55 protein-coding genes (1 of these 55 cut by a window edge) are annotated in these 57,438 nt (G+C 59.3%); 42 read left to right on the plus strand and 13 right to left on the minus strand.

What is annotated here, in order from left to right:
- Window positions 1–83: 83 nt before the first annotated feature.
- Entirely contained in the window at window positions 84–1,919 is a 1,836-nt protein-coding gene (locus tag HMPREF2562_RS06525) for a long-chain-fatty-acid--CoA ligase (protein ID WP_083295712.1), read from the minus strand.
- A gap of 259 nt (window positions 1,920–2,178) precedes the next feature.
- Here HMPREF2562_RS06525 and mshA point away from each other — a divergent pair, with 259 nt between their 5' ends.
- From mshA to HMPREF2562_RS06550, 5 genes are all read left to right on the plus strand, one after another.
- Complete coding sequence (gene mshA, locus HMPREF2562_RS06530; RefSeq protein WP_172620248.1) at window positions 2,179–3,441, plus strand: D-inositol-3-phosphate glycosyltransferase; 1,263 nt, start codon at window positions 2,179–2,181, stop codon at window positions 3,439–3,441.
- A gap of 59 nt (window positions 3,442–3,500) precedes the next feature.
- Entirely contained in the window at window positions 3,501–3,986 is a 486-nt protein-coding gene (locus HMPREF2562_RS06535; protein WP_048732346.1) for a type III secretion system chaperone family protein, read from the plus strand.
- 71 nt (window positions 3,987–4,057) lie between these two features.
- On the plus strand, window positions 4,058–4,804 hold the full coding sequence (locus HMPREF2562_RS06540; RefSeq protein WP_016421977.1) for a phosphoglyceromutase: 747 nt from the start codon (window positions 4,058–4,060) through the stop codon (window positions 4,802–4,804).
- Between the two features lie 130 nt (window positions 4,805–4,934).
- Entirely contained in the window at window positions 4,935–6,242 is a 1,308-nt protein-coding gene (locus HMPREF2562_RS06545; RefSeq protein WP_016421978.1) for a sensor histidine kinase, read from the plus strand.
- A 3-nt stretch (window positions 6,243–6,245) separates the two neighbouring features.
- On the plus strand, window positions 6,246–6,941 hold the full coding sequence (locus HMPREF2562_RS06550; RefSeq protein ID WP_016421979.1) for a response regulator transcription factor: 696 nt from the start codon (window positions 6,246–6,248) through the stop codon (window positions 6,939–6,941).
- A gap of 51 nt (window positions 6,942–6,992) precedes the next feature.
- Here HMPREF2562_RS06550 and HMPREF2562_RS06555 read toward each other — a convergent pair whose 3' ends face one another.
- Window positions 6,993–7,925 (minus strand): DUF3109 family protein, encoded by a 933-nt coding sequence (locus HMPREF2562_RS06555; RefSeq protein WP_070549782.1) that lies wholly within the window; start codon window positions 7,923–7,925, stop codon window positions 6,993–6,995.
- 34 nt (window positions 7,926–7,959) lie between these two features.
- On the opposite strand from HMPREF2562_RS06555, the gene HMPREF2562_RS06560 reads away from it, so the two are divergent.
- The 5 genes from HMPREF2562_RS06560 (at window position 7,960) to HMPREF2562_RS10760 (ending at window position 12,014) form a co-directional block, all read left to right on the plus strand.
- Window positions 7,960–8,898, plus strand: a complete 939-nt coding sequence (locus HMPREF2562_RS06560; protein WP_161798518.1) for a Ppx/GppA family phosphatase — start codon at window positions 7,960–7,962, stop codon at window positions 8,896–8,898.
- Between the two features lies 1 nt (window position 8,899).
- The gene (locus tag HMPREF2562_RS06565) at window positions 8,900–10,303 is read left to right on the plus strand and encodes a hypothetical protein (RefSeq protein ID WP_016421982.1); all 1,404 of its coding nucleotides are present in this window, start codon (window positions 8,900–8,902) and stop codon (window positions 10,301–10,303) included.
- Window positions 10,304–10,405: 102 nt separating this feature from the next.
- Window positions 10,406–11,215: a pyrroline-5-carboxylate reductase gene (gene proC, locus HMPREF2562_RS06570; protein ID WP_016421983.1), complete on the plus strand. Its 810-nt coding sequence runs from the start codon at window positions 10,406–10,408 to the stop codon at window positions 11,213–11,215.
- Window positions 11,216–11,478: 263 nt separating this feature from the next.
- The gene (locus HMPREF2562_RS06575; protein ID WP_005509751.1) at window positions 11,479–11,670 is read left to right on the plus strand and encodes a helix-turn-helix domain-containing protein; all 192 of its coding nucleotides are present in this window, start codon (window positions 11,479–11,481) and stop codon (window positions 11,668–11,670) included.
- A 242-nt stretch (window positions 11,671–11,912) separates the two neighbouring features.
- Window positions 11,913–12,014: a 30S ribosomal protein bS22 gene (locus tag HMPREF2562_RS10760; RefSeq protein ID WP_003855542.1), complete on the plus strand. Its 102-nt coding sequence runs from the start codon at window positions 11,913–11,915 to the stop codon at window positions 12,012–12,014.
- 238 nt (window positions 12,015–12,252) lie between these two features.
- On the opposite strand, the gene HMPREF2562_RS06580 is transcribed toward HMPREF2562_RS10760, so the two are convergent.
- Window positions 12,253–13,377 carry an HAD family hydrolase gene (locus tag HMPREF2562_RS06580; RefSeq protein WP_016421984.1) on the minus strand — a complete coding sequence of 375 codons (1,125 nt, stop codon included), beginning with the start codon at window positions 13,375–13,377 and terminating at the stop codon, window positions 12,253–12,255.
- Between the two features lie 164 nt (window positions 13,378–13,541).
- On the opposite strand from HMPREF2562_RS06580, the gene HMPREF2562_RS06585 reads away from it, so the two are divergent.
- From HMPREF2562_RS06585 to rfbA, 17 genes are all read left to right on the plus strand, one after another.
- The gene (locus HMPREF2562_RS06585; RefSeq protein ID WP_016421985.1) at window positions 13,542–13,784 is read left to right on the plus strand and encodes a glutaredoxin family protein; all 243 of its coding nucleotides are present in this window, start codon (window positions 13,542–13,544) and stop codon (window positions 13,782–13,784) included.
- Window positions 13,785–14,008: 224 nt separating this feature from the next.
- Entirely contained in the window at window positions 14,009–15,451 is a 1,443-nt protein-coding gene (locus tag HMPREF2562_RS06590; RefSeq protein WP_042388369.1) for a glutamyl-tRNA reductase, read from the plus strand.
- A 15-nt stretch (window positions 15,452–15,466) separates the two neighbouring features.
- Entirely contained in the window at window positions 15,467–16,399 is a 933-nt protein-coding gene (gene hemC / locus HMPREF2562_RS06595; RefSeq protein ID WP_049190547.1) for a hydroxymethylbilane synthase, read from the plus strand.
- Window positions 16,400–16,603: 204 nt separating this feature from the next.
- Window positions 16,604–18,271, plus strand: coding sequence for a bifunctional uroporphyrinogen-III C-methyltransferase/uroporphyrinogen-III synthase (locus HMPREF2562_RS06600; protein ID WP_070549783.1), 1,668 nt, complete (start codon window positions 16,604–16,606; stop codon window positions 18,269–18,271).
- A gap of 47 nt (window positions 18,272–18,318) precedes the next feature.
- Window positions 18,319–19,377: a porphobilinogen synthase gene (gene hemB, locus HMPREF2562_RS06605; RefSeq protein ID WP_049172406.1), complete on the plus strand. Its 1,059-nt coding sequence runs from the start codon at window positions 18,319–18,321 to the stop codon at window positions 19,375–19,377.
- A gap of 45 nt (window positions 19,378–19,422) precedes the next feature.
- A complete protein-coding gene (locus HMPREF2562_RS06610) occupies window positions 19,423–20,067 on the plus strand; it encodes a hypothetical protein (protein WP_016421990.1) in 645 nt (214 codons plus the stop codon).
- On the plus strand, window positions 20,064–20,444 hold the full coding sequence (locus HMPREF2562_RS06615; protein ID WP_016421991.1) for a hypothetical protein: 381 nt from the start codon (window positions 20,064–20,066) through the stop codon (window positions 20,442–20,444). Before HMPREF2562_RS06610 ends, HMPREF2562_RS06615 begins: the two co-directional genes overlap by 4 nt.
- Before the next feature lie 19 nt (window positions 20,445–20,463).
- The gene (locus tag HMPREF2562_RS06620) at window positions 20,464–23,055 is read left to right on the plus strand and encodes a heavy metal translocating P-type ATPase (protein WP_016421992.1); all 2,592 of its coding nucleotides are present in this window, start codon (window positions 20,464–20,466) and stop codon (window positions 23,053–23,055) included.
- A 35-nt stretch (window positions 23,056–23,090) separates the two neighbouring features.
- A complete protein-coding gene (hemL, locus tag HMPREF2562_RS06625; RefSeq protein WP_049190552.1) occupies window positions 23,091–24,437 on the plus strand; it encodes a glutamate-1-semialdehyde 2,1-aminomutase in 1,347 nt (448 codons plus the stop codon).
- Window positions 24,438–24,444: 7 nt separating this feature from the next.
- Entirely contained in the window at window positions 24,445–25,143 is a 699-nt protein-coding gene (locus HMPREF2562_RS06630; protein ID WP_076772585.1) for a histidine phosphatase family protein, read from the plus strand.
- 55 nt (window positions 25,144–25,198) lie between these two features.
- A complete protein-coding gene (locus HMPREF2562_RS06635) occupies window positions 25,199–25,813 on the plus strand; it encodes a TlpA disulfide reductase family protein (RefSeq protein ID WP_016421995.1) in 615 nt (204 codons plus the stop codon).
- A gap of 23 nt (window positions 25,814–25,836) precedes the next feature.
- On the plus strand, window positions 25,837–26,697 hold the full coding sequence (locus HMPREF2562_RS06640; RefSeq protein WP_070546392.1) for a cytochrome c biogenesis CcdA family protein: 861 nt from the start codon (window positions 25,837–25,839) through the stop codon (window positions 26,695–26,697).
- Between the two features lie 14 nt (window positions 26,698–26,711).
- Window positions 26,712–28,400, plus strand: coding sequence for a cytochrome c biogenesis protein ResB (locus HMPREF2562_RS06645; RefSeq protein ID WP_070546362.1), 1,689 nt, complete (start codon window positions 26,712–26,714; stop codon window positions 28,398–28,400).
- 172 nt (window positions 28,401–28,572) lie between these two features.
- On the plus strand, window positions 28,573–29,583 hold the full coding sequence (gene ccsB / locus HMPREF2562_RS06650) for a c-type cytochrome biogenesis protein CcsB (protein WP_016421998.1): 1,011 nt from the start codon (window positions 28,573–28,575) through the stop codon (window positions 29,581–29,583).
- Between the two features lie 52 nt (window positions 29,584–29,635).
- A complete protein-coding gene (gene rfbB / locus HMPREF2562_RS06655) occupies window positions 29,636–30,628 on the plus strand; it encodes a dTDP-glucose 4,6-dehydratase (protein WP_016421999.1) in 993 nt (330 codons plus the stop codon).
- A 102-nt stretch (window positions 30,629–30,730) separates the two neighbouring features.
- Entirely contained in the window at window positions 30,731–31,420 is a 690-nt protein-coding gene (locus HMPREF2562_RS06660) for a dTDP-4-dehydrorhamnose 3,5-epimerase family protein (protein WP_016422000.1), read from the plus strand.
- A 20-nt stretch (window positions 31,421–31,440) separates the two neighbouring features.
- Window positions 31,441–32,316: a glucose-1-phosphate thymidylyltransferase RfbA gene (rfbA, locus tag HMPREF2562_RS06665; RefSeq protein ID WP_016422001.1), complete on the plus strand. Its 876-nt coding sequence runs from the start codon at window positions 31,441–31,443 to the stop codon at window positions 32,314–32,316.
- Here the strand turns inward: rfbA and HMPREF2562_RS06670 are convergent.
- A complete protein-coding gene (locus HMPREF2562_RS06670) occupies window positions 32,313–32,579 on the minus strand; it encodes a hypothetical protein (protein WP_016422002.1) in 267 nt (88 codons plus the stop codon). The two genes, rfbA and HMPREF2562_RS06670, sit on opposite strands and share 4 nt — an antisense overlap.
- A 193-nt stretch (window positions 32,580–32,772) precedes the next feature.
- Between HMPREF2562_RS06670 and HMPREF2562_RS06675 the strand changes: the two genes are divergently transcribed.
- Window positions 32,773–33,132 (plus strand): DUF4229 domain-containing protein, encoded by a 360-nt coding sequence (locus HMPREF2562_RS06675; protein WP_016422003.1) that lies wholly within the window; start codon window positions 32,773–32,775, stop codon window positions 33,130–33,132.
- Here HMPREF2562_RS06675 and HMPREF2562_RS06680 read toward each other — a convergent pair.
- The 3 genes from HMPREF2562_RS06680 to menE are packed head-to-tail and all read right to left on the minus strand — an operon-like array spanning window position 33,129 to window position 36,400.
- A complete protein-coding gene (locus HMPREF2562_RS06680) occupies window positions 33,129–34,289 on the minus strand; it encodes an alpha/beta fold hydrolase (protein WP_049192983.1) in 1,161 nt (386 codons plus the stop codon). The two genes, HMPREF2562_RS06675 and HMPREF2562_RS06680, sit on opposite strands and share 4 nt — an antisense overlap.
- Before the next feature lie 9 nt (window positions 34,290–34,298).
- Window positions 34,299–35,195, minus strand: a complete 897-nt coding sequence (locus tag HMPREF2562_RS06685) for a 1,4-dihydroxy-2-naphthoate polyprenyltransferase (RefSeq protein WP_016422005.1) — start codon at window positions 35,193–35,195, stop codon at window positions 34,299–34,301.
- A gap of 56 nt (window positions 35,196–35,251) precedes the next feature.
- A complete protein-coding gene (gene menE, locus HMPREF2562_RS06690; protein WP_048732378.1) occupies window positions 35,252–36,400 on the minus strand; it encodes an o-succinylbenzoate--CoA ligase in 1,149 nt (382 codons plus the stop codon).
- Between the two features lie 102 nt (window positions 36,401–36,502).
- Here menE and msrA point away from each other — a divergent pair, with 102 nt between their 5' ends.
- Entirely contained in the window at window positions 36,503–37,159 is a 657-nt protein-coding gene (gene msrA / locus HMPREF2562_RS06695) for a peptide-methionine (S)-S-oxide reductase MsrA (RefSeq protein WP_048732380.1), read from the plus strand.
- Window positions 37,160–37,258: 99 nt separating this feature from the next.
- Complete coding sequence (locus HMPREF2562_RS06700) at window positions 37,259–38,440, plus strand: YkvI family membrane protein (protein ID WP_016422008.1); 1,182 nt, start codon at window positions 37,259–37,261, stop codon at window positions 38,438–38,440.
- Window positions 38,441–38,463: 23 nt separating this feature from the next.
- On the opposite strand, the gene HMPREF2562_RS06705 is transcribed toward HMPREF2562_RS06700, so the two are convergent.
- From HMPREF2562_RS06705 to HMPREF2562_RS06730, 6 genes are all read right to left on the minus strand, one after another.
- Window positions 38,464–39,897: an ABC-2 family transporter permease gene (locus HMPREF2562_RS06705; protein ID WP_070549784.1), complete on the minus strand. Its 1,434-nt coding sequence runs from the start codon at window positions 39,895–39,897 to the stop codon at window positions 38,464–38,466.
- Entirely contained in the window at window positions 39,894–40,637 is a 744-nt protein-coding gene (locus HMPREF2562_RS06710) for an ABC transporter ATP-binding protein (protein WP_049172353.1), read from the minus strand. The genes HMPREF2562_RS06705 and HMPREF2562_RS06710 overlap by 4 nt, the downstream gene beginning before the upstream one ends.
- Before the next feature lie 116 nt (window positions 40,638–40,753).
- Window positions 40,754–41,440, minus strand: a complete 687-nt coding sequence (locus tag HMPREF2562_RS06715; protein ID WP_246815967.1) for a response regulator — start codon at window positions 41,438–41,440, stop codon at window positions 40,754–40,756.
- Between the two features lie 73 nt (window positions 41,441–41,513).
- Complete coding sequence (locus HMPREF2562_RS06720; protein ID WP_049192988.1) at window positions 41,514–42,743, minus strand: sensor histidine kinase; 1,230 nt, start codon at window positions 42,741–42,743, stop codon at window positions 41,514–41,516.
- 33 nt (window positions 42,744–42,776) lie between these two features.
- Entirely contained in the window at window positions 42,777–43,457 is a 681-nt protein-coding gene (locus HMPREF2562_RS06725; RefSeq protein ID WP_070546371.1) for an alpha-ketoglutarate-dependent dioxygenase AlkB family protein, read from the minus strand.
- Between the two features lie 16 nt (window positions 43,458–43,473).
- A complete protein-coding gene (locus HMPREF2562_RS06730) occupies window positions 43,474–44,256 on the minus strand; it encodes an SDR family oxidoreductase (RefSeq protein WP_070546372.1) in 783 nt (260 codons plus the stop codon).
- Window positions 44,257–44,397: 141 nt separating this feature from the next.
- On the opposite strand from HMPREF2562_RS06730, the gene arfB reads away from it, so the two are divergent.
- The 12 genes from arfB to HMPREF2562_RS06790 form a co-directional block, all read left to right on the plus strand.
- Window positions 44,398–44,841, plus strand: a complete 444-nt coding sequence (gene arfB, locus HMPREF2562_RS06735; RefSeq protein ID WP_070546394.1) for an alternative ribosome rescue aminoacyl-tRNA hydrolase ArfB — start codon at window positions 44,398–44,400, stop codon at window positions 44,839–44,841.
- 41 nt (window positions 44,842–44,882) lie between these two features.
- On the plus strand, window positions 44,883–45,809 hold the full coding sequence (gene pdxY, locus HMPREF2562_RS06740) for a pyridoxal kinase PdxY (RefSeq protein WP_222865278.1): 927 nt from the start codon (window positions 44,883–44,885) through the stop codon (window positions 45,807–45,809).
- Window positions 45,810–46,032: 223 nt separating this feature from the next.
- Entirely contained in the window at window positions 46,033–47,703 is a 1,671-nt protein-coding gene (locus HMPREF2562_RS06745) for an ABC transporter substrate-binding protein (protein ID WP_016422017.1), read from the plus strand.
- A 135-nt stretch (window positions 47,704–47,838) separates the two neighbouring features.
- Window positions 47,839–48,777: an ABC transporter permease gene (locus tag HMPREF2562_RS06750; RefSeq protein ID WP_224783768.1), complete on the plus strand. Its 939-nt coding sequence runs from the start codon at window positions 47,839–47,841 to the stop codon at window positions 48,775–48,777.
- Window positions 48,770–49,597: an ABC transporter permease gene (locus HMPREF2562_RS06755; RefSeq protein ID WP_016422019.1), complete on the plus strand. Its 828-nt coding sequence runs from the start codon at window positions 48,770–48,772 to the stop codon at window positions 49,595–49,597. Before HMPREF2562_RS06750 ends, HMPREF2562_RS06755 begins: the two co-directional genes overlap by 8 nt.
- Window positions 49,594–50,544 (plus strand): ATP-binding cassette domain-containing protein, encoded by a 951-nt coding sequence (locus tag HMPREF2562_RS06760; protein WP_016422020.1) that lies wholly within the window; start codon window positions 49,594–49,596, stop codon window positions 50,542–50,544. The genes HMPREF2562_RS06755 and HMPREF2562_RS06760 overlap by 4 nt, the downstream gene beginning before the upstream one ends.
- Window positions 50,541–51,293 (plus strand): ABC transporter ATP-binding protein, encoded by a 753-nt coding sequence (locus tag HMPREF2562_RS06765; RefSeq protein WP_016422021.1) that lies wholly within the window; start codon window positions 50,541–50,543, stop codon window positions 51,291–51,293. Before HMPREF2562_RS06760 ends, HMPREF2562_RS06765 begins: the two co-directional genes overlap by 4 nt.
- Before the next feature lie 164 nt (window positions 51,294–51,457).
- Entirely contained in the window at window positions 51,458–52,456 is a 999-nt protein-coding gene (locus tag HMPREF2562_RS06770; protein WP_070653449.1) for an ornithine cyclodeaminase, read from the plus strand.
- Window positions 52,457–52,487: 31 nt separating this feature from the next.
- Complete coding sequence (locus HMPREF2562_RS06775; RefSeq protein WP_016422023.1) at window positions 52,488–53,981, plus strand: type III PLP-dependent enzyme domain-containing protein; 1,494 nt, start codon at window positions 52,488–52,490, stop codon at window positions 53,979–53,981.
- 20 nt (window positions 53,982–54,001) lie between these two features.
- Window positions 54,002–55,087 carry a PLP-dependent cysteine synthase family protein gene (locus HMPREF2562_RS06780; protein WP_080985592.1) on the plus strand — a complete coding sequence of 362 codons (1,086 nt, stop codon included), beginning with the start codon at window positions 54,002–54,004 and terminating at the stop codon, window positions 55,085–55,087.
- Entirely contained in the window at window positions 55,084–56,484 is a 1,401-nt protein-coding gene (locus tag HMPREF2562_RS06785) for an MATE family efflux transporter (RefSeq protein ID WP_016422025.1), read from the plus strand. The genes HMPREF2562_RS06780 and HMPREF2562_RS06785 overlap by 4 nt, the downstream gene beginning before the upstream one ends.
- 214 nt (window positions 56,485–56,698) lie before the next feature.
- On the plus strand, window positions 56,699–57,438 hold the 5' portion of the coding sequence (locus tag HMPREF2562_RS06790) for an ABC transporter substrate-binding protein (RefSeq protein WP_224783767.1). Its footprint extends 382 nt past the window's final position; the window shows 740 of its 1,122 coding nt (coding positions 1–740); it begins with the start codon at window positions 56,699–56,701; its stop codon lies beyond the right edge, outside the window.

The raw sequence follows: 57,438 nt of genomic DNA on the forward strand, positions 1-57,438 counted from the left end.
GGGGGGGGGAGCCGGGGTCCGCCTTAAAGGGATAGGAGCCCGCTCTACTCAGGCCCCTATCCCAACTACAAAACCACCGTGAACTAATGGTGCTTGCGGTGGGAAAGCGAATCGACGCTCTGGCCCTTCTGCTCCAGCTGCGTGAGCAGCACGTCGCGGACATCGCGGCGGCGGACCTTGCCCATCTGGTCGCGAGGTAGTTCCTCCAGGTGGAAGAATGCGCGCGGCACCTTGTACCGGGTCAGGTTGTCGTAGCAGTGGTCGCGGTAGGCGTCGGAATCCAGTCGGGCGTAGTCAGCAAGGGTGATGGCGGCCACGACCATCTCGGAGCCGTCACTCTTCGGCAGGCCGACGACCGTGGCATCGGTGATGTCCGGGTGGGAGAGCAGTACTTCCTCGACCTCGGCCGGGTAGACATTGAAGCCACCGGTGATGATGACCTCCTTGATGCGGGCAACCAGCTTGATGAAGCCGTCCGACTCCATGACTCCGACATCGCCGGTGCGGTACCAACGGTCGCCAGCGGGAAGCTCAGCAGGCCCATCGGTGAAGGACTTCTCCGTTGCCTCCGGGAGGTTGAGATAACCGGCGAAAACCTGTGGGCCTCGGACGATGACCTCGCCCTCCTCGCCGTCAGCGCGGAGCTTGGTGGGATCTTCGGGGTCAACGATGGCGACCTCGGTGTCAGGGAATGGCAGGCCAACGTAGCCCGGGCGGCGGTTGCCGTCCATCGGGTTGCCGACGATAATCGGTGACGTTTCGGTGAGGCCGTAGCCTTCGACAAGACGCCCGCCAGTGAGTTTCTCCCACTTCTGCACAAGGGAAACCGGCAGGGTAGCAGCACCGCAGAAGGCGAACTTCACGCCGGAGAGGTCGACATTATCGCGCTCGGCGGCTTCGACAATCTTCTCGTAGAGAGTCGGCACACCAGGCACCCATGTCGGGCGATTGTTCTTCATCACCTTCATAATCAGCGGAATCTCCGGTGCCGGCACCAGCACCAGTTCAGCGCCAATCAGCATGGACAAGTTGGTGACAATGGTCAGGCCGTAGGCATGGAACATCGGCAGAACGCCGAGGGAGATTTCCCGCTCCTTGCCAAGGCCCGGCACCCAGGCCTTGCCCTGCAGAATGTTCGCTACCAACCCCTGGTGACTCAACTGTGCGCCCTTTGGCGAGCCCGTGGTGCCAGAGGTGTACATCATCACTGCAGTGTCATCGGCAGTGATGGATTCATCGGCCTGGAGGTCGTGGCCGTCTCCGCCGACGGCGTCGTGAAGCAAAGCGTCAAAACCCATGACCTGCGGTGCGGAGGAGTGCAGCTTAGCGCGGGCGGCGCGGAGTTTCGGCAGCGGGATCGACAGGGCGGTGCGCATGACAAACGGCAGGTCCTGCAGCATATTGACCGCGATGATGGTCTCGAGCGGGGTGTTGTTGCGGAGGTCTTCAAGTACGGGGACGATCTTGTCCCAGCAGATGGCAAAGCGGGCGCCGTGGTCGTTGAATGGGTGGCGCAGTTCGTGGGCGGTGTAGAGGGGGTTGTGCTCTACGGCAACAGCGCCGAGGTGCAGAACTGCCCAGTAGGCGATGACGTGCTGCGGGCAGTTCGGCATGAGCAGTGCCACGCGATCGCCTTTGCGTACGCCAAGTGCGCGCAGGCCGGCGGCAACGCTGCGAACCTTGGCATCTAGCTCGGCGTAGGAGGTGGAGCGACCGAAGAAGGTCAATGCCTTGCGGCGCGGGTGGTTGCTCAGAGTGTGGCGGTAGACGTCTAGGAGGGTGTCGAAGTTGTAGTCGATGTGGGGTGGGGTCCACTCCGGATACAGGTTCAGCCAGGCCTTGGAGGCCGCAGCGTTGGGTGTGGAACCGTGAGCTGGGGCGGAGTCATTTGCAGCGTGTGAGCTGGATGTATCGGCCATGGGGTCCTCCTAGGTTTTTGTTTAGCACCTGACTATGTCGTGAGGTGATAATAACCTACGACGTAGTAGGTATCGACCTCTATTGTGCCGTACGTCGCACTGCGATGCCGGAATTCCAATACACGTATTTGAGGTACTCATTTGCGGGGTTGCCCCTGGCATAGGCACTCTGGGCAGTATGAGCGAAACATTTCCGGCGGCAACGGCGGGCGCAGACGCGGCCACCTCTAACACCCCGGCGTGGCCGAACCGCATCGCGATGATCTCCATGCATACCTCTCCGCTGGAGCAACCGGGCATCGGTGACGCTGGTGGCATGAATGTCTACGTGCTGCGCACCTGCGAGGAGCTGGCGCGACGCGGTGTGAAGGTGGATGTTTTCACCCGCGCCACGCGTTCCAGCGATGGGCCGGTGATTCAGGTCAGTGAGAACTTCCGCGTCATCAACATTGTGGCTGGTCCCTATGAGGGGTTAGAGAAGTCAGACCTGGCTACGCAGATGCCGGCCTTTGCCGGTGGGGTCATTGAATTCGCCCGCAAACAGGGGATTGAATACGACCTGATCCATTCGCACTACTGGCTCTCTGGCCAGGTGGGGTGGCTGCTGTCGGATTTGCTTGACATTCCGTTTGTGCACACGGCGCACACGCTGGCGGCAGTGAAGAATCTCCATCTGGCGGAGGGAGATACGCCGGAGCCGGAGTCTCGGCGTATCTGTGAGCAGCAGATTGTGGACAATGCGTGCCGGCTCATCGTCAACACAGATGCCGAGGCTAAGCAGCTCGCGGATCTCCACGATGCCGACCCGTGGCGCATCAATGTCGTGCCGCCCGGGGTGGACGTGGAGCTCTTTTCGCCGGGCAGTGATCGTGCCACCGAGCGGTCCCGTCGTGAGCTGGGCATCCCGTTGCACACTAAGGTCATTTTGTTCGTCGGTAGGCTGCAGCGGCTGAAAGGCCCGCAGGTATTGCTGCGGGGTGTCGGTGAGCTCATGCGTCGCCATCCCGCCACTAATGTCCGAGTGATTATCTGCGGTGGACTTTCCGGTTCTGGGCTGCATGCGCCCGACGAATTCACCAATCTCGCCGCGGAAGAGGGGATCGACCACCTGGTCCGTTTCATGCCCCCGCGCCCGCCGCAGGACCTGGCGAAGCTCTACCAGGCCGCAGATATTGTCGCCGTGCCCAGTTACAACGAAACTTTCGGGTTGGTGGCGATGGAGGCTCAGGCCACTGGCACTCCCGTTGTCGCGGCGAATGTCGGCGGGCTCTCCATCGCTGTCGACGATGGGGTCAGCGGTTTGCTTGTCGACGGTCACGAGCCCGCAGCCTGGGCCGATGCCCTCGGTCGCCTGGTGGAGGACGACGAGCTGCGCATTAAGTTGGCCACCCAGGCGCGTGAGCACTCCTTGGAGTTTTCCTGGCAAAAGACCGTGGATCGGTTGGCCGATGTCTATCATCGAACCGAACTCCAAAAGGAAAATTGTCCCGGCTCTATCCGGGATGCGGGCGGCTCCCGGTAAGTTTCGTTAGCTTCAGTATCGCCAGGGCCGTAACCACAAAAACAGGGAGATGATTCACGATGAGCACGGACATCCAAGTACAGCTGAAATCCCTCGGTGAGCAGCTGGAACGCCTCGGTGTCGAGCATGGTATTGCAGACAATGCCGCCGTGGTGGTCCTGCCTGGTAAGAAGAAGCTCAAGACTATCGTCGGCCTCATCCCGGCGCCGGACTCCCTGCGTGTTGAAGCCTTCGTCTGTCGCGCGGTCGAAGAAAACCACGAGGCCGTTTACAAGTGGTTGCTACAGCGCAACCGTCGTCTGTTCGGCATCGGTTACACCATCGATGCCGCCGGCGACATCTACCTGGTCGGTCAACTGCCCGCTGAGCTTTCCGACGATGACCTCGACCGTCTCCTCGGTCAGCTGCTGGAGACGGCCGATGGGGACTTCAACCAGATCCTCGAACGCGGCTTTGCATCGGCAATTAAGCGTGAGTGGGAGTGGCGGGTTGACCGTGGGGAAAACCTGGCCAATCTGGAGCAGTTCCGCCACATGGTTGAGTAGCCGGGGGGTAGCAACCCACATAGCGGGGCAACGAACGGCGGGCTTTCCCGTTTTGGGGCACAATTAGGGGTATGAGCAATGGAAAACTGATTCTTGTCCGTCATGGCCAGAGTGAGTGGAACGCATCCAACCAGTTCACGGGCTGGGTCGACGTTGCACTGACCGACAAGGGCCGCGCTGAGGCAGTACGTGCCGGTGAGATGCTCGTAGAGGCAGGCCTGAAGCCGCAGGTTCTCTACACGTCGCTGCTGCGTCGCGCAATTAACACCGCACACATTGCCCTGGATACCGCTGACCTGTTGTGGATTCCGGTTATCCGTGACTGGCGTCTGAACGAGCGCCACTATGGTGCTCTGCAGGGTCTGAACAAGGCAGAGACCAAGGAGAAGTACGGCGAGGACCAGTTCATGTCCTGGCGTCGCTCCTACGACACTCCGCCGCCGGAGCTGTCGGATGACAGCGAGTTCTCGCAGGCTAATGACCCGCGTTACGCCAACCTGGATGAGGTTCCGCGCACGGAGTGCCTCCTGGACGTCGTGAAGCGTTTCATTCCTTACTTTGAAGAGGAAATCCTGCCGCGTCTGAAGGCCGGTGAGACTGTCATGGTGGCAGCTCACGGTAACTCCCTGCGTGCACTGGTCAAGCACCTGGACAACATCTCGGACGAGGACATTGCCGCTCTGAACATCCCGACCGGTATCCCGCTGGTTTACGACTTTGATGCTGAGGGCAAGGTTTTGAACCCGGGTGGCACCTACCTGGATCCGGAAGCTGCAGCTGCAGGTGCTGCTGCTGTTGCTGCTCAGGGCAACAAGTAAAAATGTAGGTGTTTGATAGGCCGATAAGGGGCGCAGCCAAGTGGGGCTGTGCTCCTTGGTCTATTTAGAGCTAGCTAGCGCACTGATTTTCAGCGCGCGCGGATTGTGAAAAGAGCTTAGGGTAAGACCCGTGTCAAAAATCATTATCGCCGCTCTATTAGGTGCTGCGGTTATGGCAGCTGTGCTGATTCTTGGTGGAGTTGTCTCGGGTGCCTATAACGCCGCTCGGCGTCAGAAGAGCGACGAGGAAAGTTCAATAACCACCATGGCGCAGGTCATGCACCTGGCCATTCAGAAGTCTCCGACGGGTGTGGTGGTCGTTGACATCTCACGTGATTTGATTTTGTCGAACTCCATGGCGCACAAGTTAGGGCTGGTCTATGAGCGCCGCCTCAATGACGTGGGCTGGGAAGCTGCGCTCAAGGTCTTTGACTCGCAGGAGGACCAGGAGCTAACGCTGGTGCTGCCGTCGCGCCGGGCGGGGGCGCCGGACACAATTGTCCGCTGTCAGCTAACTCCGTTGTCACTGGTGGACGACCGTTTTGTGGTGATTTATGCGGCGGATGTCTCCGAACAGGCCCGTATGGAGGCCGCGCGACGTGACTTTGTGGCTAACGTTTCCCACGAGCTCAAGACTCCGGTGGGGGCCATCAGCCTCTTGGTCGAGGCGCTGAATGAAGCTACCGACGACCCGGTTGCCGTGCGTCACTTTAGTGAGAGCCTGACGCAGGAGTCCAAGCGGATGTCGACCATGATTACGGAACTCATCTCGCTGTCGAAGCTGCAGGGGGCAGAGCCGCTGCCGGACATGTCTCCCGTGAAGGTTGAAGAGATTGTCCAAGGAGCTGTGCGTCGTAACCAGATGCTCTCGGAGCAGGCGGGTATTGAAATCACCGTTGACTGTGAGCCGGATTTGGTGGTTGAAGGTGAACGCAGCCTGCTGATCACCGCGGTGTCCAACCTGATTTCAAATGCGATCAACTACTCGCCAGAGGCCACGCCTGTATCTGTGACTGCGGTCAAGGAGGATAACGACACCGTCGCTATCCGCGTCACTGACCGCGGTATCGGCATTTCCCAGGCGAATCAGAAGCGTATCTTCGAGCGCTTCTTCCGTGCGGATAAGGCACGCTCGCGGGCGACAGGCGGTACCGGTCTGGGCTTGGCAATTGTTAAGCACGTCGCAGCGAATCACAAGGGAACCGTGAAGCTGTGGAGTCGGCTGGGCACAGGATCGACCTTCACCATTGAGCTCCCGCTGATGGAAAAGAACGGTTCCGCGTCGAATGATGGCGATGTATCTGCACGTTTGCCAATCGGCCACACCCAGCCTGCGGGTAAAATTGCGGCTAAGAAAAACGCGCAGCGCGGTACGGGCAAAACCCGTGGCAAGGATAAGGATTCCCAGAACAAGGATTCCAAGGAAGGAATGAAGTAATCCGTGACTGAGGTACTTATTGTCGAAGACGAGACGGCTTTGGCAGAGCCGCTTGCGTTTCTGCTGCAGCGCGAAGGATTCGAGGTGCGGATGGCCGCTGACGGCCAGGAAGCACTTGCAGAATTCTCCAAGGCAGAACCGGACATTGTGCTGCTGGACCTCATGCTGCCAGGTATGAGTGGCACCGAGGTCTGCAAAAACATCCGCTTAAAGTCCTCTGTCCCAGTGATTATGGTGACCGCCCGTGACACTGAGATTGACAAGGTCGTCGGCCTCGAAATTGGTGCGGATGACTATGTGACCAAGCCGTATTCCTCTCGGGAACTTATTGCCCGTATCCGGGCTGTGCTGCGCCGCGGTCGCCACGACGACTCCGACGATGTCGAGGATATCTACGAGGAGGTCTTGCGCGGCGGCCCGGTCGTGCTGGACGTCGAGCGCCATGTAGTCACCGTTGACGGCGATGATGTCGCAATGCCGCTCAAGGAATTCGACCTGCTGGAGTACTTGCTGCGCAACCGTGGTCGTGTGCTAACCCGTGGCCAGCTCATCGACCGCGTCTGGGGCTCCGACTACGTCGGCGACACCAAGACGCTGGACGTACACATCAAGCGCCTGCGCTCCAAGATCGAGCGCAATCCTTCCTCGCCGGAGTTCCTGGTCACCGTTCGCGGCTTGGGTTACAAGTTCGAGGACTAGCTCAGCAGACTGCTGCCGACAATCTCCGCCGTCGGTCTGAGAAACCCCGACTTAAACCTCGTCCGGCGCCAGCCCCTCGGCCGCTGCGCGTGTGGCCGGGTGAATCGCCAGCAGTGGGTAGCCACTCGGCCCGAAAGCCTTGGCCGCGCCCGCTATTTCTCGGGCACGGCAGTGCTCCGCCAGAATTTCGTAGCACTCTTCGCCGATGAGCTCTATTAGCTCGGACTTGTGCGTGCGCCACACCGGCTCGCCACCGGTATGTGTGGCCGGCGCGCCCGTGCAGAACCATTCAAAGTCCTCGCCGCCATCGCCCCAGGCACGACGATCGTATTCGGTAATGGTCGTGCGCAGAATCTCCTGGCCGTCCGGGCGTTCCTCCCAGTCCTCCAGTCGGCGCAGCGGCACCTGCCAACACACATCCGGCTTGACCTTTACGGGGTCAATGTCGTTGGCCATCGCCCATTGGTGGATGGCACAGCCCGCACCATTGCGCCATCCGTCACGGTTGGCAAAAATGCAGGCATTCTTCACGACCTTCGTTTTCAGAGCAGGCTCAGGCTCTCCGTTTTCGTCGTCAAGCTCGTCCCACACTAACCACGGTTCCAACGGTTCGGAGGGGTCGGTTTCGTAGGTTTCAAGCCACTTCAGAGTTTGTTCGGGGCGGTTCTGCCACCACTGGGGCTCTGCGGAGTCGCCTTCCATTCGCTTTACGACGTCAATAACCCTCTCGCGGTCTTCTTCGTCGGTGATAAAGGCGCCATGGCCACAGCATCCGACATCCGCGTTCGCGGAGTCGATGCCCTGGCAAGCGGAGGTGCCGAAAGCGCATTGATAGGAGCTCATCAACCAGGTTAGGTCGCAGGTGATGATATGTTCTGGGTCCTCCGGGTGGGCGAACTCGAACCACTCGCGGGGAAAGTCATAGGCGACTTCAGCGGGAGACGGTTGCGGTCCACGACCGGGGCGGGGGTGGGGGTGATTCACACCAATACACCGTAGACCGTCTAACCTACTAAGAGTGAGATTAGGTGTATTAGATGTAGGTAGTAATACCGTCCACTTGGTGATGGTGGACGCCCGCCGGGGCGGACATCCGACTCCGATGAGCGATTCCAAGTCGACGATGAAGCTGGTCGAGTACCTGGATAAGGACAACAACCTGTCCAAGAAGGGCATTGACAAGCTGACGGGCTACGTCGCTGAATCCAAGGAATTGGTTGAGCAGATGAAGTGCGAAGAGATGATTAGCTTCGCCACTTCAGCTGTTCGCGATGCCACGAATGCGGACGAGGTTCTCGCCCACGTTGAGAAAGAAACTGGCATTAAGCTGCAGATTCTCTCCGGTGAGGATGAGGCTCGTCTGACCTTTTTGGCAGTACGGCGCTGGTACGGCTGGTCTGCTGGTCGTCTAATCAACCTGGATATCGGTGGCGGTTCTCTTGAGCTGACGTCGGGTACTGATGAAGATCCGGAGGCCGCGTACTCGCTGCTGCTCGGTGCGGGACGGTTGACCCACGAGTGGTTCGAGACCGATCCGCCGGAGCGCAAGAAGATTGACCTGCTGCGCGATTACATTGATGCTGAGCTCGCTGAGCCAGCTCGTCATCTGCGTACGCTTGGTGAGCCGGACTTGGCTGTCGCCACCTCGAAGACTTTCCGCACTCTCGCTCGCCTGACCGGTGCGGCGCCTTCCGCTGCTGGTCCCCGGGTTAAGCGCACTCTGACTGCCGCTGGTTTGCGCCAGTTGATTGCGTTTATTTCCCGCATGACGGCGGCTGACCGTGCTGAACTTGAGGGTGTTAGTGCGAATCGTTCTCACCAAATTGTCGCAGGTGCTCTCGTTGCAGAGGCTAGTATGCGAGCATTGGGATTAGAGAAGGTCGAGATTTGTCCTTGGGCGCTGCGTGAGGGCATTATCTTCCGACGACTGGACAGTGACCTATACGGAAAGGGTTGAGATGAGCGAGGAAAAGCTCACCGTTGCCGAACTGCTGGCGCGGCGGCAGAAGGAGGGAGCCCCCTCTGAACCACCGCGGCGCCGCCGTCGACGCAGCCTTGAAGAAGGCGGTGTGTCTGTTCAGGAGCTCACCGGCTCAATCCCTCGTGTAAAGGCCGACGAACCGCGACGTGGTGCTCACGCTCTTTCCAACGCAGACGACGATCAGACGACTACGAGTGATTTGCTTGCCGACGAAGCTGCGGCCAACGCCGCCGAAGAAGCGCAGGCAACCGAACCGGAGGTAGAAGCTCCGGAGCACTCGGAGGCTGTCGCTGAGCCAGTGGTAGTTGCTGAAGGGGCGGATTCGTCGGAGCATGAGGTTCAAGCTGAGGCCGAGGCTGAAGCTGCTGATCAGGAAGAAGAGGAGTCGGAATTAGCTGAGGCTGACGCCGAAGTAGCTGACGCCGAGGTCGCTGAGGCCGAAGCTGACGAGGTTGCCGAAGTTGCTGAAGAACCGGTTGCACCGGTTGCACCGGCAGCTCCGCAGCAGGAGCAAGCCGCGCAGAGCACACCAACTGCGCAGCCAGCAGCCCCTGCGGTGCCATTGGCAATTCCGATGGAACCCCGTCCGGTCATGGTCAACTCCGAGCGTTCGGAGATTACCTACACCTTCACCGAACTGCGTGACATGGCAGACGAGTCGCAGCAGCTTGGGGAGCCGGGGCCAGTCGCTCGTGCGGTACTCACCGGTTCCAACGCTTACGACGACCGTCCGACTGCCTCCATTCCGGTTGTCCAGGACAATGTCGACGAAGAGTCCGAGGCATCCGCTGAATCGGATGACGTCGACGGTGAACAATTTGCTGAGGCTGAAGCTGCTCAGGAAACCGCTACCTTCGAGGCTGCCGACGCTGACGCCGATACCGGTGCCGCTTCCAAGGCGGCAGTGGCAGCCGCTGTCGCTCCTGAAGTTGCACAGGCAGAAGACGCACAGGCCGATATCGAGCAGGCCGAGGACGCCCCCACTGAGGCTGCACAGGTCGAGACCACACCGACCCAGGCCGCAGCTGACGAGAAGCAGGCGGAGCCCCGGGACGTCGTTAAGCGTGAAGAATCCAAGAGCTCCAAGGGCAAGGCCGTCGCGCGCGATGGCTACGCCGAGGACAATTCCCTCTCGGTGCCGTTGCTGCTAATCCAGGTCTTCGTGGGTCTGATTGCTGGTGCATTGGTGTTCCTGGGCTTCACCATGGCCTGGTCGTCGCTGCCAAAGATTGTGGTTGTCATCATGGCTCTCGTGGTCGCTGGTGGCTTCGCGGGAATGGCGAACTACCTGCGCCGTGAGAAGGACAAACTGACACCGATTCTCGCAGGACTTGTCGGTTTGGCGCTGACATTTGGCCCCTGGATTCTCTTCCAGTTGTAGTGGGGTCAACAGAATAATCATCACCTGATGCAGGGGTCGGAAGCGTAGTTTTCCGGTCCCTGCATTCGCATGTGTGGGCCAGTTTTGGCACACTTAGCGTCCATGACAAGAATTGCTGTAATTGGTGGCGGAAAGATTGGTAGCGCACTCGTCGGTGGTCTCATCGACGGTGGTGTCTCGCCCTCCTCGATTTATGTGGTGGGGCGCACCAAGGAGAGCCTGGCCGGTCTGAAGGAGACCTACGGCATTGTCGATGCCGACGACCCAGTAGGGGCCGTCGACGGTGCCGACGTGGTGTTCTTGTGCGTAAAACCGTACTTGATTATCGACATGCTCGAGCAGATTGCCGACGTGCTCGATGACTCTGAGGTCGACACCATTGTGGTGTCGATGGCGGCTGGCATCACGCTGGACAAGATGGAAAGCGTCTGTGCTGTCGGTACTCCGGTGATCCGCGTCATGCCGAATACCCCGATGCTGGTGGGCAAGGGGGTCTGTGCAGTCGCGCCGGGCCGCTTTGTCACGGAGAGCCAGACCGACGAGGTTGTCGAACTGTTGAAGAAGGTCGGCAGCGTTGAGGTTGTCGATGAGTCGCTGATGTCTGCAGTCACTGCAGTCTCGGGCTCCGGTCCGGCTTACTTCTTCCAGTTCGTCGAGGCGATGACCGACGCGGGTGTGAATCTGGGCCTCAAGCGTGATCAGGCTAAGCGTCTGGCGTCGGCTACGGCTGCTGGTGCAGCCGAGATGATGATGCAGGAAGGCGCGGACCCGACTGCGTTGCGTGCCGATGTCACCTCTCCGGGCGGTACAACCGCTGCGGCCACCCGAGTTTTCGAGGAAGAAGGCATTCGTCGCGCGGTGCATCGTGCGCTGCAGGCTTGCTATGACAAGGCCAACGAGATGGGTAAATAAGCATTTCGCCGAGTAGAGGCGGGTGTACAAGTAACCCCAATATTTGGGGCATTGGAAATGGTCAGCGGCAGTAGCTAATCCGATACGCAGGGACGATGGGTTAGTCACAACTGTCACACCATTCGCCAATGCCCCTATTTTTTATCAAAAATCGCACCGGCACCTTGCCTACCGGTAGGATATGAAAAGCACGTGCGTGTCACGATTTTCTGCAGGAGGGGAAGCCTGCAGCGCGTCGCGTGCGCTGAAGGGAATATTTACTAATGCAGAATGCAGATAAAGGCACCTTTCTGACCGTTGCAGAAGTTGCTGACATCATGCGCGTATCCAAGATGACCGTCTACCGCCTGGTTCACGCTGGCGAGCTGCCGGCAGTGCGCGTTGGCCGTTCTTTCCGCGTCCATGAGTCCGCAGTCAAGGAATACCTGGACTCCTCCTTCTACAACGCGGGTTAATTTTTTCTGCCTTTAAGCGGGGCTGTTTGACCTGAACGCATATGTCCCCGCTATGATTAATCCGATTAGTACATGGTGCTGTGCTGCGCCCCTGTTTCCTATCGTCTTCAAGTCATGAAGTATCTAGCTGTGAAGGCGGAAGGAAAAAGGGCGTGACATCTCGGCGGTTGTAAGGCCGCATTGAGTACGCCGCCATTGTGCAAGAAAAGAAATTTCCGTCAACGAATAGCGAGGTCGAGCCGATGGGTTCCGTCATTAAGAAGCGTCGCAAGCGCATGTCGAAGAAGAAGCACCGCAAGATGCTTCGCCGTACCCGCGTGCAGCGTCGTAAGCTCGGCAAGTAAGCCAGCATTCCTGCCGTTATCGCAGGAGCGCGCGTGCTGCGTCGCGTACACGTTTTAAAAGCAGAACCCGCCCGGTCTCGTTGAGATAGGGCGGGTTTTGTCGTTGGGGGCTAATCACGGGCTGCCGATTACGGGCTGCAAATGTGAAACTGTAGGAGTTTATGACACTTTCATGCCATTTTTCGAGCCATTTTTGTCATAAACGCAGTCACTAACTCTCGAGTGCGCCTAGCAGCGTTTAACTCTCCTTGTTCGCGTCCCACAGTCGCTTGCCGACGAGTCCCGCGCCCCCGACAGCTCCTGCCAGCAGTGCTCCGATCGAGAGCCACCGCATCGTGGCGAAGGTTGCGGAGCGAAAGTGGCGATAGTCGTAGATAGTCCACCCCATCTTCTGGGCGTAATTCCGCAACTTGCGGTCCGGGTTGATGGCCACGGCGGTGCCCACCATGGACAGCATGGGAATGTCGTTGGCGGAATCTGAGTATGCCGTGCAGCGAGACATGTCCAACCCGGAAGAGGCTGCCAGAGCTGCCACCGCGTGCTTCTTACCCGGGCCGTGGAGAATATCGCCTACCAGGCGGCCAGTGAACTTGCCATCTTTGACCTCGGCGACCGTGCCAAGGGCGCCGGTCAGTCCGATGTGCTTAGCGATAACCTGGGCCAGCTGCACCGGGGTGGCGGTGACCAGCCAGACCTCTTGGCCAGCCTGGATATGTAGTTCCGCCAGATCGCGGGTGCCCTGGTAAACGCGGTCGCTGATCTTTTCTTCAAAGATTTCTTCGCCGAGTTTGACCATTTCATTCACATCGTGGCCGGCGAAAAACTCCAATGCCTGTTCACGGGCCTTAGCTACGTCGGCAGCGTTTTCCGCGCCTGAGATTCGGAATTTCAGCTGCTTCCAAATCATGCCGGCCAAATCACGCTTCTTGATGAAGCCGCGCTCGACCAAACCCATGGCAAAGAGGAAGATTGATGCGCCTTGGACAAGCGTGTTGTCCACATCGAAGAAAGCGGCTGCGCCCTGATCGCGTTCGACACCTGGAATGGGCTGCGAGAGCACACGGGCACCGCCAGCGGCATCTTCGGCACCAGCTACACTGCGAAATCCCGTAGCCAGTTCTTCGCCGCCGACGTCGTAGACTTCGCCGAGAGCTTCCAGTGCATTGGCAGCCGCTGCAGCACCAGCTTCCTCCTGTGCTTCGTCATTGAGCGGAGCGAGAACTACCTGCTCGAGGAAGTTGCGGACGTTACCCTGCGAGGACGCAAGGTCACCCAGCATGTCGATGGGGAAGGGGGAGCGGTTGTCGGCACTGAACTCACTCACGGCACGAAAATCTCTTTCCACGGTGTATGCAACCGACATCCGTTATCGGAAGCTCTTGTTGAATAGTATCCGGTCTTTAGGCAAAGCTGCGCGCTGAGATTCAAGGAGCGGATGGGGCAAGGATAAGAAGAGTCACTTTTGCAGGGGAAGTGTGGGGAGGGGGACGTCGTAAAGCGAAACAGTCGACCTTTAGACTGGCCGTTATGGTGACTGTGACGGTGATGAGTAGGAAGACGTGCGGTTCGTGCGCCCGAGTGATTGCGCAGATTGAGCCGCTAGTTCGGGACCAAAATGCGCAGTTCCAGGTGGAAGACGTCGATACCGATCCGAACTTGGCCATGGAATTTGGCGATCGCGTGCCGGTGATTTTGGTCAATGATGAGGAAATCGCTTGCTGGGAAATCGATGATGATGAACTCCTGGAAGCGATAGCGGAGGCCGAATAAGTTCGGGAGACAACTCTGCCGAACTGCTAGGAGCTGCGGAGACATGGCAGAATGTGGAGTAGCGGCAAAGAAGTAGGGGAGTGCTGCGAACATCGAGGTAGAGACTAAGTAAAGTATGCCTTTGTTGTGACGAGATGGCAGAGTTGTCTAGCGTTAACAGTCATAGCTGTGTGAAAAAGCCCGTAGCGGGGCCTGTGAAGGAGCAATAGAGCGGTGATTGAGCGGTGAGTGTGCTTCTCGTCGGAATGTCGTACCGGTCTGCACCGGTGACCCTTCTTGAAAAGGTCTCCGTCGGTGAAACTGAGCGAGAGGCCATTTTGGCTCGGCTGGTCGCGGATGAAGCGATCAGCGAAGCGATGCTGTTGTCGACCTGTAACCGCGTTGAGTACTACGTGGTGGCCAACGGCTTCCACTCTGGCCTATCGGCCGTGGTCCGTGAAATTGTCGGTCGTACTGGGCTCGAACTCGATGAACTGACACCGCACCTCTATGTGCGGTACGCACAGGCCGCAGCGGAGCATGCCTTCTCGGTGTGTGCTGGTCTTGACTCGATGGTGCTGGGGGAACAGCAGATTATCGGTCAGCTTCGCAATGCTTACCAGGAAGCGGACGAAGCCGGCACCGTCGGTCGCATGCTGCATGACTTGGCGCAGAAGGCGCTGCACACAGGCAAGCGAGTCCACAGCGAAACACTGATTGATAATGCGGGCGCATCGATGGTCTCCGTGGCCATCGACGAGGCGATTGCTGCGCTGCATCCTGGGTTCAACTCTGGTGTTGACGTCGCTGAGGGTACCGATATTCTGGCCGGACGTTCGGCCCTTATCCTCGGCGCCGGTGCGATGAGTTCGCTGGCCGCCAGTTACCTGGGGCGCTGCGGCATTGATCGTCTGATTATTGCCAACCGCACCGTTGACCGGGCGCAGAACCTGGCTAACCACTCGATCGAAGCGGGCATCCCCGCTACTGCTATTGCGTTGCATGATTTCGCTGATGTCCTCGATGATGTGGACATTCTCGTCAGTGCCACCGGAGCCATGACTCCAGTGGTCTCAGCTGCAGATGTTGTCGACCACGGCCCGCTCGCCATCGTCGATTTGTCTATGCCTCGCGACGTCGCGGAGGATGTCTCCGGGCTTGAGGGGATCGCACTCTTCAACATCGAATTGCTGCAGATGACTCGCACGGAGGTTCCGGGTCGTGATGATGAGGCTGCAGCGCGCGACATTGTGGCCGAAGAGTTGGAGTCCTACCTCACGGCGCAGCGCGCAAGCGAGGTAGCACCGACTGTTCGCGCTCTGCGTGAGCGCGCGGCGGATGTGGCGGCGGCTGAGCTCGCTCGCCTGGAGGCGAAGACACCGGGTCTTACTCAAAAGGAACGTCGCGAGGTCGAGTCCACGGTTCGCCGCGTCGTCGATAAGCTCTTGCACGCGCCAACGGTGCAGGTCAAGAAGCTTTCTAGCCAGCAGGGTGGTGGCAACTACGCGCTTGCCCTGCAGAAGCTCTTCGACCTGCCCCTATCCACCCCCTCTGGCCTGTATGCTGACACCGATATCCCCGCAGATCTCATGGTAGAGGGCCGAATTGGGCGGATGCAGGGATTCGAGCAGTATGGTCTTGACAGTAGTGCCATCATTGAAGGCGTTGCTGAAACCACCAAAAATTAACACCCGGAGGGAAACATGCCTGACCCAGCGACTATTCGTATCGGTACCAGGGGCTCGGAACTGGCCACGACACAGGCCGGTCACGTCCGTGATGCACTGATTGAGCTGGGACAGCCTGCAGAGCTGGTGATTGTAAAGACCGCCGGTGACCATAACCGCCACGACCCGGTGGAAAAGATTGGCATCGGTGTCTTCACCCAGGCGCTGCGTCATGCACTCCGCGAGGGGGTGTGCGACATTATCGTGCACTCGTTTAAAGACCTGCCGACGTTGCCGGAAGACGACATGATGGTCGCAGCCGTGCCGGAGCGCGTCGATCCGCGAGAAGCGCTGATTTCCCGCGATGCCACGCCGCTGATGGACCTGCCTGAGGGGGCTCGTGTGGGTACCTCCGCGCCGCGTCGTGTCTCTCAGCTGCGTGCGCTGCGCTCCGATCTGGAACTTGTACCATTGCGTGGAAACATCGAAACCCGCATGGGGCGCGTCTCTGAGGACTTGGACGCTGTCATTCTGGCTCGCGCCGGACTGGAGCGCACGGGTCGCCTCGGAGAGATTGCGGAATCCCTGGATGTGGATGTCCTCATGCCAGCCCCGGCTCAGGGCGCCCTGGCGCTGGAGTGCCGCACTGCTGACCGCGAAATTGTGGATATTCTGCGCAAGATTGACCACCCGGTGTCCCATGCCCGCGCTGTCGCTGAGCGCGCGGTACTCAATGAGCTGGAAGCGGGCTGCACCGCTCCGGTCGCGGCCTACTCAACCGTGAGCGACAGTGGTGAACTCACCCTGCAGGCGGGGGTGTTCGCACTCGACGGTTCGCGTCAGTTGCTCGAGACCGCTACCGCAAACGTGGATAAGGCCGATGAGCTTGGCCGGAAGGTTGCGGCGGCCCTGCTCGAACGGGGTGCTCATGAGGTAATGGGCGATACCCTGCGGGAATCTCAAAAGTAGCCGGTTAGTTAATTTGGCTCAAACCCTTTATGCTAATAGGCCTGTATGCATGCCGTTGGGATAAGGGTTTCCTTCGTGTGCTCGCATGTGAGATTCAGGTGTCCACCTGCCACTTACATGCGTTGGCGCATGTCCGCTTTCTTCCTTAGAGACTCATCGGCACGAAAAGTGAACAACCAATAGAAAAGAAATCACTCCGCAACGATGAACACCTCCCTCCCCTCAGCAACGGGACGCATCCTGTTCGTCGGCGCTGGTCCTGGAAATCCCGACCTGCTGACGCTTCGCGCCCGTGAGATTCTCGCAGACACCGCTATCGCCTACGTCGACGCCGATGTCATGCCGGGGGTTCGAGAGCTCGTCGCAACCGATGTGCCTGTTCCTCCCGAGCTGCTGAAGGAAGCCGAGGAAGAGTACGAGCGCATGTGCGCCGCCGCCAAGGCCAAGGGATCTCGTCGTAAGCCGCCGCGCCCGGCACCACCGACCGCCGCAGATCTGCGCGAGCCTATCGACGATCCCAAAAAGATGGCCGAATTGCTCGTCGAAGAAGCTGCTAAAGGCAGTGACGTGGTGCGTTTGGTGGCAGGCAATCCGCTGACCAACGATTCGCTGCTGGCCGAAATCAACGAGGTCTCGCACGCCGATGTTGAGTTCCAGATTGTCCCTGGCATGTCCGTGCCCTCCACCGTTCCGGCATTTGCCGGTATCGCGTTGGGCTCGACGTACACGGAGACCGATCTCGGTCGCGCCGATGTGGACTGGGACGAGCTGGCCCAGGCACCGCAGCCGCTGGTGCTGCAGGCCGTGCAGGACGACCTGTCCGCCATTGCAACTGAGCTCGGCGAACGCGGCCTGCCGTCGTCGTTGCCGGTGTCGGTGACTGTCAACGGTACGACTCGTCTGCAGCGCACCTACGACGTCACGCTGGGCACCTTGGCGCAGCTCTCGGGTGACCTGACCGGTCCGCTGGTGGTCACGCTTGGCAAGGGTGTGGACAATCGTTCGAAGTACTCATGGTGGGAAAACCGCGCTCTCTACGGATGGAAGGTGCTGGTCCCACGTGCCAAGGCGCAGGCAGGCCCGATGAGTGCCCGTCTCGTTGCGCACGGCGCCATCCCGATTGAGGTCCCGACCATCTCAATCGAGCCACCGCGCAGCCCGGCGCAGATGGAACGCGCCATCAAGGGGCTTGTCGACGGCCGTTACCAGTGGGTTGTCTTCACTTCCGTCAACGCCGTCACCGCAGTGTGGGAGAAGTTCCAGGAATTCGGCTTGGACGCGCGCTCCTTCGCTGGGGTCCGCATCGCAGCCGTCGGCCATCGCACCGCCGCTGCCATCCGCGATCTCGGCATCACTCCGGAGCTGCTTCCGGATGACACTCGTCAAAATGCCGCGGGCATTGTCGACGTGTTCCCGGAGTACATCGAGGATCTCGATCCGGTCAACCGCGTGCTGCTGCCGCGCGCCGATATCGGCACCGATGTGCTTGTCGACGGTCTGATTGACCTGGGCTGGGAAGTTGATGATGTGGTCGCTTACCGTACCGTGCGGGCAGCGCCACCGAGTGCGGATATCCGCGACATGATTAAGTCCGGTGGCTTCGACGCAGTGTGCTTCACCTCGGGGTCGACGGTGAAGAACCTGGTCGGCATCGCGGGTAAGCCGCATGCTCGCACCATCATTGCCTGCATCGGGCCGATGGCCGCAGCCACGGCTCGCGAGTACGGCCTGCGGGTAGATGTCGTGCCGGAGCGCGCAAGCATCCCGGAGCTGGTGGATGCGCTGGCAGAGCATGTTGCGCAACTGCGGGCGGCAGGGCAGCTGCCACCACCGCGCAAGAAGCGTCGTCGTTCGCGTAAAACCAAGGACTGAGCAGGGGCGTACCGGAGCGAGTTCGCGTTTTGATTAAGGTTGTCTTTATGACTACATCTGGAGCTTCTGAATCATCCCGCGAAATCGATCTCGAACAGTTTGGATTTCCTCTCCCGATTCGTCGCCCACGCAGGCTGCGCACCAACCCGGTGATGCGTGCGATGACGGCGGAGACGACACTGACTCCGAAAAATCTCATCCTGCCCATGTTTGTTGCAGATGGGATTGATGAGCCGAAGCCAATCAGCTCCCTGCCCGGGGTAGTGCAGCATACCGAGGACTCCCTGGTAGAAGCTGTGCGCGAGGCTGTTGAGGCAGGTATCTCGGCAGTTGACCTCTTCGGTGTCCCGCTGGATGCGGACAAGGACGGCGAGGGCTCTGAGTCCTGGAATCCGGAGGGCGTACTCAACCGTGCCCTGCGTCGTCTCCGCGACGAGTTCGGGAATGACATTTTGATTATGGCCGACACCTGCCTGGATGAGTTCACTGACCACGGCCACTGTGGTGTGCTGGGCAAGGACCGCTTCGGCAACACGGTCGTTGAGAATGACCGCACGCTGATTAACTACATCAAGATGGCCGTTGCGCAGGCCGACGCCGGTGCCCATATCGTGTCCCCTTCGGGCATGATGGACGGCCAGATTGCCGCAATTCGCGAGGGCTTGGATGCCGCTGGCCATGAGGATGTCTCCATCATGGCGTACTCGGCAAAGTACGCCTCCGCCTTCTACGGTCCATTCCGTGAAGCTGTGGGCAGCTCGCTGCAGGGTGATCGCCGTACCTACCAGCAGGATCCTGCAAACCGTCGTGAGTCCCTGCTTGAAGTGCAGCTCGACGTTGACGAAGGTGCGGACATGGTGATGGTCAAGCCGGCCATGAGCTACCTGGACATTCTGCGCGAGGTCGCGGATATGTCGCCGGTGCCGGTTGCCGCCTACCAGGTCTCTGGTGAGTACGCGATGATTCACGCCGCTGCCGCCAACGGGTGGATTGACCTGGATGCTGCGATGATGGAGGCAGTACTGAGCATTCGCCGTGCCGGTGCGGAGCAGATTTTGACCTACGCAGCGGTGGACTTGGCGAAGAAGCTGCGCGCCCAGTTCTAATTCGCTCGGGTGAACGTGCAGTAGCAAATATCGAGAAGTGGACGGATGACTAAAGAAGAGAAGAAGCCCGCAATTCCCGAGCAGGTCGAGGGAGCTAGGCAGGCGTGGCGGGTTACGGCCGTGTTGCAGCTGCTCGTCGCTGCGGTAGCTACGGTGACCTACTGGCTGCATCCGGAAATGCTGATGAGCCCCTCAACCGCTAAGGAGAATTTCCCGGGTTTCAGCGAGGGCCAGATTGATGCTGCCATGAAGGCGACTATCGTTATCGCGTTCTTTTTCGCAGTGGGGCTTTGCATCGCGTTCTTCGCCATTATCGAGCGAATGCGCAAGGGGAGCGAAGGTGCTCGCACCGTGCTGGTTATCGGCTCGCTTTACCTGGCACTGTCGGCGCTGATGTCCTTCTTCTCTTCTACGGCTTCAGAATCGGGAGTGCCGGCATCCCTCGTTCTTATCAGCGGAATTGTGCGAATCGCCTCGGCCACTGCCGCGGTAGCGGGTCTAGTGCTCGCCGCTTCGAAGGAATCCAAGGACTACTTCGATCATCAGCGCCCGTCGAAACCGTGGACCCCGTCCGCTCCGGAATCGCATCTGCCGAGAGCGTCGAAGCATGGCGCTGATCCAAAGCGGCAACAGCAGCTGGGCCAGTCACAGCCCAAGCAATCCAAGCAGCCTGAGGAGTCCAAGCGATGATGTCCCTGCCGAGTCGGCCCTGGCAGTGGGTGCTCTTCGTCGCGCTCATCGCCCAGATTGTCCTGAGCTTGATACTGGTCACCGGCGACTATTCGCAGGCTCCCGCCGCCGTTGGCCGCGATATCTACATCGTCGCCGGTGTGACGCTGGTCTGCTCGCTTATTGGTAGCGGCTGCTTGCCGACGGCCACTGAGTTCAAACTCTCCCGGAACTGCCTGCTCATCATGGTGATTATCACGGCTCTCGCCATGTTCTTTGCCATTATGGCTGGAGCGCTGACTGTATGGGTTATCGCGCCCAGCCTGGCGATGGCGTGTGGACTACTGTTGCTCTATCGTGAATTAGCGCTCACGCGCGCCAACCAGCCACAGGATTAGACGGAAAGTTTCAAAGGCCATGAGTGACACCGGTGAGTTTGATTTCTCTCTGGACAATCGCGTTGAACAAGCGATTGTGGATGCCAAGGTCGCTGCTCGTAAGGCATTGCCACGAAGCCGTCAGGACATCGACGAAGAAAGTGCCCATCAGCGGCTTGCACACCGCAGAGGCCAGTCCAACACAGCTTTCGCACTCATCCTGGAAAACTTGGAAAACGCCGAGAGCGCTGAGCGTGCTGAGCATGTTTTGGAATCCTTTCCAGATGTGACCGCCTCTGTGGTCTACAAGCCCGGACGCGCGTGGATTACCGCGCCCGATACCATCGATCCGAATCAGTTCATCGAAGCTCTCCGCGAAATTGGGGTCGAGTCGTACCTCACGCGCAGCACGCTTCGGCGTCGTGCAACTCGGCTGGATGTGTCACAACATCGCCGTCCCGCTGTTCCGGCTGCCGCTCAACAGAATGAGGAGGAGCGCATTCGCCGTCGTGAAGCGGCCTTGCGCCGAAGCGGCGGTGGCGCGGAAGTACTGTTCACGGCGCGTGAACTGGTGACCAAGCAACGCTTTTGGGGAAGCCTGTTCCTATCGATTCCGGTGCTGGTGACGTCGTTGAACGTCAACTGGCAGTTCCCGGGTTGGCAGTGGATGTGTCTTGTGCTGACCACGATTGTGGTGTGGTGGGGTGGTTGGCCGTTCCACCGGGCAATGGCGGCGTCCCTGCGTCGGCGGATGTCGGCGCTGGATGGGGCGAGCTCCATTGCCATCCTGCTGGCGTGGCTGTGGTCGCTAGCGCAGCTTATCTTTGGTCCCGCGGGACAGATTGGATATACCACTGCGCCCACTTGGTTTGCTTTCAACTACCGGGAAAGCGCCTCGGCAGAGGTGTTTTTCGACGTTGCCTGCGGTCTGACTGTGCTGTTGCTAACAGGTCGCATGTTTACGCGCTACAACAAGGTGCGTACTGGACAAATCTTGCGCAACCTGCGCATTCCAGCTGAGCGAAACGTGACAGTCGTGCGCAAGAGCGCTAAATCCGCGGAGCCGAAACGGGTGGAGGTGACGGTCGCGGAGCTCAATATCGGTGATGACATCGTGGTTCCACCGCACTCGGTGATTCCGGTTGATGGCTCAGTCATCGGTGGTGCGTCCACGATGGATGCGCAGCTACTCGGTATCGGCGTTGAACCGCAGAAGGTCAAGGTCAATTCCAAGGTTTGGGCCGGTGCAATCAACCTGGATTCGGAGCTCAAGGTGCGCGTGGAACGCACCGGTTTCAAGACCCGGGCGTCATCGATAGCGCGCTGGCTTCGTCAAGCGGTTCGAGAAGAAACAGTGATGCACCAGACCGCAGTGCACTCGGCATCAGAGCTGGTGCCATGGACGCTGTCGTTGGCGGGCGTGGCTTTTTGCGGCTGGTGGCTGGCGACTGGCACGATGAGCGGTGCCCTCGCGGTGGCGCTGGCTATGCTCTCGGGCATCGCGCCGGTGGCATTGGCAATGTCTACGTCGACCGTGCAGCGCATCGGGATTCTGGCCGGTGCTAGTAACGGAATCTTGATTCGTGGCAATGAGACTTTCCGAAAGCTGGCCGCTGCCGATGTGGTGATTTTTAACCGAGTTGGAACGCTGACCGAGGGTGACACCCACGTGCTCGGTGTCGCCGCTGAGCGCAATGAAAATCCGGATCTGGTTCTGCGTGTGGCGGGCGCTCTCATGATGGAGAGCAACCACCCGGCATCAGCGGCAATCGTGCGCGCGTGCCGTGTATCCCGCGACGCCGGTTCCGGCGGTGGCGAGGTGCCGCACTGGATTGAGACTGTACACGTCGCAATTGCGGAAGACGGTGCGTTCGTTGGCCAGGTAGAGATCCCGGTGAAGGACTCGGACGACAAGTTGGAGATGCGCTTTGTTGAGGGGCGCGTTTGGCGTCCGCGTGATCTCACTGCACTCAGCGAGAAAATGGCCGTGGCTGCGCTCAGTGGCGGTACTCCGATGGTGGTGTCGTGGCGTGGCAAGGTCCGTGGTGTCATCACCATTGGTGAGGACATTAAGCCCGATGCGGTCGAGAGCATTGACCAGCTTGAGGATATGGGCGTGGACACCATGATGATCACGCGAGATCCGTATCCAGTAGCCCGTCGTTTTGCTGACCGGCTGAATATCTCACGAGTATTCGCGGGCATCATTGCCTCCCGCAAGGCCATTGCGGTGCGTTCGGTCCACAGTGACGGCGAGACTGTCGTGATGGTTGGCGACAAGGACATCCGGGACTCTCTGCGTGCCGCTGACGTGGGTGTTTTGATGGACAACACCGAAGGCAATCAGAATCTTGATGTTGATTACGCCGATGTCGTGGCACTGCGTAACAACGTGTTGTCGATTCCGGAGGCCATTGAAATCGCACGTGCTGTGGTGCGGATGATGGACTCCAACATCTACTTTGCGTGGTTCTACAACGTTGCGGTCATCCTGCTGGGTATGACCGGTATGATTCACCCGCTGCTGGCATCGCTTTTGATGATTTTCTCCAGCTTGTGGATCGACTGGCGATCCCGTCGAGTGTCCTCTCGCCGCAAGCATCTATTCAGGGTGAAGCTGGGACGTTGGTAGGGCAGGGTAGCCCTTCATCCGAGTGGCCGTCTACGATGGTCACCGTGACTCAAGACATTAATGCTCCTCATGTCCCAGAAAACGTTGAGCTCACCGATCGTTCGGCAGAGTTCTTTACGCAGGCTCAGGCAGTGACGCCGGGTGGCGTGAACTCGCCGGTCCGCGCCTTCGGTTCCGTCGGTGGCACCCCACGTTTCATTGACCACGCCGCGGGCTCTCGTCTCGTGGATGTTGATGGTAACGAATATGTGGACTTGGTCTGCTCGTGGGGTCCAATGATTCTGGGCCACGCGCACCCGGCAGTGGTGGAGGCCGTTCAGAGCGCCGCCACTCGCGGTTTGTCTTTCGGCGCTCCGACGACGGCTGAGACCGACCTGGCTCGTCACATCGTTGAGCGCACGTCGGTAGATGAGGTGCGTCTGGTCAACTCCGGCACTGAGGCCACTATGTCCGCAGTACGCCTGGCTCGCGGTTTCACTGGCCGTTCCAAGATCATCAAGTTCGCCGGCTGCTACCACGGTCACGTGGACGCGCTGCTGGCATCGGCCGGTTCCGGTGTCGCTACTTTTGGTCTGCCGGATTCGCCGGGTGTCACCGGTGCATCGGCTGCCGACACCATTGTTGTTCCTTATAACGACATTGAGGCCGTCAAGGCCGCATTCGCTGAGAACCCGGGCGAGATTGCCTGTGTCATCACTGAGGCGGCAGCGGGCAACATGGGTACCGTCGCACCGCAGGACAACTTCAACGCGAAGTTGAAGGAAGTCTGCCACGCAGACGGCGCACTGCTGATTCTCGATGAGGTCATGACTGGCTTCCGCGCTTCCTACAACGGCTGGTACGGCATTGATGGTGTGGCCGGTGACCTGACCACCTTCGGCAAGGTCGTCTCCGGTGGTCTGCCGGCAGCTGCCTTCGGTGGTCGCCGCGACGTCATGGAGTACTTGGCTCCGAACGGTCCGGTGTACCAGGCAGGCACACTCTCCGGTAACCCGGTCGCTATGGCAGCTGGCCTGGCCAACCTGGAGAATGCCACGAAGGATGTCTATGACACCGTCGCAGCCAATGCAGATCGCCTGGCCACGATTCTGTCCGACGCCCTGACCAAGCAGGGCGTGGCCCACCACATTCAGCGTGCGGGCACGATGCTCTCGCCACGCTTCGCCGAGGGCGAGGGCCATAACTTTGAGCAGATGCAGGCAGCGGATACTTTCCGCTACCCGGCTTTCTTCCACGCCCTACTGGCCAATGGTGTCTACCCGCCGGCTTCTTGCTACGAGACCTGGTTCGTCTCCGCTGCGCTGACCGACGCCGACTTCGAGATTATCGAGCGTGCAGCAGCCCGCGCGGCCGAGGCGGCGGCAACCGCCAAGCCGGAGTAGGTGACACGTGCCGAACAAGACCAATTCGCAGGCAGCACAGCAGGAATCGCAGCCGACACAGCCGGAAAACCAGGCGTCTAAGCGTGCAACAAAGCACGCCAAGACCACGGTCGTACATCTCGTCCGCCACGGCGAGGTTTATAACCCGGATAAGATTCTCTACGGTCGCCTGCCCGGCTGGCACTTGTCTGAGCGCGGTCAGCGTCAGGCAGCGGCCACGGCCTCGTCCTTCGAAGGCCACGACATCCGCTACTTCGCCTGTTCCCCGCTACAGCGCACGCAGGAAACCTCACGGCCCTTCACCGAGATAATCGGCATGAAGCCGACCCTGGATGAAGATTTGCTGGAGGCTGGCAACTCCTTTGAGGGTTTACACATCAAGGGCATTGACTCCGCACTGTGGAATCCGAAGTACTGGCCACGGCTGCGTCGTCCGAGCGTGCCCAGTTGGGGCGAGCCCTACGAGGAGATCGCGGACCGTATGTTCCACGCCATCGAGCGAGCCCGCGAGGCCGCCGAAGGAGCGGAAGCGGTGCTGGTGACGCACCAGCTGTGCATCATTGCAGCTCAGCGTCGTGCGCGGTACTTGAAGCTCGCCCACAACCCGGCAACTAGGCAGTGCGATCTGGCCAGCGTGACCTCCTTGGTCTTCGTCGGCGACACCATTGTCGACGTGCGCTACAGTGAACCGGCCGGTCACCTGTAAGGTGAATAAATAGTTTTGTTGAAGTTTCACTGACCCCCGGAAGGTGGCACCCCAAGTGGCCAAGGTCTCATCGTCCCGAATTGCAGCAACGCTAGCGGCAGCAACTCTGTCTCTGTCGCTCGCAGCATGTAACCCCGGAGATTCAGTGGGACACGATGCCGTTGCCGTCGGCGGTCAGTTCGAGTTTGTTTCTCCAGGGGGTCAGCAGATCATTGACTACGCACCCGAGGAGCGCAAACCGGTCGGCAAGGTGTTCGGTCCTTCTCTAGAGGACGACGACAAGAAAATCTCCCTCGATGACTTCAAGGACCAGATTGTGGTCCTAAACGCCTGGGGGCAGTGGTGCGCACCGTGCCGATCCGAATCGGATGACCTGCAGTATGTCCAGGAACAGATGGAAGAGCAAGGTATCGGCACCGTTCTCGGCATCAACGTCCGCGACAATGTCCGCCAGGCTCCCATCGACTTTGTGAAGGACAACGGCATCACCTACCCGTCCATCTATGACCCGGCCTTCGTCAACGCCAGCGCACTCGGCGGCATCCCGGCTTCGGTGATTCCGACAACCATCATTCTGGACAAGCAGCACCGCCCGGCCAAGGTCTTCCTCCGCGAGGTCGATCACACCATGCTGATGAAGGCTGTTAATGAAGTGAAGGCGGAGGGCTAGGCCCCAGCATGGGAACTCTTGCCATGGACACGATTTATCTTGCCGATGGCATCGGCCAGCAGTTCGCCGACGCCGCCACCGGCGGTCCCATCCTATTAGGCCTGCTCGCTGCTGCGCTGGCTGGTCTCGTCTCGTTTGCCAGCCCGTGCGTCATTCCGCTCGTGCCCGGTTACGTCTCGTATCTCACCGGTCTTTCCGGAGCATCGGGGGCGCAGGGCCAGGGCTTGACGACGGGCACTGCGGACGCAACCGCCGTCGATAAGCGTGACGGCGATGGAGGGCGTGGCAAGCGTTCCGCAACTGCCCGCGTCGGCCTGGCTGCGTTGCTGTTCGTGCTGGGCTTCACTGTCATTTTCGTGCTGGGGTCGGCCTCAATTTTCGGGCTCGTGTCCACGCTGCGTCTGCAGGCGCGCACGCTGACGATTGTCGGTGGCGTGGTGACCATCGTGATGGGACTCGCCTTCATGGGCATGGTGCCGGCGCTGCAGAAGGACACCCGCATGGCGCCGAAGCGCTGGACCACGTGGCTGGGAGCGCCACTGCTTGGCGCGGTGTTCGCGCTGGGGTGGACGCCGTGTCTGGGCCCGACGCTGACTGCAATTATTTCGGTGTCCGCGGGCACGCAGGGTATGACCGCGGCCAGGGGAGTGGCGCTGATTATCGCTTACTGCCTGGGGCTGGGGCTGCCGTTCATTTTGGTGGCGCTGGGGTCGGCACGCGCGATGCGTGGAGTGGACTTCCTGCGTAAGCACTCGCGAACTATTCAGCTCATCGGTGGTGTGGCGCTGGTGCTGGTCGGAATTGCCCTGGTCACGGGACTGTGGGATGTTTTTGTTGCCTGGGTTCAGGCCGCTTTTATTACTGATACGGTAACGCCAATTTAGTGAAAGATTTTTCGATGTCGGTGAATTGGAATAAGGTACGACAGCCCTTCCAGCAGGTCTGGAACTGGTTGACCAGCATGCGCACAGCGCTGATTCTGCTGTTCATCCTCGCTTTCGCAGCGGTTCCGGGCGCCCTGTTGCCACAGCGCTCGCTGAATAAGGACAAGGTCGACCAGTATCTAGCCGCCAACGGCAAGACCGCCGAGATCATGGATAAGCTGCAGCTTTTCGATGTCTTCTCGTCCGTCTGGTTCGTCGCCATCGTGGCATTGCTGCTGATTTCCCTGGTTGGCTGCATTATTCCGCGCACCATCGACCACTACAAGGCCATGAAGACGCCACCGGCCAAGGCGCCGAAACGGTTGGCGCGTCTTCCGCTTCACGACGAAGCCGTGGTCGATGCCTCTGCGGATGAAGTTTCTAAGCGGGTGCGTGAGCGCCTGAACAAGTGGGCGTTGACCGAGACTCCAGCAGATGAAGATCGCGCTGGGGCACGATCCTTTTCCGCGGAGAAGGGATACCTGCGTGAGTTTGGCAACCTGGTGTTCCACCTGGGCATTGCGCTGCTGATTATCATCGTCGGCTTGGGCCGCATGATCTATTACGAGGGTCAGGTCATTTTGCTGACCAACACCGGCACCGAGATTTCTGACGACAACGTCAATAGCGCGGTGGGCGTTCCGTTCTGTAACACCGCTGCTGCGAACTATGACTCGCTGCGTGCTGGCAACACCTTCGACGGTACAACTCTGAACCCGTTCTGTATTCAGGTCGATGACTTCTTCGCCGATTACCTGCCGAACGGTCAGGCCAAGATGTTTACCTCTCATATCCGATTCGCAGAAGAAGAGGATATGCGCAAGCCGGTCGATGAGTGGGAAAAGACCACGCTGCAGGTCAACCACCCTCTGCGCATCGCCGGTGACCGCGTCTACCTGCAGGGGCACGGCTTTGCGCCTGCGTTCAAGGTGACCTGGCCGAATGGCGAGTCGCGTACGTCGATTGTCCAGTTCCGTCCGGATGATCCGACCTTCTTCCTGTCCTCTGGTGCGCTGCGCTTCGACCCACCAGCAGGCATGTACCCGGACTTGTTCGAGCGCCGCCAGAACCAGATTGCAATCGAGGGACTGTTCGCTCCGACCGCGGAGTTTACTGGTGAAAAGGGTGCTCTGCTGCAGTCCTCTTACCCGGCGATGCAAGACCCGGCCGTGGCTGTCGACATCTACCGCGGCGACGCGGGCTTGGACACCGGTCGTTCGCAGGGGCTGTTTTCCCTCGACCGCGATCTGATGCACTCGGGTCAGCTGGCTAAGGAAGCCCGCGTCAACCTCAAGCAGGGCGAATCCACCGAGCTTGCCGACGGCACCAAGATTGAATTCCTCGGTGCGAAGGAATTCGTCAACTTGCAGGTTTCGCACGATCCCACGCAGTTCTGGGTGCTGGTGGCAACTGTGGCCGCACTGGCGGGCATGGTTCTTTCGTTGGGCATTAAGCGCCGACGTGTTTGGGTGCGCATGTTCCCGCTGGAAGATGGCCGCACTCGCGTTGAGTTCGGTGGCCTTGCCCGCACCGACAAGGCAGGTTGGGGCGAGGAGTTCCAGTACATCGTAGATGACATCCTGGAACGTGACAGTGATGACGAGGATGCTGCTGACAACAATGCTGCGACCGACGAGAGCGCGGACGACAAGGACAAAAGCTAACTGACCACTAAGTCTGGTCCATCATTACTGCAGGGTGAATGCGCGGGGGCGAGAATTGCGCCTCCGCGCATTTTTGCGTCCCCCGTGTCCCCGGTCCCCTTTTGCTTAGTCCTGCTTTAGTACTAGGGTTTGAAGAAGTATTCCGCTAATTCCACACTTTGGAGCCAAGTACATGCTCGTCAATAAGACACTGGCGCAGTTTTCGGACTGGTCGTACTTCACGGCCTTCGCCTTTTATCTTGTGGCCTTTGTTATTTCCATTGCCTACTACAGTCGTCGTATCGCGGCCGCTGAAGCGAAAAGCCAGGTTGCGGAACGCGAGCTGGTAGCCGCCGGTGCGGGTGAGGGAGCTACCACCGCTAGTGTTGCTGACTCGGGGGAGTCGGCGACGAAGTCGTCGGCAAGCGAGCCTAAGAACCAGGTGCTGACGAACCGACTCGGCGTTGTGACGGAAATGCTGATTTACGTCGGGGTGGCCGTGCACTTTGCATCGGTGCTGCTGCGTGGCCTGGCCGTGCAGCGTTTCCCGTGGGGCAACCTCTACGAGTACGTATCAGTTTCAATCCTCTTTGCTATGGCAATTGCAGCTGGCGTACTGCATCGTGAAACCATGCGTGTGTTCTGGCCGTGGCTGTTGGCTCCGATTCTGGCGCTGATGTTTTACGGTGGTAAGAACCTATATGTTGAGGCTGCTCCGGTGGTGCCGGCACTGCAGTCGATTTGGATTCCGGTTCACGTCTCGATTATTTCTATCGGGTGCAGTATCGCACTGATTTCCGGTGTTGCCTCGATTCTCTACATGCTGCGGATGTACAACCGCGAGGGCAAGGAAAAGGGCTTCCTGGGCAAACTGGTCGCGCCGCTGCCGGATGCTCAAAAGCTGGATGCGATTGCTTACCGCACCGCTATTTGGTCCTTCCCACTGTTCGGTCTGGGCATTGTGCTGGGCGCTATCTGGGCCGAGTCCGCATGGGGTCGTTACTGGGGCTGGGACCCGAAGGAGACCACGGCGCTGATTACCTGGATTATCTACGCCCTGTACCTGCACGCTCGCGCGACTTCGGGTTGGCGTAATACCAAGGCCGCGTGGATCAACATCTTCGGTTTTGCCACCATGGTGTTCAACCTCTTCTTCATCAACCAGGTGGTTTCGGGCCTGCACTCCTACGCTGGTCTGAACTAAGTCTTCACACTTGTACAAAGCCGGCATCGCCGGGTGAACTAGAATCGCTTCCATGCGCGTTCTCGTCACCGGTGGTGCCGGCTTTATTGGTTCCAACTTCGTTCTCCGCACTCTGGCTACACGGCCCGATGTGAATGTCACGGTGCTGGACGCTTTCACCTATGCCGCGAACCCTGCGAGCTTGGATGGCGCGGACTGTGAAATCATCCGCGGCGATGTTCGTGACGCGGAGCTGATCGATCGCCTCGTGCCCCGCTTCGACGTGGTCGTCCACTTCGCCGCAGAGAGCCATAACGACAATTCGCTGGTGGATGCCGATCCCTTCGTCACCACTAATGTCATGGGCACCGTGAATCTGGCCAAGGCTTGCGCCACCCACGACGTCCGCCTTCACCACATCTCCACCGACGAGGTCTTCGGCGATCTCGCTCTCGACGATCCAGCACGCTTTACGACGGCCACCGCGTACAAACCCTCCAGCCCCTACTCGGCCTCCAAGGCTTCAGCGGATCACTTTGTCCGGGCGTGGGTGCGCAGCTTCGGGTTGGTTGCGACGATTAGTAACTGCTCGAACAACTACGGGCCGAGGCAGCATCCGGAGAAGCTGATTCCCCGCCAGATCTGTGGTCTGTTGCGCGGTCGTAGCCCTCGCGTGTACGGCACTGGCGAGAATGTTCGGGACTGGATTCACGTCGATGACCACAACGACGCGGTCTGGGCAATCTTGGATTCTGGCGAGGTGGGGGAGACCTACCTGATTGGTGCCGATGGCGAGCGTTCCAACCTCGACGTGGTCGGAGACATCCTGGAGGGCTTCGGTCGTGAGCGGTCCGACTTTGTCCATGTCACTGACCGCCCGGGGCATGACCGTCGTTATGCGATTGACCCCGCATCCATCCGCAGCCTTGGCTGGCAGCCGCGCTACCAAGACTTTTCCGCGGGGCTCGCCGAGACCATCGACTGGTATCGCGCCAACGAGTCCTGGTGGGCGGCGGCCTACGATGCCGCTGAGGCTGGCTACGCGGAGCGCGAGCAGGAGTTGTAGTTCGCTGCTGGGGCATGCCTAGCGAACCCTCAACGCACACTCAGTGCACACTCAACGCGTGCCACAGCCTCAGCCCGGGCGCCCCGTCTACACTTGTTACCCATGAGCCCTAAGAGCACATTCCAGCCCACTTCTATCGACGGCGTTTTCACCTTCGAACCGGTCATCCACGGCGACAGCCGCGGTAGTTTCCACGAGTGGTATCGCCTCGACGCATTCGCCGAGGCCACGGGCTACCCGTTCTTCCCGGAGCAGGCCAACATGAGTGTCTCCGCCGCAGGCGTTGTCCGTGGCCTGCACTTCGCTGACGTCAGCACCGCGCCAGATGGCCACCCCGGCCAGGCGAAGCTGGTTACTTGTCCCGCGGGCCACATCCTCGACATTGCGGTTGACCTGCGTCGCGGCTCCGATACCTTCGGCAAGGTCGAGGTTTTCGAGCTCGACAGCAAGACCCGCCGAGTGGTCTATCTGCCCAACGGCATCGGACATGGCTTCGTCTCGCTTGCCGACGACTCTGTGCTCACTTACCTCACTTCCACCGGTTACAACCCGGAGGCAGAGCGTGCTGTTAGCATCCAGGACCCGACTCTCGGAATTGACCTGGCTGCGCTGCTGGCCAAGGGTGGTCTCACCGACGCGGACATGATTCTCTCCGAGCGCGATCAGAAGGCTCCGACTATCGAGCAGTTCGAGGCCGAGGGCAATAAGCTCCCCAGTGAGTTTGACTGCAAGGATCTTGAGAACATGGCTCGCGACGAGTGGGCAATCGCCAACGAAGCGGCCGGGCAGTAAGGCAGAAAGGCGCGAGCACTATGAAGGGCATCATCCTCGCAGGTGGTACGGGCTCTCGGCTGTTTCCCATCACACTTGGCGTAAGCAAGCAGCTGGTTCCCGTCTATGACAAGCCGATGATCTACTACCCGCTGAGCACGCTGATGCTAGCGGGAATCAGGGACATCCTCGTCATCACCACGCCACATGATGCCCCGCAGTTTGAACGCTTGCTTGGCGACGGCTCGCAGTGGGGCCTCACCCTCACCTTTGCCACCCAAGACGAGCCCCGTGGTCTCGCTGAAGCGTTCATCATCGGTGCGGACCACATCGGCGATGACTCCGTTGCCCTCATCCTCGGCGACAACATCTTTTACGGTGCTGGCTTGGGCACGCAGCTGCGCCGCTTCCATAACGTCGATGGCGGAGCGATCTTCGCCTACTGGGTCGCAGATCCCACAGCCTATGGAGTCGTGGACTTCGACCAAAGCGGCAAAGCCGTGGCGATCCAGGAGAAACCGAAGAAACCACGCAGCCATTTCGCGGTGCCTGGTTTGTACTTCTATGATGCCGAGGTTGTTGAGATAGCTCGCTCGCTGCAACCGTCGTCACGCGGCGAATTGGAAATCACGGATGTTAACCGCGCCTACTTGGAGCGCGGGAAACTGCAGGTAGAGGTGCTGCCGCGCGGCACGGCATGGCTGGACACGGGCACGGTGGACAATCTGATGGCCGCGGGTGATTTCGTGCGCACGATTGAGCAGCGGCAGGGGCTAAAGATTGGCTCGCCGGAAGAGGTGGCGTGGCGCATGGGATTCATTGACGATGCTGCGCTTAGCGCGCGTGCCGACGCCCTCAGCGCCAGTGGCTACGGGGAATATCTACAGCAGTTGTTGCTGCGTGGCAAGGACGTTTAGTCAGTTTCGCCGGGATTATCGGGGTTGTCGTCCTGCTCCCGTTCGCGCCGCTCCTGCAGCTCCTGCTCACGTTTACGGCGATCGAATTCGGCCTTCTTGAGCTTCCAGAGAAACTCCGGATCATCGTCGGGAGCGAGCGGACGGGGTTCCGGTTGCGGAGCGGAAATACGTCGCATGCCGTTGCCGCGACTGCCGGGGCCAAATGCCTTCCACAGCATGACTACGACAAGGATGATGAACAGCAGCAGAATGAGCCGACCCATGTAATAGCTAACCTCCTGGATTTACCGACTAGAATACGCAACGAGTCCCGTAGTGCCCACGAGGGGTATCGCACTGCATGCGGTACGGCGTACAGAGTTCGTTAGGGTACAAAGGAACGTTGGACACGAACAGCCATGGACGCTAGCAACGCCCGGGCACAGCACAGGCGTAACACGTAGAGGTGAGGGTTTAATGACCAATCCAGCAGAGCAGGACAAGTTGGCTTCTGAGGCTCAGATGCCAGCAGCTCCGGTGACCAAGAATGCTGGTCGCGGCAATGCCATGAAGGGGCTGTTCTGGTACGGCCTTGCTCGTCTGCTGCTATTCCTAGTGCTGTTCTTCATTCTGCTCGTGATTATCTACCTCGTTAATGTGCAGATTCCGGCTGCAATTACGGCTGTGTTCGCACTGATTATTGCGATGCCGCTGTCGGTTTTTGTGTTCCCGAAGCTGCGCGTCCAGGCCAATGAGTCTGTTGCAGTGTGGTCGGAGAACCGCCGCGCGCACAAGGAATACATTGCGCAGCAGATTAAGGACCGCGAGGAAAACTAGCGCACCTTCTCCAGGGCCCGCTCGATAGCCCGGTTCACCGCTTCCGGAGCCTCGAGCGGCAACATGTGGCCGGCCCCGTCGACTTCAACCAGTTCGGCGTCCGGCCACTTTTCCATAATTAGGTCTGCTTGCTTGCGCGGAGTGACATCGTCCTTCGTGCCCACCAGTACCGCTCCTGGCAAGCCCTCCAAGTAAGGCCCGGATGCGAACTCGTCGTGATCCTGCAGGTCGTCGAGATATCCCACGAAAGTTTCCAGCGGTGTTTCATTAATCATGGCCGCGTGGAACTCGATGATCTCGTAGTCCGTGCGCCGGGCGAACACCGCCACCGCCAACGACGGCGCCATCAGTGACGCGATTGCCTCGCGGAACTTGCGAATCTCCTTCGGCGAGGACTCAATTGCATTGCGCGCCGCATCCGCCACCGGGGACGCCAGAATCTGCGGCACACCCTGGGCGGCCAGCTTGTCGATAGACGTGGAAATCAACACTACGCCTGCTATCCGACGGCGAATGCTTTCCTCGGCAGCCCGCACCATGTGCAGTGCAATCAAACCGCCTAGCGAATGCCCAACCACGATGAGTTTTCCGGTCGCGGCACGCTCGGCGATCACGGCCAGCGCATCGGCCGCAGCCCCTTCGACCGTGCAGAGTGAAGCCGGAACCGCTCCGGTCTGGCCGTGGCCGCGCAGATCCATAGTCAACAGGCGTGCTTCCGGGTGCGACTTGCGCAGCGCGTTGAACTGCCGGTACCAGGACTCACCAGCCAGGGTGAAGCCGTGGACGAAGACGATGGTCACGGGTTCTTTGGCGGGTTCGCTAGGTTCAACCTCGTACCAGTGCACCGGAATATCGGTGGTGACAGCATCCGGCTTGTCGCTGGCCTTCCGCTCGTCGTCCTTGGCCGCAATCTCGGCCGTGACCGGTGCGGTCTTGATATGCACCACGCCGGTTGACGTGAGATCGGTGAGTCCCGGTTCACGGGTCTGCGAATGCAGCGCACCGTGCTCCAGCGCCAGTCGGCGGCGTCCCGATTTGGTCAAACGCAGAGCAGCGCTGCGGGCGAAAGCTGGAGCCTTGGCTGCTGTGTCGCCAACTCGGGTTGCGGCCTCCTGGACGTCGTCAAGCGCCTTGTGCGTCAGTGTGCGGAAGTCCATCGGTACCCCCTAGCTGAGCGCGAGTGCGAGTGCCGTAATGACGGACCAGGCAAGCATCATCTTGCCGGTAAGCCCCAGTACCGGGATGAGCTCCTTGCCCTTCTTATGCATGCGAATTGGCTCGGAGGCCTTCACCCACAGCGGCACGATGAGCAGACCCACCAGCGCCCATGGGCGCCAGAAAGCGATAAAGCTGCTGGCCAGCGCGGGCATGAGGGAGAGAATCTGCCAGACGATGCGGGTGCGGAAGTCGCCCAGGCGAACTGCCAAGGTGATCTTGCCGGTAGCGGCGTCGGTGGGGATGTCGCGCAAGTTGTTCGCCAGGTTCACGGCAGAAGACACCGAACCAATACCAATTGCGCAGGCCAGGCCGACCCAAGACAGCGAGCCCGTCTGGGTGAATTCCGTGCCGAGCACCGCGACGAGACCGAAAAAGACGAAGACCGAGACCTCGCCAAGTCCGCGATAACCGTAGGGATTTTTACCGCCGGTGTAGAACCACGCAGCCGCGATGCACAGTGCACCGACCAGAATGAGCCACCACGCGCTCATCAGGGACAGCGCCACACCGGCAAGACCGGCGACACCAAAGGAACCGAACGCCGCGTACTTCACAACCTTCGGCTCGACCAGACCAGAACCCGTCAGGCGCAGCGGGCCCGAGCGGTCATCGTCAGTGCCGCGGATGCCATCGGAGTAGTCGTTGGCGAAGTTCACGCCCACAATCAACGCCCACGCGACAACCAGCGCGAGCACCGCACGTCCCCAGATAATCGGCGCGTGCGTCGATGCCGCTCCGACACCGACGATGACCGGCGCAAACGCATTCGCCCAGGTATGGGGGCGCGCGCCTTCCAGCCAATCGCTTAACGACGCCGTTGCAGGACTCTTTGGTGCTTCAGACATGAATTAATAATAGGACGTGACACCAAATGCCTTGAACTAATGCGTGTCTGAATGAGCTAAAAGAGCGCCGCGACTTTCTTCCGGTCGACCTTGCCCGGACCAATCAGTGGCAGGACCTCCACGCGACGCAGGTCCTTGGGAATCATCCAGTGATTGATTCGCCCGGCGTCTTCAGCATCGCCGAGCCCGTCCATGACATCGCCGAGCTCAGCGATGCCTTCATACGCTGCGACGATAGCGTGGCCGAGCCTTGGGTGTGGCACACCGACCACGCAGGCTCCCGTAACTCCATCGATGGCGAGCAGTTCACGTTCGAGGACTTCGGGGTGCAGCTTCAACCCGCCGGAGTCGATGATGGTGTCCAGGCGTCCCGTAATGACTAGTCGGCCATCGTGGATCTCGCCCGCATCGGAGGTGGCGAACCAACCTGGTTTATGGAAAGCCTCGTGACTGGGCGCGTTGCGGTAACCGTGTGCAATCATCGGTCCGCCCAGCCAAACGCGACCATTTTCGATGGCGACCTGTGCACCTTCGATGGGCTGTCCGTCATAGACGCAGCCGCCGGCTGTCTCGGAGGAACCATAGGTGGTCACGACGTTGATGCCGAGTTCTTCGGCGCGCGCTGCCACCTGCGGGTTCAAGGCTGCGCCGCCGACAAGGACAGCATCAAACAGGCGCAGGGCTGCCGCGCCAAAGGGTTCTTCCATGGCCTTGGCCAGCTGCATCGGAGCCAGCGAGGTGTAGGCACGGTCGCTGGTGAGGGCCTCGGCGCCGTCGGCGAATGCGGCCACATCAAAACCGTCGGTCACATCCACACACACCGGATTCGTGCCCGCGAGCAGCGAACGAATGAGAACCTGCAGGCCAGCGATATGGTAGGCCGGCATCGCCAGCAGCCACTGCCCTTCACCGCCGAGCCACTGATGTGTAGCGGTAGCAGAGGAGACCAAGTTATCCACCGTCAGCTGTGCACCCTTCGGTGTGCCGGTGGAACCGGAGGTGCCGACAACAAGCGCGATGGATTCATCAATTGGCTCACCTGCGCGTTGCGAGTTCCGCAAGATTGAGGCGCGCGTGCCGTCGTGAAGCGGAACGGGAAGAAGAGAGACCTCACCGTCCAGCGCAGCGCGGAGGTCGGGCAGGATGGCGGTCGGGTTGTGGGGATTGATGGAAAGCAGGCTGAGCGTACGCACAACCCAAACCATAGTCGGTGTTATTCCGTAGTTTCTGGTGGCGAGGTCGGAACAATCGTGGCCTCGGGCGCGTTGCGCAGACCAAAGACAGTCATAGATAGAAAGGCGTCGAAGATGGGTTGGATTTTTGGTAGATCAGCGGAGCTGGTGCCGGAAGATGAGGCGCTAAAGGGCGGCTCGCACCCGGTGTTGGAAAATCCGAAGCCGCATGCGGTGCTCGGCACGCCGATCACCGGCCCATGGGAGGAAGGCCAGGAGGTCGTCTACATCGGGATTGGCTGTTACTGGGGTGCTGAGAAGCTGTTTTGGGAAACACCGGGCGTGCTCAGCACATCGGTCGGGTTCGCCGGGGGCATGACGCCGAATCCCACCTACCGCGAGTCCTGCACCGGACGCACCAACCACACCGAGATTGTGGAGGTCGTCTACGACCCGGAGCAGATTAGCTTCGACCAGCTGATCGCCAAGGCCTTCGAGGCCCACGATCCCACGCAGGGCTACCGCCAGGGTAATGATGTCGGCACGCAGTACCGTTCCGCGATCTACACGACGACGCCCGAGCAAGCGCGCCGGGCACAGGAGATCGCCGATGCCTACGCGCCGAAGCTTGCCGACGCTGGCCTGGGGGCCATCACCACGGAGATTAAGCCACTCGCGGAGACCCCGGCAGGGGAGTACTACCGGGCTGAGGATGAGCATCAGCAGTACTTGTTTAAGAATCCGAACGGCTACTGCCCAGTGCATTCGACCGGCGTGGCCTGCGGAATTTAAAGGCGAAACTTCGTAGAACGCTTAATTGCGATTAGTAAAACTCACTGAGAAAAGTAAGGTGGTTATATTAATCCGATAGTCGAATAGGAGTGAACCCTTGTGGTGAAGCAAGTACTGCGCGTTGCATTTGCCTTCGTCGGCGTGGTCGTCGGCGCGGGCTTTGCGACGGGTCAGGAAATCATGCAATACTTCGTCGCCTTTGGCATCAATGGTGTCTGGGGTGCCGTTCTCTCAGCGGTAATCATGAGCCTGATGGCGATGATCATTTTGCAGCTGGGAAGCTATTTTCAGGCCAGCGAGCACGGCGAAGTTTTCCGACGCGTATCGCACCCCATCTTCTCGCGAGTACTGGACATTGGCGTGATTATCACGCTCTTCGCCACCGGGTTCGTCATGTTCGCCGGTGCCGGTGCCAACATGGAGCAGCAGTGGGGCATCCCTGTGTGGATCGGTGCCGTAATCATGGTGTTGGTGACCATTGCAGCCGGTTTCCTCGATGTTGACCGAGTGACCACAGTGATCGGTTCCATCACGCCGTTTATCGTCGGCTTTATCCTGCTGGCCAGTGTTTATACGCTGGCGTTCACCGATGCCACCCCGGCCGCGGAGCAGGCAGCTGCCGTTGCGGAAGTCCCGACTACCCTGCCGAACTGGGTTGTCGCCGCAGTGAACTATGTTGGTTTTAACCTGATGGTTGCGGTTTCCATGGCGATTGTTATTGGCGGTAGCCTGTTCAATCCCCGCGCCGCTGGAGCCGGTGGGTTTACCGGTGGTTTGATTTACTCCGCGATGCTGCTGATTACCACCATCACGCTGTTCCACACTGTTGGTACTGTCGCCACCGATGCCGTGCCAATGCTCACCGTCATTAATCGACTGCACCCGTGGCTGGGCCAGGCCATGGCCGTGGTAATCCTTGGCATGATCTTCAACACGGCACTTGGCATGTTCTACGCACTGGGGCGTCGCGTCACCGCAAATCACCCGGAAAAATTCAAGATTGTCTACGTCGCGCTGGTCTTGCTCGGTTTCGCCTTGAGCTTCATGGGCTTCCAGAACCTAATCGGTTGGGTCTACCCAATCCTGGGCTACATCGGTCTGCTGCTCATTACTGTCATGCTTGTTGCCTGGTTGCGCGGCCGCGAGCGCATCAGTGAAGAGACTTCCCGCCGCAAGCGCATCTTCCGCCTGGTCCGCCGTGGCCGGAACAAGGAGGCCCGCGAGGAGATTGAAGACTCCAACCTCAGTGTCGAAGAGGTCCGCGAGGCGATCGAGGAGTAGGTGGGCTGCTCGTAGCGCCGCCGTCAGTCTTGGGATCGGATCGCTTTCAATGATGTCGCCCGAGCCCAAGCCACGAACGCCGCCATCACAATGGCGGACACGAGAACCATCACTGGCCACCGATCGGGGTAATCACGGACTACCCAAGTCCATCCCCATTCCGAGGTCCACCACAACGGTGAGGCGCTGAGGACATCACCGCCAACCATCACCGCCCAACCGCCGAGCGCGACCGAGACAAAGATTGCGGCCGCCACACTTCGACGCGCAATTAAGCCGGTCACGGCCACAATCATCGCGGCCACAAGAGACGCGATTACCGCCTGGTACGGCCAGGGGTTAATGCCCGTCTGGCTATTGGTCTCGCCGCCTGCACCACTGATAACCACCGCAACCACCAGCACCGGCAGGAGAAACGCCATATCCAAGGCAAACAGTCGGAGCGTGATGCTGCGTCGCGCACGCCGATGCATCAGTGCTGGCCAGGCATCGGCTTGCGAAGTCCATGTCATGATGGCCACCACGGTTGCGGCCGTCGGCACGCAGACGAAACTCAGCAGCCCCAGCGCATACTCCGGGTTCCACACCACACGCACGACCGCAAGTCCGGCAAGCATCAGCGCTGCGAGACTCCACCAGGTGCGCCAGGGAAGGGTCGCGCTCATGCCATGGCTTAACGACGAAGTGCTGCGTTCCCGGCCCGTCGGCAAGCTGAGAGATTTTCCGTGCGCAAGCAATGCGATGGCAAATAGACCTAGCCCGAGGAGTAAATGCAGCAACGCGGGCGGCAGGATGGCGATGTTCCAGATCTCGCTGTCGGCGGGAGCCGAGATGGAATTAGCCTGCACTCCGTGGATAGGTAACGTTGGGCGGATTGCCCAGGTCCACGGGAGAACTTTCCAGTTTGGGCTCATGGCGTCCAGTGTTCCTGCGATGGCCCAAGCGATGGAAGCGAGCGGAGCGAGGAAGAGAGCTGCGCGTGGCACAAGGCGCCATAGGGCAAGGCCGAATGTCCAGAAGACGAAGAATGACAACGTGCTAAAGAGCGTGAATTGCAATGCGGTGCTCACGCTCCGGGCAAGGAGTGCAGCCATCAATGCGTGACCGAGGGCCGCGGAGGCAATGACAGTGGCTGCGCGGGCAAGGAGCACTCGAGTGCCCGAGATATTGCGCCAGATTAGGCCGCCTTGGCGGAGTTTTTCTTCACGGTTTTGGCCGATGACGGACGTAATAGCAGCCAGGGGAGGAAGCAGGATAAGCGAGTAGATGTGGGCGCTCGCCATGGCGGTGGCGTCAACGCCTCTAGAAAAGACCATGCTGACCAGAGCGATTGCCACCATGATGATGGGAAGAAACATGGTGAGTGACCACTTTGCCCGCAGTAGCTCGGCGCGGAAGTAGCGGCGGGCAGGAACGGTGCGCGTGTTAAGAGTGCGCGTGTGCGGTTGAGTGCTCATCGGGCAACACCTACTGCGGTGAAGAAAGCTTGCTCGAGGGATTGACCAGCAGCCGCAAAGTCAGCCAGCGGGCCTTCGTAGACCAGTCGGCCACCAGCAAGGACGCCAAGGTGGTCAACGCTCTTCTCGACCTCTCCGAGTTGATGGGAGGACACCACGACGGCCTTGCCACTAGCGGCAAGATTTCGCAACAAGGTGCGCAGGCCCACGATAGCTTCGGGGTCGAGGCCGTTGGTGGGCTCGTCGAGAAGCACAATGTCGGGGTCGGTGAGCAGCGCCATCGCCAGGGAAAGACGAACCTTCATGCCCGTTGAGAAAGCGCGGCCACGCTTGTTACCAGCATGAAGCCCGACCAAGTCGAGGACTTCGGCGATACGGCTCTTGTCCGTGCCGGTCAGATGTGCGTGCACTTTGAGATTGTCGGTGGCTGAGAGCTGTGGGTAGAACGCCGGGCCATTGATGGAGGCGCCGATGCGGTCCAGGTCGACAACGGACCACGGGTGTCCCGCGATGCTGATTTCACCGGAGTAGGGAATTAGCCCAAGCACCGTGCTCATCAACGTGGATTTACCTGCGCCGTTGAGTCCCAATAGCCCGTAGACCTCGCCGGCGCGGACGTTCATATCGAGGCCGTTCAGGACAGGTTCGTTCTTGCCGTAGGAGACAGTGATGCCGCGCAGCTGGAGGAGGGGAGCGGCGGCGTCTGCGGAAGGGCCTGAGGTGGGGGTTGGTGCGTTCATGCCTTAAGTAATAGGAGTGTTTGGCACGGTTCGCGCCCTCCCTGAGGATGAGGTGGCGGAAATATCCTCCCTAGGGAGGAGGCGATAGCGAGGATGACGGTACCAGCGAGGAGAAGCTACAGCAGCCCGTTTTTCGCAGCCCAAATGACAAGATCCACGCGACTGCGTGAGCCTGTCTTGGTCAACAGGGATTTCACATGGGTTTTCACTGTCGTCGTGGCGACAACCAACCTGCGAGCAATTTCGTCATTGGAAAGCCCTTGGCAGACGAGGTTCAAAATCTCCTGTTCGCGGGGTGTGAATTGGGTTCCTGTGTGAGTGGGGTCTGAGTCAGCGCCATGTGTCGAGAACGCTCTCGCTGGCTGTCCTGAGTGCGGTGCGCGCGGTGAAACATGCCGCAACACCATCGGCGTCACCTTCGGATCGATGACTCCTTCACCACGGTGGATACGCATGATGGCCGAAAGCAGCTCACGGGGATTGGAGTCTTTGAGCAAAAAGCCTGCGGCCCCAGCTTCTAAAGCGCCGAGCACCAGGTCTTCTTCGCGGAAAGTGGTCAGTACCAAGACTTTTGGAGTGGAAGCGCGAGCCGCACCTCCGGACGGCACGCCTTGCACAATCTGTCGTGTGGCCTCGATACCGTCCATCACGGGCATTCGAATGTCCATGACGACCACATCGGCTCCGGAGGCACGACGCACAGCCTCGGCGCCGTCGCCCACGGCACCAATGACTTTCATCTGCGGGTGGGCATCAATAAGCTGCGCGAAAGACTGCCGAATCAAAGCCTGATCTTCAGCCACTAATACTCGAATTACATCCATTGCTCGTCTTTCTCAACAGGATTGACAGTCAGCCCTGCTTCGGTCGAACCGCTTACAGCCGAATACTGACGCGGAACATGCCGTCGCTTTCACCATAAGTCATCTCGCCACCGAGCTGAGCCACGCGTTCTTCCAGACCAATCAGGCCAGCGCCAGCTCGCTTCCTGGGTTCCAAAGTTTCGCTCTCAGCCCGGTTTGCAGTCACCAAATGAACCCGCGCCGGGCTGTCATCAGCATCGGCAGGTGGATCGATTACCAGTGCCAGCTGACCAGCGCCCGATGAGTGCTTGGCCATATTCGCGGCCAACTCCGTCACTGCCCGCACCAAAGTCAAACGCTTCGCGAGTGGCCAATCCGCCAGGTCTCCATAAGACTCCGGCAGAGTCACCGAAACATCGCGACCCGGCGGACAAACTGCCGCAACCAGACGCGGAATCTCATTCGGGTCAGCGCTAATCTCGCCGCCATCACGTAGCGCATCGACAAGCGCATGCACATCCCGCAACGATTGGTCTGCGGTCTGGGCAATACCTTCCAGCGTAGTCTTTTCAGCAGCGGATTCCGCTCGTGAGCCATCCATCTCCGCCAGGTACAGAGCGGTTTGGGCCTGAACCTTAATAGAGGTGAGTCCGTGCCCCACGACGTCGTGAAGCTCCCTGGACAACTCCAGCTTGTTGAGCGCCACGACGTTCTCCAACTCCGCGGCATGTTCCTCGGCGTTGATGCGCAGCCATAGTGGCACTGCGTACGCGCTCGCCGTGATAAGCACCGCCGGTAGTCCGAAGACCAATAGTCGTTCCGGGGTAAAGCCGAAGGCAGGAACTGCCGGGTTGAGGAAGCTGCCAATCAACCCTAAAAACAGCCCAACGATGCCCCAGGTGCGATTCGGTTCCCACCTGGTCACAGCCCATAGAGATAGTGGGGCAGCAACAATAATGGGGTCTAGCCCAAGGTTCACTGGGGATAGCCACACCAGCAAGGCGAGACCCGCTAGGGCACTGTACGTAACCACAAACGATGCACGCACTGCTTTACGACGAAACGCTGCGGCCCCGGCAATCATCGCGGACAGAATCACATTGGTGACATAAGTAAAGCTCGGGCCATAAGTAAGTAGCGGCGTCATGCTCAACCAGCAGCACAGCAGGAAAGCAGTCGCAATAGCGAGATCGGCAGTTGGGAACGAGCCGACAAAGAAACGTACCCGGCTGCGCCAGTCGAGTGGGGCAGGGGTCTGCGCGGTGGCAGGCTGTGCGTGCATGGAGGAAGCGGTGCGCTGCATGTGTCTAGGCTAGCGGTCGGTGGCTTGCGCGGTTTAGTGTGAGTTTTCCACTTGCCGGAATGTGATGTTGATGCGGCCCTCTTTAAGCCCGCACCCTTCCGGCAGCGTGCCCGGACGAGTCTTGGGCACACCATGAAACGCAAGCCGCTTCGGACCACCAAACACAATCACATCCCCGCTGGCGAGAGTCACGTCATCCCAGGGTTTGTTGCGGTTTTCAGTCCCGCCAATGCGGAACAGAGCCTCATCGCCGATAGAGAGTGACACAATCGGGGCAGGGTAGTTTTCGTTTCGATCCTGGTGCATCCCCATGGTGGCCCCGGGCGGGTAGTAGTTGACCAACGCCATGTCGGGCCGAAAAGTGGTGGGCCACTGGCTGAGGGATTCGTCGTAAAGCGCGGCAGCGCCGAGTGCTTCGGTAGCGAGCTGTAGCAGGTTGTCAGGCACGGGCGGGACGCGAACGCCGCCTGCGTGCGTGACGTAGCGGTAGGGATTGGTGGCCCACATGCGGCCGAGATGCAGCATAAAGACCTGCATCTGGCCACTTTTGAGCTGCGGGCGAGTCATGGCCAGGGGAGTGCCGGCAACGTCGCGGGCGATGTCGCGGAGTTGCGTGATGATGCCCGCCTGCCGGTCCAGGGGAAGCCATCCCGGCAAATGAACAACTCCCGGCGTGATGCGGGCATCGTCGCGCGGGAGTTGATCGAAGAGCATAGGTCTAGTTTGCCTCTTAACCCGCGATGATTGCGTTAACCGGGCGGGAAAGGAACTGCGGACCAATCTTGCCCAGGTAGCGCAGGATAAAGTCTGCCGCCGACACCGAGTAGAAGTGACGCTGGCGCTCAATGAAGTTCTGCGGGTGCGTTGCCTTCCACACAGCATCAGCGACTTGGTTCGGCGTAATGCGCACGCCAAGACGACGGGTGGAACCGGCGGAAACGTCCGCCAGCTTGGTCTTCGCCCACAGCGGCATGATTGCGACGACGCGGATCTTGTCCTTGCGCCACTCCAGATCCAGAGCCTGCGTCAGACCAGAGACGTAGAACTTCGACGCGGAGTACGGCGCGATGTGCGGCTGGCCGTAAATGCCCGAAGCCGAACCCATGTTGACCAGGTGAGACCCCTTAGTGCGCTTCAGGTACGGGTGCGCCGCCTTCGCGCCCAGTGTCAGGCCGGTGCAGTTGATGTCCACCTGCGCGCGGATAATCTCCGGTGACTGGTCAGTGATATCGCCATCGCCGATGATGCCCGCGTTATTGTCCAGCACCGTCAGCTTGCCGCCGGTGTGGGAGGTGAAGTCCGCAAGCGCGTCCTCCCACTGCTTAAAGTCCGTCACGTCCAGCTTGCCGACGATTACCTCCGGGCGCTCAGCCTTGAGCTTCGCCAGGGCATCCTCATTGATGTCGTAGACGCCGACGGTCCAGCCTGCAGCCAGGAACTTCTCGGCCACCGCGCGGCCAATGCCCTGCGCGCCGCCGGAGATGAAAATGGACGGGGAATCAGAAGTGGCCATGGTGTCTCAATCCTGCCTTTTCTTGCTGTTTTTATAAGTGGATAAATGTTATTTGCCAGCTTAGGTGAGCATTTGTTGTTTAACAGCGGATTGGAGGAAACGGGACCCGATCACAAACGCGTCCTGACTACACTGGCCACCATGAAACCCCTGAACATCCCACCAGGTCCCGGCATCCCAAAGGGCCTCGTCATCCCCGCGGCGGAGCTCACCGAACGCTTCGCGCGCTCCGGAGGGCCGGGCGGTCAGGGCGTTAACACCACGGATTCCAAGGTGCAGCTATCGGTCGATATCGCCGAGCTCAGCGTGCTTTCCGACGTCTACCGCCGCCGCGCTCTCCAGAACCTCAGCCACCGACTCGATGGCACGACACTCACCGTGTCGGTTACCACGCAGCGCTCCCAGGTACGCAACCGCGCGGAAGCCAGGCGGCGCTTAGCGGAACTCATCCGAGAAGCTGTGCAGCCACCGCCTCCGAGGCGCCGGCGGACTCGACCGAGTCGGGCCTCGATTGCCCGTCGTAAAGCGCAGAAGCAGCGCCGCTCCGAGCTCAAAGCCAGCCGACGTCGCCCCAGCGCCTACTAGGGAATATGGGATTTTCGTGCATCCGTTGCAATATAGATGGTATGAGCGAAAACCAGGCCCCTACTGAAAAGGCAGCTGAAACTGTCGCGGAGTTCAACCGCGTGCCCTCGATTCTGTCCATCCAGTCGCATGTGAGCTATGGCCACGTGGGCAACTCCGCTGCGGTCTTCCCGCTGCAGCGCGCAGGTTTTGAAGTGTGGCCGGTCCACACCGTCGATTTCTCCAACCACACCGGCTACGGCCAGTGGCGCGGCCCGATGATTCCGGCCACGGATGTGCGCGAGGTTATCAAGGGTATCGATGAGCTGGGCAAGCTTGACGACGTCGATGCGATTATCTCCGGTTACCAGGGCGGTAGCGATATTGCGGATGTCATCATCGAGGCCGTGGCGATGGCCAAGCAGCGCAACCCGAAGGCCATTTACTCGTGTGACCCGGTGATGGGAAATGCCAAGAGCGGCTGCCACGTCTCGGATGACATTCCGCCGCTGCTGCGCGACAAGGTTGTGCCGGTGGCAGACGTGATTACGCCGAACCAGTTCGAGCTGGGATACCTGACGGGCCGCGAGGTCAACGACCTGGAGTCCACCATTGCGGCAGCCCATGCTGCTCGTGAGATGGGCCCGGAGGCCGTGTTGGTGACCAGTGTGCTGCGTCCGGAGCGCAAGGAGGGCGAGATTGAGATGCTCGCCGTCAATGGTGCGGGCGCATGGCTGGTGGCGACGCCGTACCTGCCCCTGAAGCGCAACGGTTCCGGCGATGTCGCGGCTGCGCTGTTTGCAGGCAACCTGCTGCGCGGTCGCGGTATTTACGGTGACCTTTCGGTCGCGTTGGGTAACACAGCGGCCAGTATCTTTGAGCTGCTGAAGGTCACGCACGAGTCCGGCTCTGGCGAGCTGGAGCTCGTGCGCGCGCAGGAGGCCTACGTTCACCCGGAGCAGCGTTTTGAGGTTACGAAGGTAGCGTAGCGCTTTATAAGCGAATATAGGGGGGGAGTCGATGGCGGCAGCACTTATGTGTTGCCGCCATCGTCGTACCAGGTCTTCGGGATTTTTCTGCCTTTTACCTGGGTTCTAAACATTTGCGCAACAAGAAGAAAAGATTTTGAACCATTGAAATAAAGTTTCCAATGAGTAGATAATGAAAGCGGTTACTACTTAGTTGTGCCTATCCTTCAATAAAGGGGAGTAAATGTTTTCTACCCGCACGGGGCGAACCCTGGCTGTCTCGGTCTCTGCACTTGCGATTTGTGGCCTCGGGTTGACCGCCTGTTCGAACCCCGATGATAAGTCCGCCTCCGGTGCCGCCGGGGACTCCGGCGCCAGCGCCGAGCAGACCCTGGTCCTGCTGGATAACAACGAAACCGGCGGATACAACCCGGTTGCTGGTTACAGCAGGTCCGGCGATTCCCCGGTCTACGAGGGCCTTTTCCGGCTCAAGCCGGTGTCGGGTGACACCTCCACGAAGCCCGTCGACTTTGAGCCTCTGCTAGCCTCCGGCCCCGCCGAGCCGAGCAATGGCAACAAAACGTGGACCGTTCCAATCAAGGACGGAATCACCTTCTCCGACGGGACCACCTTCGGGCCGGAGGACGTCGTGGCGACCTACAAGGCCATCCTCGACGAGCGCTCGGCCTCCTCTGAGGCTCCGAACTGGGAAATGCTCGATGAGGTGCACGCCGACGGAGACAAGGTCGTCTTCGAGCTGAATATCCCGTACGCGGAATTCGATCACCAGCTCCTCAACGGCATCGCCCCGTCGGAGGCCTTCAACTTCGATGATTTGAAGCCCGCCGAGGACTCAGATCTCAATACCAAGCCCGTGGGAACTGGCCCGTTCAAGCTCGAATCTTTGCGTGCCGACGAGGCCATCTTCACGGCCCGCGAGGATTATCACGGCGGGGCCCCTGAGCTGAAGAAAGTCATTTACCGAGTCAATCAGGACGAAAACTCCCGTGCTCAGCAGCTGCGCGGCGGCGAGGGCGACGGAACCATTATGGAGCCGGCGTTGGCGCAGGAATTTGAAGGCCAGGAGGGATTCAAGGTCGAGTCGGCGCATTCGGCGGACTGGCGCGGAATCACCCTTCCAGCGGGCAACCCGGTCACCGGTGACCAGGCAATCCGCAATGCGGTCAACCTGGCTGTCAACCGTGAGGCCATGGCGAAAGACGTGATGAAGGGCCACGCGAAGCCGAACTCCACCTTCCTCGCGGACTTCTACGGCGACGCCTACGACCCGACCGCCGAGATCAAGCACGACACCGCGAAGGCCGAGAAGCTTCTCGACGACGCCGGGTGGAAGAAGGGCTCGGACGGCATCCGCGTCAAGGACGGCCAGCGCGCCGCGTTCGATGTCATCTACTTCCCGAACCGCGATCACGCCCGCACAGACCTGACGTTGGCCGCAGCCTCCGACCTGAAGAAGGTCGGCATTGAGGTCAATCCGGTCGCCCGTGATTCCAAGTCTGTCACCCGCGAGGACTACGCCAAGACCCCGGTCATGCTGGGAGGAGGCGGTACCCCGTACTCCGTCGACGGCCAGATCTACTCAATCTTGCACTCCAAGTACGCTGAGCCGGGTGCCGGTGCCAAGTGGGATAACGGCTCCGACTACGTCAACCCGGAGATCGACAAGCTGCTCGACCAGGCGCGCGTCGAAGCGGACCAGGCCAAGCGAGACGAGCTCTACCGTAAGATTCAGAAGCTCTACGCCGAAAAGCCCGCCATGCTGCAGCTGGTCTACGTTGACCATGTCTATGTCGAGCGCGACCGTGGCTACACGCACCCGGATGCCATCCTTGAGCCCCATGCCCACGGCCTGAACTTCGGCCCGTGGTTCAACCTGGGGGCATGGCACAAGTAAATGACAAAAGCCGAGCCACACCCACGTCCTCACCCTCGCTCGCGCCCGCACTCACACCCGCGTCTACACCCCTCTGAGCATCAACCCCGTTTCAAGAGCCGGAAACGGCAGGTCGCAGGAATCGTCGTGAGGCGAGTGCTGGTAGCCGTTCCCATCGTTGTGGCGGTGACGGCAGCAGTGTTCGCGCTGGCGGCGGTGAGCCCCTTCGACCCTTTGGATGCGTATCTCAAAGGTCAGGCGGGCAACCTGACCGAAGCGCAGAGAGTCTCGATTTCTCACCAGTTGGGGCTGGATAGGCCCTGGTGGGAGTCGTGGTTGGTGTGGCTGCAGGGCCTGGCGGTGGGCGACCTTGGCATTTCGAGGTCCTACTCACAGCCGGTGACGCAGGTGCTCGCCGAGCGTCTGCCGTGGACGATGCTGCTCGGCGCCTGCGGACTTGCCGGAGCTATCGCGCTGTCATTCGTTCTGGCACTGTGGGCTGCGGTGCGGCGCGGGGGAGTGCTAGACCGGCTAGTCCTGTCGATCTCGACGGTGATTCAGGCGACCCCGCCCTTCGTCGTTGCACTCGGCGGCCTCGGCCTTTTTGCGTTGGCCTGGAAGCTATTTCCCACCGGAGGCCTGACCTACCCGGGCGAGCCCGTGACTTTCTCCTCTACAGTGGCGCACCTTACGCTGCCAGCTGTCGTTCTTGCGATTACGCAGGTGCCGTGGCTGGTGCTGTCGTTGCGTGAGTCCATCGTCGAGGTCATGGACTCCGGCGCGGTCACCGGAGCGCAGGTCCGCGGCATTCCGCGCCGAACGATCATTTTCTCCCATATCCTGCCGACCGCAGTGCCGCCTTTCCTCGCGCTCATCGGCGCGCGACTGTCTGAGCTGGTCGTCGGATCGACACTGGTGGAGGCGGTCTTCGCGTGGCCTGGGCTCGGAACCGCGCTGGTCAAATCGGCTCAGAGCTTGGACTTTCCGCTGCTGAGCATTCTCACTATCGCGACGACGGCTATCGTCCTGCTCGGAAATCTGCTTGCCGACGTCGCCTTCGTCGTCCTCGACCCACGGGTGGATGCAGATGCTTAAAACGACAAAGAGGCCGGTCGCCCCGGTCGTGGCCGTGGCGTGCCTGGTCCTCATCGCTGCCTACGCCTTTTTAACTCCGCTGTTTCACGACTCCGACCTGGTGCTCACCGACTTCGCCAATTCCGGTGTCGCCCCGGGGCCTGAGCACTTCTTCGGTACCGATTCGAAGGGGCACGACGTTTTCGTTCGAGTTGCTGCGGGAATGCGCATTTCCCTTTTCATTGCACTGGTCACGGCAGTGTGCTCGGCGATCGTCGGTATCGTCCTCGGCGTTACCGCAGGCATGCTCGGCGGGCGCGTCGACCGCGTCATTATGCGCAGCGCCGACGTCACCAACGCGCTGCCGCACCTGCTACTGGGGCTGCTCATCGTCAGCCTTTTCCGAGGCTCGGTCCCCGCAATCATCATCTCCCTGGTACTGACGCACTGGGTGACCATCACCCGAACGGTCCGTGCGTCCGTGCTGCATCTGCGGGGCGCCGAGTTCGTCGAGGCCGCGCTCCTGTCCGGAATGAGCCGCGCACGCGTGCTAGCTCGGCACGTTGTTCCGGCGGCACTGGGGCAGTCCTTGGTCGGCCTTATCTTGCTGATCCCGCACGCAATCTGGCACGAGTCGACGCTGTCTTTCCTTGGGGTGGGCCTGCCGCCGCACAAGCCGTCTCTCGGGACTCTGCTTGCCGACGCCGAGGGCGCCCTGCTTCTCGGCCATTGGTGGATTTTGGTGTTTCCCTCGTTTTTCCTCGTCGCCACAACGTTGTGTATTGCGGCCGTCGGCACGCATTTGAAGGAGCGGGTGACCGGACAGGAGGTGCTGGTGTGAGTGCTCGGGAGGGCGTCGGCAAGCGAGAGAAGCTGCTGGACATTGAGAGACTGACAGTGCGGATTCCCCTGCGCGGTGGTGACGTGGTGCATGCCGCGACGGGCGTGTCCCTGACTGTGGGTAGGGGAGAGGTCGTCGCGGTTGTGGGTGAGTCGGGCTGCGGAAAGTCGATTATTGCCTCGGCGGTGGTTGGCATGCTGCCGCCGCACGCGAGAGTAGAGGGGCAGGTGCGTTTCTATCCGCGCGAAGGGGCAGCTGACAGTGGTGCAGAAGCGGAGAGGAACGCCGAGCCCATCGAAATTCTGGCGCGGCGACGTACCGGCGCGGGCCTTGCTCGCACTGACGAGGAGCTGGCGGGGCGGCAAATCGCGCTAGTACCGCAGTCGGCGGCGACGTTTTTGACACCGGTGCGCACGGTCGGGGCACAGCTAAAAGAAACAATTTCCGTTCTGGGACGCAACCACACGGTGGAGGAGATGCTGCGGCGAGTCAGCCTGGATGCGGAGGTCGCGGCGCTGTATCCCCACGAACTTTCCGGGGGTATGGCGCAGCGCGCAGCAGTGGCATTCGCCCTGGCTGGCGACCCTGCTCTGGTGATTGCTGACGAGCCGACGGCCTCCCTCGACCCCGACCTGACCATGGCCCTGCTGCGCATGCTTCGCCAAATCGCCGACAGTGGTGTGGGAGTCATGCTAATTACGCACGACATTTCCGAGCTGCGCGATAGCGGCATCGCCGACCGAGTTGCAGTGATGTACGCATCGCGCCTTGAGGAGACGGGACCGGCAAAACAGGTGATTGAGGCCCCAGCCAGCGAATACATGCGCGACCTGCTCGCAGCGCTGCCCGAAAACGGCATGCGGCCGATGCCCGGCGTGGTGCCGAGCTTGACGAACCTGGACGAGGACTATTGCTACGCGCGCAGGCTCGAGGAGGCGGGGAAATGAACGAGGAGGCTGTGGTGAGTAAGGCGTTGGTGAGTGAGCAGGCTTCGGTGAGCTGTGACGCGCAGGCGAGTGGCAAAGCGCTGGTCGCCGAGAACGTGTCGAAGTCATTCGGCGCCAAGGACGGCTCTGCGAGAGTCGTTTTATCGGACGTTTCCATCAGGGTTGATCCAGGGCAGATCGTCGGGCTTCGTGGGCCTTCGGGGGCTGGCAAGTCCACGCTCGGCCGTATCCTCGCAGGCCTGGAAGTGCCCGATTTAGGGCAGTGCTTCTGCGACGGGGTGCCGGTCGGCGCTGTGCGCAGCCGCGCCGGGCAGCGGGTTCGTGGCCAGATTGGGATGGTGTTTCAGTCTCCCCGAAGGTCCTGCGACCCGCGGATGACTTTGGGGCGCACCATTCGCTCAGCCGCACGACAGGGGCGGCAAGGGCGACGGGATGGTCAGCGAACCGGGAAAAGTGTGGACATCGACGAGCTCATCCGAAACGTTGGGCTGACTCCGGACCTTCTCGATCGCTTCCCTAGCCAGGTCTCAGACGGGCAGCTCCAGCGTGCCGCAGTCGCTCGCACCCTGGCCGCCGGTCCACGCTACCTCATCTGCGACGAGATGACCGCCATGCTCGACGCCGCCAACTCCGCGGCAATCGTCGAGGTCATCCGGGATTTCGCCGTATCTGGCGGCGGTGTTCTCATGATTAGCCATGAACACAGGCTTCTCGCCGCCGTGTGCGACGGCGTCGTCGCCTTAGAGTAGCGATATTGCTTAGCGCCCAGCTTGGAGTCATTGAACCTTCACTGCCTGTGATCGCCGATAGAATTTAGGAATTAGGGTAGCCATACCTATGACAGGTAGTGTAGGCTCTCCTTTTGTTGGTTGAATGGTTGGCTATCAATCGTTACTTGCTTGAAGGACTTCTATTGATTGATTCAAAAACTCCAAAGCTTCGACTTTTGACCCGATCGGACTTGGAAGATATCGAACTCGAACCTTCGCTGGTTATCCGTGCAGTAGAAGATGGATACTTGGCATTCGCGGAAGGTTCCTCGCAGTGCCCGACAAAAATGATGATTGACTTACCGGTTGAGAGCCGGGACTCGATTGCTTTTTCGATGCTCGGTTTTGATGCCAACCGTGATCTCGTTGGATACAAGACCTCTTATCGCCACGGAAGCGACAACCCAGATAAGTACTACACCACCATTAGTCTCTACGACGATGAAAGCGGCATGCCATACGCGCTAATGGACTGCCAAAAAGTTGGAGCCTCGCGAACTCCCGCTACGACAGCATTGATTGCGCGAGAATGTGCACGCGCTGATGCGAAGACTGTGACTGTTTTTGGCACTGGGATTCAGTCAGTTAACACACTTTCCTACTTGGTCACAGCAGTGCCGAGCCTCGAAAAACTACAGCTGCATGGAACTCATCCGGGAGGATTAGAAAAAAGCCGGAAGTCGCTTAATCACTGGTTTCCCGAGCGGAATATCGAACTAGTTGAACGCGATGATGCTTCTGTTATGAAGGCAGTTCAAAGCAGCGATATCACCGTAGTTGCTTCCGGTCGTGCCTGGCACCCATCGATTCAAACTGAATGGATTCCCGAAGGTGGGCTGCTAATTTCTGTTGCTTCCAAGGGAATTGCGGATGGTGCTGTTGCTGCTGCAGACAGGGTAATTGCTACTAGTGCCGGACAGTTCGAGCTAGTTGGGCAGCGATTGCTCCAGGGCAAAGAAGTGGAATTGGATGCAACACTACCCGATATTCTCGCGCGAAAGGCCCCAGGGCGCACGAATGAAACTGACCGAGTTTTTGCATTCTCGACGGGAATGATTATTACGGATATTCCAGTTGCTCAGGAACTTGCGGTTCGTGCATTTTCTGCTGGGCGAGGTACGGAGGTGTCGCTATGGTCGTAACGCTCGCTGTCGGCACTACGGGAAATGAAAAGTGAACGATAAAACTTTTGCTTCTACACCCTCTGTGCCCAAGACCTCGACCCTGGTCCCGAAACAACGTGACTGGGCGAAAGATTTACTGTCAATTCCAAGTGACGGCGTCTCGGAACTAACTCGTTTAGCCACACTAGCGGCAGGGCCTTTTCATGTTCTAAATACTCAGGTTTTTCGCCAGAATTTGAATGCTTTTGCTGCTGTTTGCGAGCGTCACGGAGTCGACTCGCATATCTACTTCGCTCACAAAGCAAATAAGTCTGCGTGCTGGATCCCCGCAGTCGCCGAAGAGGGGCATCGCGTAGATGTTGCGAGCGGGGAGGAGCTCACCGGCGCTTTAGGCGCTGGTGTGTGTGCTGCCGACTTAGTTGTTACGGGTGCGGAAAAATCGCAATCGCTTTTGACTCTTGCTCTCAGGCAGAGAGTTCTAATTGCAGTAGATTCTCCGAGCGAACTATTCCGAATTAATTCGCTGGCTAAGGATCTTGGAGTCGTTGATGCTCCGGTGTTGATTAGGTTACTGCCTGAAGAACAGCCTGAGACTCGCTTCGGCACCTCCATGGCACAGTGGCTTCGAGAGCTTGAGGCCCTGCGAGAACAATCTAGTAATGGGATTGACTGTAGGGGCGTGACCTTCCATTTGAACGGATACAGTCCCGCTCAGCGTAACCGCCAAGCACATAAAGCTTTGGATTTTATGGAAATTCTTCGAATTAAAGGATGGACGGCAGAGATGCTGGACATAGGTGGAGGATTTTCGGTTCAGTATTGTGAGCCATCCCAGTGGGAAATGTTTCGGGAAAAGGTTATTGATTCACCGGATAAGCGAGACTATTTTCATTCTGGTCGAATTCCAGAAGGGCTTTATCCGTATGGTGGGCAGGGCAATGATGGCCCTGAAATGTTAGATGAAATTCTTTCAGGAGTAGCTAATTCGCCTTCAGTTGAGAGGATTGATAAAACTAGCACTTCGCTTGCGGAACGGCTAAAAAATGGGCGATTTCAGTTGGCCATTGAACCAGGCCGAGCGGCGTTAGATGGTTGTGGATTGAGCGTTTTTCCAATTCAGGGTGTGAAATGGAGAGACGACTACATAATTATTACTGTTGCGGGTTTAAGTATGAGCCTTTCTGAGCAATGGAAAGGCAGTGAATACATGCCTGACATGACGTTATGGGAGAATCCCGGCTCAGATGATGGCGCCAATTACATGGGCAGGCCTAGCGGTGGCAGTAATTGTCTATCGCGCTCGGTTGGTGTCTGTGTTGGCGGAAGTAGCTGTATGGAATATGACATGCTCACTTGGCGAAAGGTCCAAATGAATCGAATTCCGAGAGTTGGGGATTTGGTTATTTATCACAATACGGCTGGTTATCAGATGGACAAAAATGAAAGCGAATTTCATCAAATTCGCCTGCCCATGCGGTTTGTTTGGGAAGGTCGGGGAAGCTTGCCGAAAATAGATAGGCCTTTATATCGGGAATTGGTTTAAATGTCTAATTGGGGTCTGTCATGATTGATTTTCCATATTCTGAAAAAAAATTAAGAAAACCTTGCGCAACATGTTCGCTTGAGAGTTGTAGTTTAATTGGAAACACGCCAATTCTTGAACTGTGTAATACCGGATCCGGAAGCCGGTTATTACTGAAGATGGATTGCCTAAATCCGACGGGAAGCGTAAAGGTGCGAATGGCGCTGGAGATGATTGTTGCTGCGGAGATCTCCGGCGAGCTCAAGCCGGGCGGAAGAATCATTGAACCCACTAGTGGAAACACTGGTTTAGGTCTGGCATTTGTGGCCTCTCAGCGGGGATACAAGTTTACGGCGATTGTGGATCATCACGCTGCTAAGGACAAGCTGCGTTCCATGCAAGCACTTGGAGCAGAGTTGGTCTTCGTCGGGGATAAAGAATCCTGTGTTCCGTCTACGAGCCTTAGACGTGCGAAGGCCGCAGAAATTGTCGCCGAGACCTCGGATGCATGGTGGCCAGATCAGCACAATAATCCCAACAACCCAGCTGGTTACTGGCAGCTTGCATACGAACTCGATGAGCAAATCCCAGAAAAGGTTGACGTTCTCGTTGCGGCAATCGGAACGGGCGGGACGTTGTGCGGTACAACGGAACATCTGAGGAAGCTTGGGCATACCGCCGAGTCGTTGGCTGTTGAACCCGAAGGCTCCATCATTTTTGGTGGGGTGCCAGGGGCATATAAGCAATCAGGTGCCGGTGCTCCGTCGGGTTTCAAAATCGGCAATAACGTCCGCTACAACCTCATCGACCATGGAGTCAAAGTTAGCGATGTCAAGGCATTCGCTGTGGCCCGAGTGTTGGCTAGGGAACATGGGCTCATGGTTGGAGGCACAGCAGGTGCTGCAATCTACGAAGGTTTGCGTCATCTACACGAGTTTCAGGCAGGAACAACAATGGTCGTCATTGTTTGTGATGCTGGTGAGAAATATCTCGACACAATTTTTGATACTGATTGGCTTCAGAAAAATCATTTGTATTCAGAAGTTATGGAGCGTCAAGTTTCGCGAATGCTCAGAGCCTATGGTGATTCTCGTGCCATTGCTAGTTCCTTCGAGGTGGCCGGGTGATAAAACCAGCTCGTGCAATTGGCCAGCAAACCGTGTCCTACCGTGATGTCTATTCGCTTGCGCTACCCATCGCGGGCGTTCAGCTAGCGGGGGTTGCGCTAACCACGACCGATGTGCTGATGCTGCAGACCCTCGGTGTAGTGGCAATTGCCGGCGGCGGACTCGCAATGCAGTTCTACAACCAGATTCGCACCATGTGTGTCGGTATGGTCACCGCCGGAGGCAACCTAGTAGCCGAGGCCGCGTCGGAGTGGGAAAAGACAGGCGAGGAAGTTGCGGCTGAGCGAATCCGCCAAGCGGTACGCAGTTGCATGGCCGTCGGTACCGCAACTGCAATCATTGGTGGCCTCATCGTGATTTCATTTGGTGCGCTTGCACTCATCTTGCCCATCGACGACACTGTTGCCGAGCTAGCGTTCTCGATGACGGTCGCGCTTGCACCAGGCCTTATCCCGATGATTTGGCTCAATGTCCTGCGGCAGTTTGCAGTCGGCATGCGTCGGCCGGGCTCTCTGCTGGTGGTTACGCTCATCTCCATCGTTGTCAACGCTGCTCTCAACGCTGGATTCCTCCGGCTAACAAGTGTCAATGAATGGGGAACTGCATGGGGACTGGTGGGCATCGGTCTGTCGACCACCTGCGTCCAGGTTTTTACCCTGCTGTCCTTTGCTGGCTTGCTGCAAAGAGACCGTCAGCTACGGAAATTCTTCGCGGTCATTCCGAGGCCCGGCGACGCAGCATGCATGAGGCGCATTATTCGGCTTGGGATTCCAGTTTCGCTTACCTACGGCTCTGAAGCTGCGATTACTACTATCGCAGGTCTAGCGATGGGCCTGGTTAGCCCAGTCATGCTGGCAGCGCACACCGTTGTTAACCAACTCGCTTATATCGTCTACCAAGTATGTATCGGCTTCTCGCACGGAGGATCTATACTGGTCAGCCGTGCATTAGCGGATGGTGCCGAGGCAGTCAAACAGGTATCACGTCGGGTTTTGCACGCAGTGGGTATTTATCTTGCCGTCGTCGGTTTGCTCTGGTTGCTACTGGGCAAGTACGTCGTTGGACTGTTCCTTACTGATTCCAACGTTAGTGCCAATCCCGATGTACGCCATATAGCGACAATCTTGTTGTGCCTTGCCGTGCTTCAGCAGTTCGCTAAAGGCTCCCAGAACGTGCTGGTGGGGCTCCTTCGTGGGCTGCGCGACACGAAGTCGGGTCTCAGTGCGACCCTTTGGGGCTACTGGGCGGTGGGGGTTCCAGCTCTCCTGATTCTTGGCCTTGGCCTTCGTTGGGAAGGATATGGCGTTTGGGTTGGGCTCATCCTTGGCTTTTCCACGACCGCTGCTCTGCTTTACCGCGCTCTGCAGCGTCACCTGCAACCCACTAGTTCCGTGTGACGGCCGAAGCTTCGTAACACCCATCCAGAAATAGTCTGAACCATCCACGTAAAGATGACGTTTTCCCTCTACCGAAGGGGATCCGAGGAGCTGAATATGCGGTCGACTGACCGCCTGCTCCGGAAAGAAGAAAATGAAGGTTAGTTCTCCTCTTACTCCAAGCGTGCTACTGCGTGACTTCCCCGCAAGGGTGCTTTTCGCGGTACTCCTATGCATGTCGCTCGTCCTTCTCGCCGCTTGCTCAGATGGAAATGGAGACGCATCCGCTAGCAGTGAGAAGCGTACCGTCGTCGATGCGCTAGGACGCGAAGTTAAAGTCCCGCAGAATGTCGAGCGAATCCTGATGGGCGGGCAGAAGATGCTTTACACGACGGCGCTTCTGAACCCAGACAATCCAACTGACAAGATCGTTGCCTGGCCAGAGGACCTGAAGGAAAACGACAAAGCCACTTACGACCGCTACGTTGAGAAGTTCCCCAAGATCAAGGACATCCCGACCACAGGCGAGATTTACAACAACACTATGTCGCTGGAACAGGCTCTGGAGTCCCGACCCGATGTCTTCGTAGTAAATGCGGGTGTCTTCGACGCGGCTAAAGATGCTGGAATCGTTGATGGATTAGAAAAGGCAGGCGTGCCGACGGTGACTGTCGACTACTTCATTGACCCAGTGAAAAACACCGAGCCCAGTATTCGAATGATGGGACAACTGCTGGGGCGTGAAAAGCAGGCGGAAGACTTTATCAACTACTACGAGAAGAAGGTCAACAAGGTCGCTGACCGCCTTGCCGAGAAGAAACCAGCACCGACACCGACATTCCTGTGGCGAGCACCCGGTTACTTTGACTGCTGCTCAACCTTCGCCAAGTCCAACCTGGCGCAGATTGTCAATTTTGCCGGTGGACTAAACCTTGGCGACGAAATGATTGATGCGAAGCAAGGGCAGGTATCGCC

This window comes from Corynebacterium sp. HMSC077G07, assembly GCF_001809225.1.
GTDB lineage: Bacteria > Actinomycetota > Actinomycetes > Mycobacteriales > Mycobacteriaceae > Corynebacterium > Corynebacterium jeikeium_D.

Coding starts and splice junctions, on each gene's coding strand:
- HMPREF2562_RS06525 (WP_083295712.1), bottom strand. CDS start 1,919: ATGGCCGATACATCCAGCTCACACGCTGCAAATGACTCCGCCCCAGCT.
- mshA (WP_172620248.1), top strand. CDS start 2,179: ATGATCTCCATGCATACCTCTCCGCTGGAGCAACCGGGCATCGGTGAC.
- HMPREF2562_RS06535 (WP_048732346.1), top strand. CDS start 3,501: ATGAGCACGGACATCCAAGTACAGCTGAAATCCCTCGGTGAGCAGCTG.
- HMPREF2562_RS06540 (WP_016421977.1), top strand. CDS start 4,058: ATGAGCAATGGAAAACTGATTCTTGTCCGTCATGGCCAGAGTGAGTGG.
- HMPREF2562_RS06565 (WP_016421982.1), top strand. CDS start 8,900: ATGAGCGAGGAAAAGCTCACCGTTGCCGAACTGCTGGCGCGGCGGCAG.
- proC (WP_016421983.1), top strand. CDS start 10,406: ATGACAAGAATTGCTGTAATTGGTGGCGGAAAGATTGGTAGCGCACTC.
- HMPREF2562_RS06575 (WP_005509751.1), top strand. CDS start 11,479: ATGCAGAATGCAGATAAAGGCACCTTTCTGACCGTTGCAGAAGTTGCT.
- HMPREF2562_RS10760 (WP_003855542.1), top strand. CDS start 11,913: ATGGGTTCCGTCATTAAGAAGCGTCGCAAGCGCATGTCGAAGAAGAAG.
- HMPREF2562_RS06580 (WP_016421984.1), bottom strand. CDS start 13,377: ATGTCGGTTGCATACACCGTGGAAAGAGATTTTCGTGCCGTGAGTGAG.
- HMPREF2562_RS06585 (WP_016421985.1), top strand. CDS start 13,542: ATGGTGACTGTGACGGTGATGAGTAGGAAGACGTGCGGTTCGTGCGCC.
- hemC (WP_049190547.1), top strand. CDS start 15,467: ATGCCTGACCCAGCGACTATTCGTATCGGTACCAGGGGCTCGGAACTG.
- HMPREF2562_RS06600 (WP_070549783.1), top strand. CDS start 16,604: ATGAACACCTCCCTCCCCTCAGCAACGGGACGCATCCTGTTCGTCGGC.
- hemB (WP_049172406.1), top strand. CDS start 18,319: ATGACTACATCTGGAGCTTCTGAATCATCCCGCGAAATCGATCTCGAA.
- HMPREF2562_RS06610 (WP_016421990.1), top strand. CDS start 19,423: ATGACTAAAGAAGAGAAGAAGCCCGCAATTCCCGAGCAGGTCGAGGGA.
- HMPREF2562_RS06615 (WP_016421991.1), top strand. CDS start 20,064: ATGATGTCCCTGCCGAGTCGGCCCTGGCAGTGGGTGCTCTTCGTCGCG.
- HMPREF2562_RS06620 (WP_016421992.1), top strand. CDS start 20,464: ATGAGTGACACCGGTGAGTTTGATTTCTCTCTGGACAATCGCGTTGAA.
- hemL (WP_049190552.1), top strand. CDS start 23,091: ATGGTCACCGTGACTCAAGACATTAATGCTCCTCATGTCCCAGAAAAC.
- HMPREF2562_RS06640 (WP_070546392.1), top strand. CDS start 25,837: ATGGACACGATTTATCTTGCCGATGGCATCGGCCAGCAGTTCGCCGAC.
- HMPREF2562_RS06645 (WP_070546362.1), top strand. CDS start 26,712: ATGTCGGTGAATTGGAATAAGGTACGACAGCCCTTCCAGCAGGTCTGG.
- ccsB (WP_016421998.1), top strand. CDS start 28,573: ATGCTCGTCAATAAGACACTGGCGCAGTTTTCGGACTGGTCGTACTTC.
- rfbB (WP_016421999.1), top strand. CDS start 29,636: ATGCGCGTTCTCGTCACCGGTGGTGCCGGCTTTATTGGTTCCAACTTC.
- HMPREF2562_RS06660 (WP_016422000.1), top strand. CDS start 30,731: ATGAGCCCTAAGAGCACATTCCAGCCCACTTCTATCGACGGCGTTTTC.
- rfbA (WP_016422001.1), top strand. CDS start 31,441: ATGAAGGGCATCATCCTCGCAGGTGGTACGGGCTCTCGGCTGTTTCCC.
- HMPREF2562_RS06670 (WP_016422002.1), bottom strand. CDS start 32,579: ATGGGTCGGCTCATTCTGCTGCTGTTCATCATCCTTGTCGTAGTCATG.
- HMPREF2562_RS06675 (WP_016422003.1), top strand. CDS start 32,773: ATGACCAATCCAGCAGAGCAGGACAAGTTGGCTTCTGAGGCTCAGATG.
- HMPREF2562_RS06680 (WP_049192983.1), bottom strand. CDS start 34,289: ATGGACTTCCGCACACTGACGCACAAGGCGCTTGACGACGTCCAGGAG.
- HMPREF2562_RS06685 (WP_016422005.1), bottom strand. CDS start 35,195: ATGTCTGAAGCACCAAAGAGTCCTGCAACGGCGTCGTTAAGCGATTGG.
- menE (WP_048732378.1), bottom strand. CDS start 36,400: ATGGTTTGGGTTGTGCGTACGCTCAGCCTGCTTTCCATCAATCCCCAC.
- msrA (WP_048732380.1), top strand. CDS start 36,503: ATGGGTTGGATTTTTGGTAGATCAGCGGAGCTGGTGCCGGAAGATGAG.
- HMPREF2562_RS06705 (WP_070549784.1), bottom strand. CDS start 39,897: ATGAGCACTCAACCGCACACGCGCACTCTTAACACGCGCACCGTTCCT.
- HMPREF2562_RS06710 (WP_049172353.1), bottom strand. CDS start 40,637: ATGAACGCACCAACCCCCACCTCAGGCCCTTCCGCAGACGCCGCCGCT.
- HMPREF2562_RS06720 (WP_049192988.1), bottom strand. CDS start 42,743: ATGCAGCGCACCGCTTCCTCCATGCACGCACAGCCTGCCACCGCGCAG.
- HMPREF2562_RS06725 (WP_070546371.1), bottom strand. CDS start 43,457: ATGCTCTTCGATCAACTCCCGCGCGACGATGCCCGCATCACGCCGGGA.
- HMPREF2562_RS06730 (WP_070546372.1), bottom strand. CDS start 44,256: ATGGCCACTTCTGATTCCCCGTCCATTTTCATCTCCGGCGGCGCGCAG.
- arfB (WP_070546394.1), top strand. CDS start 44,398: ATGAAACCCCTGAACATCCCACCAGGTCCCGGCATCCCAAAGGGCCTC.
- pdxY (WP_222865278.1), top strand. CDS start 44,883: ATGAGCGAAAACCAGGCCCCTACTGAAAAGGCAGCTGAAACTGTCGCG.
- HMPREF2562_RS06745 (WP_016422017.1), top strand. CDS start 46,033: ATGTTTTCTACCCGCACGGGGCGAACCCTGGCTGTCTCGGTCTCTGCA.
- HMPREF2562_RS06755 (WP_016422019.1), top strand. CDS start 48,770: ATGCTTAAAACGACAAAGAGGCCGGTCGCCCCGGTCGTGGCCGTGGCG.
- HMPREF2562_RS06765 (WP_016422021.1), top strand. CDS start 50,541: ATGAACGAGGAGGCTGTGGTGAGTAAGGCGTTGGTGAGTGAGCAGGCT.
- HMPREF2562_RS06780 (WP_080985592.1), top strand. CDS start 54,002: ATGATTGATTTTCCATATTCTGAAAAAAAATTAAGAAAACCTTGCGCA.